This is a genomic window from Luteibacter sp. HAY1-4A (assembly GCF_056755355.1).
The window spans coordinates 1-56,980 of the sequence record NZ_JBNDHZ010000018.1; the positions used below are offsets into that span (position 1 = coordinate 1).

Annotated in this window: 50 protein-coding genes and 1 riboswitch (1 of these 51 cut by a window edge); of the genes, 34 read left to right on the top strand and 16 right to left on the bottom strand. The window is 67.6% G+C overall.

Annotated features, from left to right (window positions below):
- Together ACPYOD_RS07900 and ACPYOD_RS07905 are read left to right on the top strand one after the other, a co-directional pair.
- On the top strand, positions 1 to 679 hold a 679-nt coding region (locus ACPYOD_RS07900; protein WP_481301191.1), incomplete at its 5' end, for a hypothetical protein.
- 57 nt (positions 680 to 736) lie between these two features.
- Positions 737 to 2,734: a hypothetical protein gene (locus ACPYOD_RS07905; RefSeq protein ID WP_481301192.1), complete on the top strand. Its 1,998-nt coding sequence runs from the start codon at positions 737 to 739 to the stop codon at positions 2,732 to 2,734.
- 27 nt (positions 2,735 to 2,761) lie between these two features.
- Here the strand turns inward: ACPYOD_RS07905 and ACPYOD_RS07910 are convergent, their stop codons facing one another.
- Positions 2,762 to 3,238: an RDD family protein gene (locus tag ACPYOD_RS07910; protein ID WP_481301193.1), complete on the bottom strand. Its 477-nt coding sequence runs from the start codon at positions 3,236 to 3,238 to the stop codon at positions 2,762 to 2,764.
- 94 nt (positions 3,239 to 3,332) lie between these two features.
- Between ACPYOD_RS07910 and xerD the strand changes: the two genes are divergently transcribed.
- The 5 genes from xerD (at position 3,333) to ACPYOD_RS07935 (ending at position 10,933) form a co-directional block, all read left to right on the top strand.
- Positions 3,333 to 4,250: a site-specific tyrosine recombinase XerD gene (gene xerD, locus ACPYOD_RS07915; RefSeq protein WP_481301252.1), complete on the top strand. Its 918-nt coding sequence runs from the start codon at positions 3,333 to 3,335 to the stop codon at positions 4,248 to 4,250.
- Positions 4,251 to 4,336: 86 nt separating this feature from the next.
- Positions 4,337 to 5,089: a DsbC family protein gene (locus tag ACPYOD_RS07920; protein WP_481301194.1), complete on the top strand. Its 753-nt coding sequence runs from the start codon at positions 4,337 to 4,339 to the stop codon at positions 5,087 to 5,089.
- 207 nt (positions 5,090 to 5,296) lie between these two features.
- Positions 5,297 to 9,160 carry a phosphoribosylformylglycinamidine synthase gene (purL, locus tag ACPYOD_RS07925; RefSeq protein WP_481301195.1) on the top strand — a complete coding sequence of 1,288 codons (3,864 nt, stop codon included), beginning with the start codon at positions 5,297 to 5,299 and terminating at the stop codon, positions 9,158 to 9,160.
- 19 nt (positions 9,161 to 9,179) lie between these two features.
- A complete protein-coding gene (locus ACPYOD_RS07930; protein ID WP_481301196.1) occupies positions 9,180 to 10,034 on the top strand; it encodes a glycosyltransferase family 2 protein in 855 nt (284 codons plus the stop codon).
- Positions 10,031 to 10,933, top strand: coding sequence for a DMT family transporter (locus ACPYOD_RS07935; protein ID WP_481301197.1), 903 nt, complete (start codon positions 10,031 to 10,033; stop codon positions 10,931 to 10,933). Before ACPYOD_RS07930 ends, ACPYOD_RS07935 begins: the two co-directional genes overlap by 4 nt.
- Positions 10,934 to 10,994: 61 nt before the next feature.
- Here ACPYOD_RS07935 and ACPYOD_RS07940 read toward each other — a convergent pair whose 3' ends face one another.
- Entirely contained in the window at positions 10,995 to 12,128 is a 1,134-nt protein-coding gene (locus ACPYOD_RS07940; RefSeq protein WP_481301198.1) for an aldose epimerase family protein, read from the bottom strand.
- A 131-nt stretch (positions 12,129 to 12,259) separates the two neighbouring features.
- Here ACPYOD_RS07940 and ACPYOD_RS07945 point away from each other — a divergent pair, with 131 nt between their 5' ends.
- Positions 12,260 to 12,967: a FadR/GntR family transcriptional regulator gene (locus ACPYOD_RS07945; protein WP_481301199.1), complete on the top strand. Its 708-nt coding sequence runs from the start codon at positions 12,260 to 12,262 to the stop codon at positions 12,965 to 12,967.
- 379 nt (positions 12,968 to 13,346) lie between these two features.
- Here the strand turns inward: ACPYOD_RS07945 and ACPYOD_RS07950 are convergent, their stop codons facing one another.
- Both ACPYOD_RS07950 and ACPYOD_RS07955 read right to left on the bottom strand, forming a co-directional pair.
- The gene (locus ACPYOD_RS07950; protein ID WP_481301200.1) at positions 13,347 to 13,550 is read right to left on the bottom strand and encodes a YbdD/YjiX family protein; all 204 of its coding nucleotides are present in this window, start codon (positions 13,548 to 13,550) and stop codon (positions 13,347 to 13,349) included.
- Between the two features lie 9 nt (positions 13,551 to 13,559).
- Positions 13,560 to 15,635, bottom strand: a complete 2,076-nt coding sequence (locus ACPYOD_RS07955) for a carbon starvation CstA family protein (RefSeq protein WP_481301201.1) — start codon at positions 15,633 to 15,635, stop codon at positions 13,560 to 13,562.
- A gap of 193 nt (positions 15,636 to 15,828) precedes the next feature.
- Between ACPYOD_RS07955 and def the strand changes: the two genes are divergently transcribed.
- Positions 15,829 to 16,365, top strand: coding sequence for a peptide deformylase (def, locus tag ACPYOD_RS07960; protein ID WP_481301202.1), 537 nt, complete (start codon positions 15,829 to 15,831; stop codon positions 16,363 to 16,365).
- Between the two features lie 57 nt (positions 16,366 to 16,422).
- Here the strand turns inward: def and ACPYOD_RS07965 are convergent, their stop codons facing one another.
- The 4 genes from ACPYOD_RS07965 to ACPYOD_RS07980 form a co-directional block, all read right to left on the bottom strand.
- Entirely contained in the window at positions 16,423 to 16,806 is a 384-nt protein-coding gene (locus tag ACPYOD_RS07965) for a DNA-binding protein (RefSeq protein ID WP_167021949.1), read from the bottom strand.
- 122 nt (positions 16,807 to 16,928) lie between these two features.
- Positions 16,929 to 17,741, bottom strand: a complete 813-nt coding sequence (pyrF, locus tag ACPYOD_RS07970; protein ID WP_481301203.1) for an orotidine-5'-phosphate decarboxylase — start codon at positions 17,739 to 17,741, stop codon at positions 16,929 to 16,931.
- 139 nt (positions 17,742 to 17,880) lie between these two features.
- Positions 17,881 to 19,539 carry an energy-dependent translational throttle protein EttA gene (gene ettA / locus ACPYOD_RS07975; RefSeq protein WP_481301204.1) on the bottom strand — a complete coding sequence of 553 codons (1,659 nt, stop codon included), beginning with the start codon at positions 19,537 to 19,539 and terminating at the stop codon, positions 17,881 to 17,883.
- Between the two features lie 115 nt (positions 19,540 to 19,654).
- Positions 19,655 to 20,551, bottom strand: coding sequence for a hypothetical protein (locus ACPYOD_RS07980; protein WP_481301205.1), 897 nt, complete (start codon positions 20,549 to 20,551; stop codon positions 19,655 to 19,657).
- Between the two features lie 311 nt (positions 20,552 to 20,862).
- Here ACPYOD_RS07980 and glyA point away from each other — a divergent pair, with 311 nt between their 5' ends.
- The 12 genes from glyA to ACPYOD_RS08040 all read left to right on the top strand — a co-directional run bounded on the left by glyA (position 20,863) and on the right by ACPYOD_RS08040 (position 31,315).
- On the top strand, positions 20,863 to 22,119 hold the full coding sequence (glyA, locus tag ACPYOD_RS07985; protein ID WP_481301206.1) for a serine hydroxymethyltransferase: 1,257 nt from the start codon (positions 20,863 to 20,865) through the stop codon (positions 22,117 to 22,119).
- 11 nt (positions 22,120 to 22,130) lie between these two features.
- A complete protein-coding gene (gene nrdR / locus ACPYOD_RS07990; RefSeq protein WP_481301207.1) occupies positions 22,131 to 22,646 on the top strand; it encodes a transcriptional regulator NrdR in 516 nt (171 codons plus the stop codon).
- Positions 22,647 to 22,684: 38 nt separating this feature from the next.
- Positions 22,685 to 23,776, top strand: coding sequence for a bifunctional diaminohydroxyphosphoribosylaminopyrimidine deaminase/5-amino-6-(5-phosphoribosylamino)uracil reductase RibD (gene ribD, locus ACPYOD_RS07995; protein WP_481301253.1), 1,092 nt, complete (start codon positions 22,685 to 22,687; stop codon positions 23,774 to 23,776).
- Positions 23,773 to 24,777 carry a Gfo/Idh/MocA family protein gene (locus ACPYOD_RS08000; protein ID WP_481301208.1) on the top strand — a complete coding sequence of 335 codons (1,005 nt, stop codon included), beginning with the start codon at positions 23,773 to 23,775 and terminating at the stop codon, positions 24,775 to 24,777. Before ribD ends, ACPYOD_RS08000 begins: the two co-directional genes overlap by 4 nt.
- A 109-nt stretch (positions 24,778 to 24,886) precedes the next feature.
- Positions 24,887 to 25,036: riboswitch (FMN riboswitch) on the top strand.
- Between the two features lie 121 nt (positions 25,037 to 25,157).
- A complete protein-coding gene (locus ACPYOD_RS08005) occupies positions 25,158 to 25,799 on the top strand; it encodes a riboflavin synthase (RefSeq protein ID WP_481301209.1) in 642 nt (213 codons plus the stop codon).
- A 14-nt stretch (positions 25,800 to 25,813) separates the two neighbouring features.
- Positions 25,814 to 26,905 (top strand): bifunctional 3,4-dihydroxy-2-butanone-4-phosphate synthase/GTP cyclohydrolase II, encoded by a 1,092-nt coding sequence (gene ribBA / locus ACPYOD_RS08010; RefSeq protein ID WP_481301210.1) that lies wholly within the window; start codon positions 25,814 to 25,816, stop codon positions 26,903 to 26,905.
- Between the two features lie 43 nt (positions 26,906 to 26,948).
- A complete protein-coding gene (gene ldcA, locus ACPYOD_RS08015) occupies positions 26,949 to 27,881 on the top strand; it encodes a muramoyltetrapeptide carboxypeptidase (RefSeq protein ID WP_481301211.1) in 933 nt (310 codons plus the stop codon).
- A gap of 46 nt (positions 27,882 to 27,927) precedes the next feature.
- Positions 27,928 to 28,395, top strand: coding sequence for a 6,7-dimethyl-8-ribityllumazine synthase (ribH, locus tag ACPYOD_RS08020; RefSeq protein WP_481301212.1), 468 nt, complete (start codon positions 27,928 to 27,930; stop codon positions 28,393 to 28,395).
- Positions 28,392 to 28,838 (top strand): transcription antitermination factor NusB, encoded by a 447-nt coding sequence (nusB, locus tag ACPYOD_RS08025; protein WP_481301213.1) that lies wholly within the window; start codon positions 28,392 to 28,394, stop codon positions 28,836 to 28,838. Before ribH ends, nusB begins: the two co-directional genes overlap by 4 nt.
- Before the next feature lie 49 nt (positions 28,839 to 28,887).
- On the top strand, positions 28,888 to 29,841 hold the full coding sequence (gene thiL, locus ACPYOD_RS08030) for a thiamine-phosphate kinase (protein ID WP_481301214.1): 954 nt from the start codon (positions 28,888 to 28,890) through the stop codon (positions 29,839 to 29,841).
- Complete coding sequence (locus ACPYOD_RS08035; RefSeq protein ID WP_481301215.1) at positions 29,838 to 30,341, top strand: phosphatidylglycerophosphatase A family protein; 504 nt, start codon at positions 29,838 to 29,840, stop codon at positions 30,339 to 30,341. The genes thiL and ACPYOD_RS08035 overlap by 4 nt, the downstream gene beginning before the upstream one ends.
- Positions 30,342 to 30,346: 5 nt before the next feature.
- Positions 30,347 to 31,315 (top strand): potassium channel beta subunit family protein, encoded by a 969-nt coding sequence (locus ACPYOD_RS08040; protein WP_481301216.1) that lies wholly within the window; start codon positions 30,347 to 30,349, stop codon positions 31,313 to 31,315.
- A gap of 98 nt (positions 31,316 to 31,413) precedes the next feature.
- Here ACPYOD_RS08040 and ACPYOD_RS08045 read toward each other — a convergent pair whose 3' ends face one another.
- Positions 31,414 to 32,148, bottom strand: a complete 735-nt coding sequence (locus ACPYOD_RS08045) for a 16S rRNA (uracil(1498)-N(3))-methyltransferase (protein WP_481301217.1) — start codon at positions 32,146 to 32,148, stop codon at positions 31,414 to 31,416.
- Between the two features lie 85 nt (positions 32,149 to 32,233).
- Between ACPYOD_RS08045 and ACPYOD_RS08050 the strand changes: the two genes are divergently transcribed.
- On the top strand, positions 32,234 to 32,860 hold the full coding sequence (locus tag ACPYOD_RS08050; protein WP_481301218.1) for a DsbA family protein: 627 nt from the start codon (positions 32,234 to 32,236) through the stop codon (positions 32,858 to 32,860).
- On the opposite strand, the gene ACPYOD_RS08055 is transcribed toward ACPYOD_RS08050, so the two are convergent.
- A complete protein-coding gene (locus tag ACPYOD_RS08055; protein WP_481301219.1) occupies positions 32,857 to 34,227 on the bottom strand; it encodes an adenosylmethionine--8-amino-7-oxononanoate transaminase in 1,371 nt (456 codons plus the stop codon). The genes ACPYOD_RS08050 and ACPYOD_RS08055 overlap by 4 nt on opposite strands.
- Before the next feature lie 43 nt (positions 34,228 to 34,270).
- Here ACPYOD_RS08055 and gspN point away from each other — a divergent pair, with 43 nt between their 5' ends.
- From gspN to mazG, 5 genes are read left to right on the top strand one after another with little or no spacing between them, the layout of a single operon-like run.
- A complete protein-coding gene (gene gspN, locus ACPYOD_RS08060; protein WP_481301220.1) occupies positions 34,271 to 35,044 on the top strand; it encodes a type II secretion system protein N in 774 nt (257 codons plus the stop codon).
- The gene (locus ACPYOD_RS08065; RefSeq protein WP_481301221.1) at positions 35,041 to 35,832 is read left to right on the top strand and encodes an inositol monophosphatase family protein; all 792 of its coding nucleotides are present in this window, start codon (positions 35,041 to 35,043) and stop codon (positions 35,830 to 35,832) included. Before gspN ends, ACPYOD_RS08065 begins: the two co-directional genes overlap by 4 nt.
- Positions 35,829 to 36,386, top strand: coding sequence for an ADP compounds hydrolase NudE (gene nudE / locus ACPYOD_RS08070; RefSeq protein WP_481301222.1), 558 nt, complete (start codon positions 35,829 to 35,831; stop codon positions 36,384 to 36,386). The genes ACPYOD_RS08065 and nudE overlap by 4 nt, the downstream gene beginning before the upstream one ends.
- Positions 36,383 to 37,201, top strand: a complete 819-nt coding sequence (gene cysQ / locus ACPYOD_RS08075; RefSeq protein WP_481301223.1) for a 3'(2'),5'-bisphosphate nucleotidase CysQ — start codon at positions 36,383 to 36,385, stop codon at positions 37,199 to 37,201. The genes nudE and cysQ overlap by 4 nt, the downstream gene beginning before the upstream one ends.
- On the top strand, positions 37,198 to 37,989 hold the full coding sequence (gene mazG, locus ACPYOD_RS08080) for a nucleoside triphosphate pyrophosphohydrolase (protein WP_481301224.1): 792 nt from the start codon (positions 37,198 to 37,200) through the stop codon (positions 37,987 to 37,989). Before cysQ ends, mazG begins: the two co-directional genes overlap by 4 nt.
- Positions 37,990 to 38,112: 123 nt before the next feature.
- Here mazG and ACPYOD_RS08085 read toward each other — a convergent pair whose 3' ends face one another.
- Complete coding sequence (locus ACPYOD_RS08085; protein WP_481301225.1) at positions 38,113 to 38,631, bottom strand: hypothetical protein; 519 nt, start codon at positions 38,629 to 38,631, stop codon at positions 38,113 to 38,115.
- Between the two features lie 165 nt (positions 38,632 to 38,796).
- Between ACPYOD_RS08085 and ACPYOD_RS08090 the strand changes: the two genes are divergently transcribed.
- Both ACPYOD_RS08090 and ACPYOD_RS08095 read left to right on the top strand, forming a co-directional pair.
- Positions 38,797 to 39,573 (top strand): DUF4097 family beta strand repeat-containing protein, encoded by a 777-nt coding sequence (locus ACPYOD_RS08090; RefSeq protein ID WP_481301226.1) that lies wholly within the window; start codon positions 38,797 to 38,799, stop codon positions 39,571 to 39,573.
- 63 nt (positions 39,574 to 39,636) lie between these two features.
- Complete coding sequence (locus tag ACPYOD_RS08095; protein WP_481301227.1) at positions 39,637 to 40,740, top strand: SLC13 family permease; 1,104 nt, start codon at positions 39,637 to 39,639, stop codon at positions 40,738 to 40,740.
- Between the two features lie 87 nt (positions 40,741 to 40,827).
- On the opposite strand, the gene ACPYOD_RS08100 is transcribed toward ACPYOD_RS08095, so the two are convergent.
- From ACPYOD_RS08100 to ACPYOD_RS08120, 5 genes are all read right to left on the bottom strand, one after another.
- Entirely contained in the window at positions 40,828 to 42,111 is a 1,284-nt protein-coding gene (locus tag ACPYOD_RS08100) for a polyhydroxyalkanoate depolymerase (RefSeq protein ID WP_481301228.1), read from the bottom strand.
- Between the two features lie 80 nt (positions 42,112 to 42,191).
- Positions 42,192 to 42,956, bottom strand: coding sequence for a class I SAM-dependent methyltransferase (locus ACPYOD_RS08105; protein ID WP_481301229.1), 765 nt, complete (start codon positions 42,954 to 42,956; stop codon positions 42,192 to 42,194).
- 28 nt (positions 42,957 to 42,984) lie between these two features.
- Positions 42,985 to 45,261 (bottom strand): xanthine dehydrogenase family protein molybdopterin-binding subunit, encoded by a 2,277-nt coding sequence (locus tag ACPYOD_RS08110; protein ID WP_481301230.1) that lies wholly within the window; start codon positions 45,259 to 45,261, stop codon positions 42,985 to 42,987.
- Positions 45,258 to 45,809 carry a (2Fe-2S)-binding protein gene (locus ACPYOD_RS08115; RefSeq protein WP_481301231.1) on the bottom strand — a complete coding sequence of 184 codons (552 nt, stop codon included), beginning with the start codon at positions 45,807 to 45,809 and terminating at the stop codon, positions 45,258 to 45,260. The genes ACPYOD_RS08110 and ACPYOD_RS08115 overlap by 4 nt, the downstream gene beginning before the upstream one ends.
- A 57-nt stretch (positions 45,810 to 45,866) precedes the next feature.
- Entirely contained in the window at positions 45,867 to 47,180 is a 1,314-nt protein-coding gene (locus ACPYOD_RS08120; RefSeq protein ID WP_481301232.1) for an APC family permease, read from the bottom strand.
- 172 nt (positions 47,181 to 47,352) lie between these two features.
- On the opposite strand from ACPYOD_RS08120, the gene ACPYOD_RS08125 reads away from it, so the two are divergent.
- The 5 genes from ACPYOD_RS08125 to ACPYOD_RS08145 all read left to right on the top strand — a co-directional run.
- A complete protein-coding gene (locus ACPYOD_RS08125; RefSeq protein ID WP_481301254.1) occupies positions 47,353 to 49,914 on the top strand; it encodes a bifunctional aspartate kinase/diaminopimelate decarboxylase in 2,562 nt (853 codons plus the stop codon).
- Positions 49,911 to 51,260: a UDP-N-acetyl-alpha-D-muramoyl-L-alanyl-L-glutamate epimerase gene (gene murL / locus ACPYOD_RS08130; RefSeq protein WP_481301233.1), complete on the top strand. Its 1,350-nt coding sequence runs from the start codon at positions 49,911 to 49,913 to the stop codon at positions 51,258 to 51,260. Before ACPYOD_RS08125 ends, murL begins: the two co-directional genes overlap by 4 nt.
- Positions 51,247 to 52,599, top strand: a complete 1,353-nt coding sequence (gene murD, locus ACPYOD_RS08135) for a UDP-N-acetylmuramoyl-L-alanine--D-glutamate ligase (RefSeq protein ID WP_481301234.1) — start codon at positions 51,247 to 51,249, stop codon at positions 52,597 to 52,599. Before murL ends, murD begins: the two co-directional genes overlap by 14 nt.
- A 523-nt stretch (positions 52,600 to 53,122) precedes the next feature.
- A complete protein-coding gene (locus tag ACPYOD_RS08140) occupies positions 53,123 to 55,777 on the top strand; it encodes a TonB-dependent receptor (RefSeq protein WP_481301235.1) in 2,655 nt (884 codons plus the stop codon).
- Positions 55,777 to 56,980, top strand: the beginning of a protein-coding gene (locus ACPYOD_RS08145) for a beta-mannosidase (RefSeq protein WP_481301236.1). It continues 1,421 nt past the right edge of the window; only the first 1,204 of its 2,625 coding nucleotides appear in the window; the start codon lies at positions 55,777 to 55,779; its stop codon lies beyond the right edge, outside the window. Before ACPYOD_RS08140 ends, ACPYOD_RS08145 begins: the two co-directional genes overlap by 1 nt.

Genomic DNA, 56,980 nt, shown 5'->3' on the forward strand with positions numbered 1-56,980 from the left:
AGATGTGTATAAGAGACAGCCCCCGAAGGTTCGCTCGCCCGAGGCCACGCGTCCCGAGCCTCCGCGTCCCCGGAAGACAGTCGAAACGCCAGCGCAGCCTCCCGCGCCCGCGGCCGCGCCGTCGTCCGACACGCCGGCGCAGAAGCCCGTGCTGTTCGGTGCCGACGGCAGCATCGTGATGCCGAAGCAGGGAGGAGACGGGAAAACCCAGGCGGACTTCGTGGCGCGCAAGCCCACCGACGACAGCGGGATCATGTCGCACAAGACCACGGTGACGTACACGCAGACGCGGTTCGAAAAGGATTGGGCGCCGCGGGACGAAAACCTGCTCAACAAGGGTCTTCGTCGCGCCATCGAGAACACGACGGTGAAGAAGACCATCGACCTCGGGCATGGCGTGCGAGTGAAATGCGCCACGGTCTTCTTCGTGCTTCCGGTAGGCTGCGGCGGGGAAGACCCCTCGAAGGCGGCCGCGAAGGACGGCGACGTGCGGCTCAACATGGCGCCGGCGAATCCGGCCGTGAAGGACTTGCCCGGCCAGCCGGTGCCGCCCACCGAGGCCGAATGCATCGCTGCCTTCCGTGCGGACAAGCCGCTGCCGCAGGGCTGCGCGTCCGACATCCCGCTGAAGGCGATGGACCAGGAGAACGCGGAACGCGAGCGGCGCACGGGCAAGTAGTCGCTCGCCGCATCCGGCGATTGTGCGCGGTCGCCGCAGCATGGACACTAGCCGTCCATGCCCAAGACGTACCAACCGGACAGCGATCGCCAGATCGCCGCGAACTCGCTGCCCGTGTCGCCGCGGGAGGCGGCGATGCGTGCGCTGGTGTATCGCCGCCGTCTTCGCGAGAAGCCGCGCGACCGCCTGCTCCGCGTCCTCGGCTGGGTGGGCACCATCGTGGTCCACCTGCTTTTCCTGTTCGGGATGATCCTGGGCCCCGCGTACGAGGTATTGCCGCCGCCTCCCGAGCAGCCGGACGAAAACGCGTTGCTCGTGCGCCTCATCGACAAGCCACCGCCTCCCGTGCCGCCGGTACGCGGCACGCCGTCCAAGGCGCCGGTCGCCAAGACGCGCTGGAATACCGCGCGCTCGAAGGCCAGCCGCGCCTCCAGCGGTTCCCATGCCGCTGCCGTGGCCTCCGCGACCAAACCCCTTCCCGCCATCGCCGTGCCGGCCGCGCAGCCACCCCAAGTGAAGCCCGACGTGAAGCTCAGCGCACCGCCGCCGAGCGTCGTCGCGGTCGCGGAGCGGCCTCTCAGCCAGCCGAAGGCCCCGCCGCCGCAGCCGGAATTGGAGAAGGTGCCGCTGCCGACGCCTGCGCCGCCCGACCTGGCCGTGGATGCGCCGAAACCGACGGTCGTCCCGCCCCGCTTCCAACCCGAGCCGGTGCGCCGCGCCCAGGCGGAAGGCACCGCGCCCATGCCGCCGCCGGCGTCCCTCGCGCTTCCGGAAACACCCGCGGCACAAATGGCCGTCACGCCCACGCCGCCGACGATCACGGCCGAACGCACCGCGCCGGTGCCGACGACCGCGATGACGCTCGCCACCGTGCCGCGCCCCGAAGTGGAGACGTCGTCCGCTCCGCCGACGCCGCAGGACACGCCGCTGCCGGCCACCGCGCCGGAGCCGACGGCGCCGAAGCCGGATCTCGCACTCGATACGCGCCCCGTGCCTCCGAAAGTATCGGTCGAACCTGTTCGTGCGCCTCCTGTCGAGGCCACGGCCGAGCTCGAAGCGGTGCCCCTTCCCGACGCGACGGCGAAGCCCACCGTGTCCGCCCCCGTCGCTGCCGACGTGCGTCCAGCCGTCCAGGCGCCCGCGGTCACGCCGGGCGACGTACAGCGGCCGGTGGCGGGCGTGGACACCGCGCCGCAGCCGCCCGGGCAGGCACCCGGCGATATCGCCGCGGGCGAATCCACCGCGCAGGCGCAGGCTGAACAGGGGAAGGCGGAAGCGGCACGCGCCGCCGGCGAGGCGCAGGGGCCGCCTGCTCAGCCGCTCGTTCCTGGTCAGACCACGGCTGAGGCATCCGGCTCGAATACCCCCGGTGCCGCCGCGGACACCGGCACGCCCGGCGCACGCAATGGCGTGGACGAGGGCCAGCGCCTCACGGGCGCGAACGGTACGTCGCAGCGCGACGACGGTGTCGTGGGAGGGCAGGGCGACAAGACCGGGCAGGTAGCCGGCGCGTACGTGGAATTGAAGCCGCGCGGCAATCTCGTGCCGCAATCCGGTTCGCGCGTGCACATCGACTACAAGGCCACGCGCTTCGAAGGTGCCTGGACGCCGAAGGGCGAATCGTCCGTCGACACCGCCATTCGCCACGGCGCGGAGGCGGCGACGGCGCATCCCACCATCTCGCTTCCACGTGGTGTCAGGCTCAACTGCACCGTCGGCCCGGGCAACGCGGGCGGCGCGATGAAAGAAGCCATCTCGCTCTTCACGTTCGGTTGCAGCGAGGACGTACAGGCGAAACCCGCGAGCCAGGAAGCGCTGGCGACGGTGCAGACCATGGCGCCCGCTAAGCCCCTTGCGGAGAACCTTCCGCCGGCCAACAGCAGCACCGTCGCCGCCGCACCGGTCGCGCTGGACAACACGGCGCTGTGCGCCACCGCCCGCGTCACGGGCGGTCCGCTACCGCACGGTTGCGAGGCCTCGATCAAGATCAACGTGCCGGTGCCTTCCGCGAACTCCGGCTCGTGGGTTCCCGCGAGCGACCAGTTTTCGCACTAGCGGCAGGCGTGCACGAGCAGGTTGCTCCTACAGGCCGCGGATTTCGGTGCCGGCGGCCATGTCGTGGAGTCCGCGGCGGCGGCGGTCGAAGAAGGCGGGCAGGAGCAGCACCGCCCATCCCGCGACGGGTGCCCACAGCGCGATCTTCAGCGGCACGAGCGGGTAGAGCGTCAGCAGCGCGAGCGGCAGCGCTCCCACGGCCAGGCGGATGGCACCGCGTCGCCATGTGACAGGCATGCCGGTGGCATCCGTCACACGGATTCGCCACGGCCGCATGCCGAGCGTCTGTCCTCCCCGCACCCACGAAACGAGGAAGTAAGCGCCAACCACGAGGCCTTGCAACGGCTGGTACCACCACGCCCGCAGGTGGCCCTGGGCGTCGAACAGAGCACCGCCGGTGGCGAACTGCGCGAGGAGGCCGACGACCATCACGATGGCGACGACGGCCAGTGCGTCGTAGACGATGGCGGCAAGGCGGCGCCATGCGGGTGCGGGTGCGGTCATCGGGTTCCCTGGGCTCGGCATCGCGCCATTGTCGCAAGGTCCGCGGCAAAGCGTGAGAACATGTCGCGGCCATGTCCTTTCGCGTCCTCTCGAAGTGAACGAAGCCATTCCTGCCGAACCCGGCACTGACGACGCCCGCCTCATCGAGCGCTTCATCGAGCGCATCTGGGCCGAGGACGGCCTTGCCGATCGCACGCTCGAAGCCTACCGGCGCGACCTGCAGCAACTGGCGCGCTGGTTGTCCACGCGCGGCCGCACGCTGGCCACGGCCCGGCGCGACGATCTTTCCGCGTACCACGGCAGCCAGCCGGTGTCGGTGCGCAGCATGGCCCGTCGCCAATCGGCGTTCCGGCGGTTCTACGCGCAACTCGCCCGCGACGAAGGCAAGCGCGAGGACCCGACCCTGCTCATGCAGCGTCCGCGTATGCCGCGCAGCCTGCCCAAGGCGCTGGCCGAACGCGAGATCGAGGCGCTCATCGTCGCACCCGACGTCGGCACGCCGCTGGGCATGCGTGACCGCGCCATGCTCGAATTGATGTACTCGTCGGGTCTGCGGGTATCGGAACTGGTTGACCTTCCGCTCGCCGGTCTGAACACGCGCCAGGGAGTCCTGCGCGTCACGGGCAAGGGTGGCAAGGACCGCCTGGTGCCCGTAGGCGAGGAAGCCCTGGCACACGTCGAAACCTACCTGCGCGAAGCGCGTCCGCAGCTGGCCCAAGGCCACGGACAGCCGTTGGCCCTGTTCCTCTCGCGGCGCGGCGATGCCATGACCCGGCAGATGTTCTGGACCCTGGTAAAGCGCTATGCCATGCAGGTGGGCATCCCGGCCAACCGGGTCTCGCCCCACGTGTTGAGACATTCCTTCGCCACGCACCTGCTCAATCACGGGGCGGACCTGCGTGCCTTGCAGATGCTGCTGGGGCACAGCGCCCTCAGCACCACCCAGATCTACACGCTCGTGGCCAAGGAGGGCCTGAAGCGCCTTCACGCCCAGCACCACCCGCGGGGCTGAGGCGTGCCACAATCGAGGGAACCGAACGCGGGGATCGTGATCCAATCGATTCCCCGTTTCCCCCGGTGGCATATGGAGTGGTACCGATGTTGAAGAAAATCCTGCCGGCGGTCTTCGCTGGCGCGTTCGCCATGACGGCCTGCGCGGCCGACAACGACAAAGCGGTGCGCGACGCGGTCGAAGCCCTCGGCCCGGGCATCAAGGTCGACAGCATTGCGCCGGCGCCCATGGAGGGTTTCTACCAGGTGGTGGCGTCCGGGCGCATGGTCTACGTGAGCGCCGACGGGCGCTACATGCTCAACGGCAACCTGATCGACCTGAAGGCGAAAACCGACCTCAGCGCCGCAAGCTGGGCTGCCACGCGCAAGGCCGCCCTGGCCAAGGTGCCGGCGTCGCAGCGGCTCATCTACGCCCCGGCCAACCCGAAACACACCGTCACCGTCTTCACTGATGTCGATTGCGGCTTCTGCCGCCAGCTGCATGCGCACATCGACGAGTTCAACAAGCAGGGCATCGCGGTCGAATACGTGTTCTGGCCGCGCGAAGGCATCAAGACCACGGCGGGCAACGACACCCCGTCCTACACCAAGGCCGTCTCGGTCTGGTGCAGCGCCGACCGCAAGAACGCCTTCAACGAGGCCATGAAGGGCGCGACGCCCAAGGCCGCCACCTGCGCCAACCCGGTGAAGGACGATTTCGAGCTGGGCGAGCGCCTGGGCGTAAACGGCACCCCCACCATCGTCACCGAGAACGGCGACGTGGTCGGCGGCTACGTCACCCCGGCCCAGCTGCTCCAGGCCCTGCAGGCCCCGGCCGGCACGGTGGGCCGCGGCGGCTGATAGCTGCCACCCCTGTGGGAGCCGCTCCAGCGGAGATGGGTTGCCCGCGGCAAGCATGCCCGCTACCGCGGGATCGCCGGCATAGCCGGCTCCCACAAGGCCCTTCTCCCATGAGGCCCTTCTCCCGCAAGGCCCTGCAGGGGGCAGCCATGCTGCCGCGCAACATCATGTAGAATAGGCGTTTTCCTTCTGCGCCTTTCCCCCCGCATGATCGCACTCGACGGGCAGAGCGCCCTCTCGCCTTTTCGCCTCGAACGACTGAACGCCCACCTGGATGCCCTGCATCACGGTACGCGCGTGCAGGCCGCCTGGTTCACCTACTTCGTCGACGCCGACACCGCGCCCGAAGGCGATGCTCGCGCGCGCCTCCTCGCGGTGCTCGAAGCGAAGGTCGGTACGCCAGAGGAAGCCACGTTCTGGATCGTACCGCGCCTCGGCACCATTTCGCCGTGGTCCAGCAAGGCCACCGACATCCTCCACGGCGCGGGCTTCGACGTGCGGCGCGTGGAGCGCGGCACGGCGTGGCGCGTCACCGGCATGCCGGCCGACGACCACCCGGCGTATGCCGCCGTGATGGCCGCCTTCTGCGACCCGATGGTGCAGTCGCCGCTGGATGCGCTGGAGCAGGCGAAGGGTCTGTTCCTCGCCGGTGAACCCGGCCCGCTCGGACGCATCGAACTGGACGGCGATGCGCGCGCGGCCCTGTCCGCCGCCAACGCCGAACTCGGCCTGGCGCTGGCGGACGACGAGATCGACTACCTCGCCACGCGTTACGCCGAGATGGGCCGCGCGCCCACCGATGCGGAACTCATGATGTTCGCGCAGGCGAACTCCGAGCATTGCCGGCACAAGGTATTCAATGCCACCTGGACGCTCGACGGTGCCACGCAGGAATCGTCGCTGTTCGGCATGATCAAGAACACGCACCAGAAGTCGCCCGCGCACACGCTCTCCGCGTACCACGACAATGCCGCGGTCATCGAGGGCTACGAGGGCAAGCGCCTGTTCGTGGACCCGAACGACGGCGTGTTCCGCACGGTGGCCGAAGCCGCGCCGTATGCCATCAAGGTCGAGACGCACAACCACCCGACGGCGATCGCGCCGTGGCCGGGCGCCGCCACCGGTGCGGGCGGCGAAATCCGCGACGAGGGCGCGACGGGCCGCGGTGGCAAGCCGAAGGCCGGCCTCACCGGTTTCTCCGTATCGCACCTGCGCATTCCCGGGCTGCCGCGCCCGTGGGAGAAGGAGCGTCCGCTCCCGCCGCGCATGGCGTCGGCGTTCGAGATCATGCGCGACGGTCCGCTCGGTGCCGCCGCGTTCAACAACGAATTCGGCCGTCCGGCGCTCGGCGGTTATTTCCGCACGTTCGAGCAGGAAAGCGGCGACAAGGGCGTGCGTCGCGGCTACGACAAGCCGATCATGATCGCCGGCGGCCTCGCCGCCATCCGTCCCGAGCACGTGCAGAAGCGCAAGGTTCGTCCCGGCGACAAGGTGATCGTGCTCGGCGGTCCGGCCATGCTGATCGGCCTGGGTGGCGGCGCCGCCTCGTCGGTTGCATCCGGCACGTCCAGCGCGGAACTCGACTTCGCTTCCGTGCAGCGCGACAACCCGGAGATGGAACGCCGCTGCCAGCAGGTCATCGATGCCTGCTGGGCGCGCGGCGATCGCAATCCCATCGTCAGCATCCATGACGTCGGCGCGGGCGGCGTGTCCAACGCCATCCCCGAGATCCTCAACGACGCGGGTGTCGGCGGCATCATCGACCTGTCGAAGCTCCCGACGGATGACCCGAACCTCTCGCCCATGCAGGTGTGGAGCAACGAGTCGCAGGAGCGCTACGTGCTCGCCATCGGCAGCGAAGACCTCGAGCTGTTCGAGTCCTTCTGCGCCCGCGAGCGCTGCCCGTTTGCCGTCGTCGGCGACGCCACCGAAGAACCCCGCCTCATCGTGCGCGATCCGCGCCGCGATCTCACGGTCATCGACCTGCGCATGGACGTGCTGTTCGGCAAGCCGCCGCGCATGCACCGTGACGCGAAGCGGGTGAAGCCGCGCGTCGACCTCGTCGCCGACCTCACCGGCATCGGCATGGACGAGGCGCTGATGCGCGTGCTGCGCCTGCCCGCGGTGGGCAGCAAGAACTTCCTGATCACCATCGGCGACCGCACGGTCGGCGGCCTGAATGCACGCGATCCCATGGTCGGTCCGTGGCAGGTGCCGGTGGCCGACGTGGCGGTCACGATGACCGACTTCGAAGGCTATACCGGCGAAGCCATGGCAATGGCCGAACGCGCCCCCGTGGCGCTGCTCTCCAGCGCCGACGCAGCGCGCATGGCGGTGGGCGAGGCCATTACCAACCTCGCCGCCGCATCCGTGAAGCTCGACGAAGTGCGCCTGTCCGCGAACTGGATGGCCGCGGTGAACCATGCGGGTGAAGACGCCGCCTTGTTCGACGCGGTGAAGGCCGTCGGCATGGAATTGTGTCCGTCGCTCGACATCGCCATTCCCGTCGGCAAGGACTCGCTGTCCATGCAGACCGTATGGACGGACGAGAACGGCAAGCCGCAGAAGACGGTGTCGCCGGTGTCGCTGGTGATCACCGGCTTCGCCCGCGTCGATGACGTACGCCGCACACTCACGCCGCAGCTGAAGCTCGACCGGGGCGATACCGACCTCTGGCTGATCGACCTCGGTGCCGGTCGCGACCGTCTCGGCGGTTCCGCACTCACCCAGGTCTTCAATCGCGGCGGTGGCGTGCCGCCCGATCTCGACGACCCGAAGCGCCTGCGCGCGATGTTCGACCTGATCCAGGAAGCGAACCGCGCCGGCCTGCTCCTCGCCTACCACGACCGCTCCGACGGCGGTGCCATCGTTACGCTGCTGGAGATGGCGTTCGCCGGCCATTGCGGCCTGGAACTGCGCCTCGACGGCTGGGCCGATGCGACGCTGCGCGCCCTGTTCAACGAGGAACTGGGTGCCGTCGTGCAGGTGGCCGCCGCGAATCGCGAGGCGTTCGAGCAGCTGCTGGTGAAGCACAACCTCGCCGGGCTCACGCACAACGTGGGCCGTCCGAAGGAAAAGCTCGGCATCAAGCTGTACCTCGGCGGCGAGCCGGCGTTCAAGTGGAACTGGACCGAACTGTTCCGCACCTGGAACGAAACCAGCTATGCCATGCAGCGCCTGCGCGACAATCCGCACAGCGCCGACCAGGAAAACGAGTGGCGTCTCGACGACGCCGATCCGGGCATCTCGCCGAAGCTGGTGTTCGATCCGACCGAGGACGTCGCGGCGCCGTACATCGCGACCGGCGTGCGGCCGCGCGTGGCGATCCTGCGCGAGCAGGGCGTCAACGGCCAGGTGGAGATGGCGGCCGCCTTCAGCCGCGCCGGGTTCGACGCCGTCGATGTGCACATGACCGACCTCGCGTCCGGCAGGCACCACCTCAAGGACTTCGTGGGCCTCGCCGCCTGCGGCGGCTTCTCCTACGGCGACGTGCTCGGCGCGGGCCGCGGTTGGGCCACGTCCATCCTCTACAACGATGCGCTGCGCGAGCAGTTCGCCCGCTTCTTCGAGGACGGCTCGCGTTTCGCCCTCGGCGTGTGCAACGGCTGCCAGATGATGTCCGGCCTGAAGGACATCATTCCCGACGCGAAGCACTGGCCGCAGTTCCTGCGCAACCAGTCGGAACAGTACGAGGCGCGCGTGGCCACTCTCGAGATCCTCGACTCGGGCAGCATCTTCTTCCGCGGCATGGCCGGCTCGCGCATTCCGGTGGCAGTGGCACACGGCGAGGGCAGGGTGCATTTCCCGTTGGTGTGCAGCCCGTCGAAGAGCCACGCCGCGGCGCGTTTCGTGGACAATCGCGGCAAGCCCACGGAAAGCTATCCGCTGAACCCGAACGGTTCGCCGGGTGGCCTTGCCGCATTCACCGCCGCAGATGGCCGCGTCACGATCATGATGCCGCACCCGGAACGGGTGTTCCGTACGGCGCAACTGAGCTGGCATCCGGAGCAGTGGGGCGAGGATTCCCCGTGGATGCGCATGTTCCGCAATGCGCGCGTGTGGGTGGGCTGATCCCAGCCGGCCAGAGGCGATGAACGACACACCCCTCACCAGCATCGTCATCGTCCTCGCGGACAGCGGCCCCTTCACGCGCGAATGCGTGGAGCACGCGCTCGCGAGCGACGTGCCGGTGGAGGTGATCGTCGTCGACAACGGTTCCACCGACGGCGTACCCGAAGCGCTCGACCGCGCTTATGCTGACGACGAGCGCGTGCGCATCGTCTACAACAGAGCCAACCTCGGTTTCGGCCCCGCCGTGAACCGTGGCGCCGCGCAGGCGCGGGGCACACGGTTGCTCGTATTGAATCCCGACTGCCTCGTGGAAACGGACACGATCCGCCGCATGGCGGCGCACGTCGACGCGCATACGGGTGTCGTGGGCGCCGTGGTCTGCGACGCCGATGGCAACCCCGATCCCGCGTCGCGCCGGCGCGACCCATTGCTTCGCCGCTCGCTCGCCACCAAGCTCGGGCGTGGCGGCGATGCGGGCATCGATATCCGCGGCCCGATGCCCGACGGCGCGGAAGAGGTGGAGATCGTTTCCGGCGCCATCGTGCTCATGCCGCGCGACGTGTTCGAGCGCCTGCATGGTTTCGACGAAACCTTTTTCCTGCACTGCGAGGACATGGACCTCTGCCGCCGTGCCCGCGACGCCGGTTACAAGGTGCTGCTCGCCGGCGACGTGCGTGTGTTGCATGGTAAAGGCGGCTCGAGCCGGCATCGTCCTGTCTTCGTCAGCCGGCACAAACACCGCAGCATGTATCTGTGGTTCCGCCGGCACGATCCCGCGGCGCGCAACGTGCTGGTGCGCATGACGGTGTGGCTGGGCATATGGGCGCACTTCCTCCTGAAGATTCCCGGCCAACTCCTGCGGAAGCGCCGATGAGCGGTACGACACGCGGGGCCGGCCTGGCCACGCTCGGCCTGCTCGCGGTCACCGCCATCTGGGGTTCCACGTTCGCCCTCATCAAGGACGTGGTCGGACGGATGCCGGTCGCCGATTTCCTCGCGGTGCGCTTCATCATCGCCGCAGTCGCCATGCTTGCCTTGTTCGCACTGCCCTTGCTGCGGCTCGGCCGCCCTCAGTTGCTGCGCGGCCTGGGCCTTGGTGTGCTGTACGGCGTGGCGCAGTGGCTGCAGACCGAAGGGCTGGCCCGAACGTCGCCCAGCGTCAGCGGCTTCGTCACCGGCATGTATGTGGTGATCACTCCCATCCTCTCGCTGCTGCTGTTCCGTCAGCGCATGCCGTGGACCACCTGGCTTGCCGTGCTGCTCGCCACGCTCGGCCTCGGCGTGCTCGCGTTGAACGGCTTCGAGGTGGACGCCGGCGTGCTGCTGACGCTGGCATCGGCAGCCCTGTACGCGCTGCACATCGTGGGACTGGGCCATTGGTCGAAACCCGGCGATGCCTTCGGCATGTCCGCCATCCAGATGGTGGGCATCGCGGCGGTATGCACGGCGATCACGCTGCCGCACGGCGGCCCGGCCCTGCCGCCCGACGGGAAGGCCTGGCTGGCGGTGCTCTACATGGCGCTCGTCGCCGGCGCGCTCGCCATGCTGGTGCAGACCTGGGCGCAGGCGCACATGCCCGCCACGCGGGCCGCCATCGTCATGACCACCGAGCCGGTGTTCGCGGCGGGCTTCGCGGTACTGCTCGGCGTCGACGTGCTCACCGGACGCATGCTCGCCGGTGGCACGCTGGTACTCGCCGCGATGTACATGGTGGAACTGGCGCCGCGCTTCCGCCGGCGCAAACCGGCGGAAGCGTTGCACCACGAAGTGTGACCAAAGCGGGCAACTTCGCCACGAGCACCATCGCCGCTGAAGCGGTCCCACAGCTCCCGGCTTATTTCTCGACCGAGAACTTGTAGATCATCAGGTTCCGGTACGTCTGGCCCGGTGCCAGCCTGGCCGAACCGAAAGCCGGTTGGTTGGGTGTATCCGGGAACAGCTGCGGTTCGAGCGCGAACGCGTCGCCCTGCCGGTAGACGCCACCCGCCTTGCCCGACGTGGTGCCATCGAGGAAGTTGCCGGAATAGAACTGCAGGCCCGGCTGTGCCGACCATAGCGACAGCACGCGGCCGCTCTTCGGATCGCTCACGCGTGCCACCTCGCGCGGCTGCGCAGCCTCCTTCCGCGAGATGACCCAGTTGTGGTCGTACCCACGGCCGAACACGAGCTGCTGTTCCTTCGCATCGCGGATATCCCGTCCGATGGGCTTCGCCTTGCGGAAGTCGAAATCGGTACCCGCGACGTTGCGCACCTCACCGGTGGGAATGGCCGTGGCATCGGTGGGCAGGTAGGCGTCGCCGGCGATCATCAGCCGCTGGTCCATCACGCTTCCGGAGCCTTCGCCCGCGAGGTTCCAGTACGTATGGTTGGTAATGTTGACGATGGTCGGTGCGTCGGTGGTGGCGGTGTATTCGATCGTCAGTTCGTTCTTGTCGTCGATGGCGTAGGTGGCCGTGGTGGTGAGCTTGCCGGGATAACCCTGGTCGCCGTCCGGACTCACGTACGTGAGGGTGACGCTCGGACGCGCACCGGATTCCACCTTGTCCACGGTCCACACGACCTTGTCGAAGCCCACCTTGCCGCCGTGCAGCGAGTTGGGTCCGTCGTTCACGGGCACCGAATAGGCCTTGCCGTCCAGCGTGAACTTCCCCTTGGCGATGCGGTTGGCATAGCGTCCGACCGTGTCGCCGAAGTATTGCGGCTTGGCGAACGTGCCCTTGAGGTCGGGATAGCCGAGCACGATGTCGCCGGGCTTGCCGTTGCGGTCGGGCACGTCGAGGGCGTAGAGCGCGGCGCCCAGCGAAAGGATCTTCGCGGTCATGCCGTGACCGTTGGTCAGCGTGACCAGCGTAACCTCCTTGCCGTCGGGCGTGCGGCCGAACGAGGCCTTCGAGGCCTCCCCGGCGCTGGCGCCGGTGCCGATGGCCAGCAGCATGGCGGCCGCGAGGCTCGTCCCTATCTTCTTCATGATGTCTACCCTTCGAATGGTCCCCTGGGGACCAGATCATATTTGTTGGACAATTGACAAGTTGCGCCGCGTCAATGTCCATCGCCGCGCTCGGGTAGGATGGGGCGAGGAAGTCTCTGGGGGAGGATGCGATGGCGGCGAGGAAAGGGAGTGGCCGGAACCTGCACACGCAGGTGGTGGAAGACCTGGGCGAATCCATCGTCGGCGGCGTATTCCAGCCCGGCGACCCGCTACCGGGCGAGGCGCAGCTCGCGAGCCAGATGGCGGTGAGCCGCACGGTCCTGCGCGAGGCTTTGAAGGTGCTCGCGGCAAAGGGCCTGATCGAGACGCGCCAGAAGACGGGTATGCGAGTGCGCGATTCGCGCTATTGGAACCACCTGGACCCGGACGTACTTGGCTGGCGTTGTGCCTCGCTGCCCACGGACGACTTCGTCGACAAGCTGGTGGAAATGCGCGGCATCGTCGAGCCGGCGGCGGTCATGGCGGCCGCGCGGCGGCGCGATGCGGAGCAACTGGAGGCGATCCGCGAGGCGCTGGAGGCGATGGAAGACGCACAGACCCTGGACGATTGGGCGACCGCGGACCTGCGCTTCCACGAAGCGGTGTTGCTGGCGACGAACAATGAACTCCTGAGCTCCCTGTTCTCGGTGATCGAAACGGCCCTGGCCACGTTCTTCGTGATGTCGGCGCGCACGGCGAAGAACTTCAAGTATTCGCTGCCGCAGCATCGCGCAGTGTATGAAGCCATCCGCCGCCGCCGCCCGAACGAAGCCGCCGCCGCCATGCAAACGATGATCGCGGACTCCCGCGCCAACATGCGAAAATCCCGCCGCCGCTGACGAAATGGCAGTACCGCATTCCCTGTAGGAGCCGCCATGGCGGCGAGGCAAGCTCGCGCGATCCTCGCAAGATAGACGGGACCCTGTGGGAAGTATGGGAAGCGCGCTGGCGCGAACGGGTGCTCGCGACGGTGTGGCGAGATGGTTCGCGCGCCAGCGCGCTTCCCACAAAAGAGCCGTGGGGCATGTCGCGAGGTTGTCTCGCCGCTATAGCGGTTCCTACAGACGGGCGCAGGCGTGCGAATACAAACACACTGCCGCCTTCAACCTACGGTCGCGCCTACGAAGCGGACACGCAACACGAGTTCGCTAGCGGAGACAGGACATCGCCAAAAGCACATCGCCCCTGCGAACGCAGAGGCGACAGGGCTTCAGCGGTTCAACAACAGCGCCCGCCTGTGCCGCGATACCGGGCTTCCTGCCGTTCGCGGAAGAACTCCCCGTAGCTCGGTACGGGGCGTTCCGGGTGGTGTTCCCGCAGGTGTTTCACGTAGACGTCGTAGTCGGGTACACCGCAGCAGAGGCGCGCGGTTTGTACCGCCCGTTGCCAGAGCGAACGCGGCGCTTGTGTGTTCGTTTCCATGTCGGCTCCTTACTGCGCCACGCTCGACAGCGCGACGTACGGTTCCTCGTGCGCGGTCGGGTGGGTGGCGCGCCATGCGCGGACGATGGAGCGGAGCGAGAAAAACAGCATGGTCAGCACCAGCAGCATGAACAGCGCCGTGAGGGCCATGTCCACGCGATTGTTGGTGATGATGCGTTGCATCTCGTCCATCGACTTCGCCGGCGCGAGCAGCTTGCCCGAAGCCATGGCGTCCGCGTACTTCTGCGCCGCCGCGGTGAAGCTGATCTTCGCGTCGAAGATCTTCTGCCAGCCCGCGGTGAGCGTGCACACCACCAGCCATGCGGCCGGAACCGCCGGCACGAGTACGTAGCGCTCGCGCTTCAGTTTCACGGTGACGACCGTCGCCAGCATGAGCGCGATGGCGGCCAGCATCTGGTTGGCGATGCCGAACAGCGGCCACAACGTATTGATGCCACCGAGCGGATCGACGGCGCCTTGGTACAGGAAGTAACCCCAGAGGCCGACGCAGATCACGGTGGCCACGATGTTGCCGATCCACGACTCCGTCTGCTTCAACGGCGCCCAGGCCATGCCCGCCAGTTCCTGGATCATGAAGCGGCCCACGCGAGTGCCGGCGTCTACGGTGGTCAGGATGAACAGGGCTTCGAACAGGATGGCGTAGTGGTACCAGAGCGCCATCATGCCTTCGCCGGGCATGATCCCGTGCAGCAGCTGCGCCATGCCCACCGCCAGGGTGGGCGCACCGCCGGCGCGGCCGAGGATCGTGCCTTCGCCGATGTTGCGCGCGGTATCGGTCAGTTCCGCCGGGGTGACGAGGAAGCCCCAGCTGCTGATGGTCTGCGCGGCCTGCTCGGCCGTGGTGCCGACCAGCGCACCGGGCGAGTTCATGGCGAAATACACGCCCGGATGCAGCGACGCCGCCGCGATCAGGGCCATGATGGCCACGAAGGCTTCCATGAGCATGCCGCCGTAGCCGACCAGCCGCGCCTCGCCCTCGTTGGCGAGCAGCTTCGGTGTAGTGCCCGAGGCGATGATGGAATGCCATCCGGACACCGCGCCGCAGGCGATGGTGATGAAGAGGAACGGGAAGAGATTGCCGGCGAACACCGGTCCTGTGCCGTCGATGAATTTCGTGACCGCGGGCATCTGCAGCGTCGGCGCGGCGAGGAAGATCGCCAGGGCGAGAAGGGCGATGGTGCCGATCTTGAGGAAGGTGGACAGGTAATCGCGCGGCGCGAGCAGCAGCCACACGGGAAGCACCGAGGCGAAGAAGCCGTAGCCGATCAGCAGCCAGGCCAGGGCCTTGGCGTCGAAGTCGAACAGGGCGGCCAGCGCCGGCGTGTCGTTGACGGTCTTTCCGTACCAGATCGACGCCAGCAGCAGCACGAGGCCGATGATCGACACTTCGAGGATGCGCCCGGGCCGGATGAAGCGCAGGTACACGCCCATCAGCAGGGCGATGGGAATCGTGGCGGCCACGGTGAACGTGCCCCATGGGCTGTGCGTAAGCGCCTTCACGACGACCAGCGCCAGCACGGCCAGCACGATCATCATGAGGACGAGGACGCCCACCATGGCGATGACACCGGGCACCTCGCCGAGCTCTTCGCGCAGCATGTGGCCGAGCGACCGGCCGTCGCGCCGCAGCGAGAGACCGAGGATCATGAAGTCCTGCACCGCGCCGGCGAACACCACGCCGACCAGGATCCAGAGCGTGCCGGGCAGGTAGCCCATCTGCGCCGCAAGCACGGGGCCGACGAGCGGTCCGGCGCCTGCGATAGCGGCGAAGTGGTGGCCAAACACCACCCAGCGGTCGGTGGGCACGTAGTCGAGGCCGTCGTTGCGAAGGACCGACGGGGTGGCGCGCGAGGGGTCGAGTTGCAACACCTTCGTGGCGATCATGCGGCTGTAGAAGCGGTAGCCGATGAGGAATACCGCAATGGAGGCGGTGACCAGCCAGATGGCGTTGATCGGTTCGCCGCGTCGCAGGGCGATGACGCCGAGGCACCAGGCCCCGACGATGGCGATGGCGGCCCAGAGGATCTTGCCGGCCGGACTGGGTTTGGGAATGACGCTTTGCATGGTTGGAGCTCCGCCTGCGGATGCCCCAAGGGTCGTCCCCGTCGCCTTGGGGGTCAATGACCACGAGGGCCTCCACGTATTAGCCATTGGTCGAATGGCGGAGTGCCGGAACAGGGTGCCCGACAGCGCACGAGGCTTGAGCCGGAGGCCCTCCGGCGCCATGCTGGAGGTATCCCCACTCCCCGGAAAGCGCATGATCCGCGAGATCCTGAAAATGGGTGACGAGCGCCTGCTGCGCATCGCCCCACCCGTGCCCGACGCGATGTTCGGCTCGGCCGAACTCGACGACCTCATCGCGGACATGTTCGACACGATGGCCGATGCCGGCGGCGTCGGCCTGGCCGCGCCGCAGATCGGAGTGGACCTGCAGCTGGTGATCTTCGGCTTCGACAGCAGCGAACGGTATCCCGACGCGCCGCCGGTGCCCCGTACGATCCTGCTCAATCCCGTGATCACGCCGCTTTCCCAGGACATGGAGGAAGGCTGGGAGGGCTGCCTTTCCGTGCCGGGCCTGCGGGGCGCGGTGAACCGTTATTCGCTGATCCGCTATCAGGGCGTCGACCCGGAAGGCCTGCCGATCGACCGGACCGCCGAAGGCTTCCATGCGCGGGTGGTACAGCACGAATGCGATCACCTGATCGGCCGCCTGTATCCGTCGCGCATCACCGACTTCACCCGCTTCGGCTTCACCGACGTGCTGTTTCCCGGCATGGACGTGCCGGACGACTGACCTGTGGGAGCCGCTTCAGCGGCGATGGGTGCTCGCGCCGGCTCCCACAAGTGACCGTTATTCGGCGTCGGCCAGGGCTTCGATGATCACCAGGAGCGCCTTGCGGCGCTCTTTCGGCATGCGGCTGACGAGGCCGACGAGGCGCAGCTGCTCGCGGGAATCGGCGCGGTAGAGGGCCGGGCTTTCGCGCACGCCGGTGGCGCCGCTGGGTGCGCCGCGGCCGGTGGCGAGCCACTCGAAATTGACGCCGAAACGGACGGCCATGTCGATCTGCCGTTCCAGTTCCGGAAGGCCGAGATCGCTGAGCCACTTCCTTGCCGTTTCCCGGCTGACGTCGAAAAGATCGGCCAACTGGGTGATGCGGCCGCGGCCTTTCTTCACGCCGGCCATGTCCAGCGCGACATGCAGACGTTGGGAAAAACCTCGGTTAGTAGGGGACATGACAACTCCGATCGAACGCTTGGGCGCTACTGTCCGGGTATTGTTCGATAGCGCGGAGCGGGAGCGTGACGCTTTTCCAGTTGCCAACTCGTCCAATTTGCGACTGCCTTTGATTTTACTCATCAAAGGCGGAACGAATTGACGAATTTTCTCATTTCCTCGGCCGTGCGATGTGCCAGTTCGGCAAAGTCCGAGCCTGAACCAGCGTAAAGGATCGCGCGCGACGACGAAATCATGAGGCCGGTGCCGTCGGATGTGCGTCCGTTCGCCATCACCGCGGCGACGTCACCGCCCTGGGCGCCGATACCGGGAACCAGCAGCGGCATGTCGCCCACCACGCCGCGTACGAGCCCCAGTTCTTCCGGCCAGGTGGCGCCGGTGACCAGGGCGCAATTGCCGTTGCCGTTCCATTCCCTCGCGATGGTTTCCGCGACGCGGAGGTAGAGCGGTTGGCCGCCGCAGTCGAGCGCCTGGAAGTCTTTCCCGCCCGGATTGGACGTGCGGCAGAGGAGGATCACGCCTTTGTCGGCCCGCTCCAGGAACGGCGCGATGGAGTCGTGGCCGAGGTAGGGGTTCAAGGTGACGGCGTCGGCGCCGTAGCGGTCGAACGCCTCGCTGGCGTAGTGCTTTGCCGTGGAGCCGATGTCGCCGCGTTTCGCGTCGAGGATGACCGGAATGCCCGGATGCCTGTCGTGGATATATTCGATCAGCCGTTCCAGGACGCCTTCGGCCCGCTGCGCGGCGAAGTGGGCGATCTGCGGTTTGTATGCGCAGACCTGGTCCGCGGTGGCGTCGACGATGTCGCGGCAGAAGCTGAAGATGCCCTCGGTGCCGGTGAGGCCCGCGGGCAACCGGCCGGGTTCCGGGTCCAGGCCGACGCACACGAGCGAGTCGTTGCGGCGCCAGGCGTCCTTGAGGGCGGTCATGAAGTTCATGGGTATCGTTCCTCGGCCAGGGTGATTGTGTGGGAGCCGCTTCAGCGGCGATCCCGCGGCAGCGGGCAAGGCTGCCGCGAGCACTCATCGCCGCTGAAGCGGCTCCCACAAGAGCGCGTTCCCGCTGGTTGCCGGTTTCTTAGACCAGCTTCTTGTACTTCACGCGCTTCGGGCCGGCTTCGTCGCCCAGGCGGCGCTTCTTGTCGGCTTCGTACTCGTTGTAGTTGCCGGGGAAGAACTCGACGTGCGAATCGCCTTCGAACGCGATGATGTGCGTGGCGATGCGGTCGAGGAACCAGCGGTCATGCGAGATGACCACCGCGCAGCCGGGGAATTCCAGCAGCGCGTCTTCGAGCGCGCGCAGCGTTTCGACGTCGAGGTCGTTCGACGGTTCGTCGAGCAGCAGCACGTTACCGCCCTGCAGCAGGGTTTTCGCCATGTGCAGGCGGCCACGCTCACCGCCGGACAGCTGGCCCACGATCTTCTGCTGGTCGGTGCCCTTGAAGTTGAAGCGGCCGATATAGGCACGCGACTGGATCTCGAAGTTGCCGATGGTGAGGATGTCCGACCCGCCCGACACTTCCTGCCAGACGTTGTTCTTCGGATCGAGCGCGTCGCGCGACTGGTCGACGTACGCGAGCTTGACCGTGTGGCCGAGCTTCACCTCGCCGCTGTCCGGGGTTTCCTTGCCCATGATCATCTTCATGAGCGTGGACTTGCCGGCGCCGTTCGGGCCGATCACGCCGACGATGGCACCGGGCGGGATCTTGAACGAGAGGTCTTCGATCAGCACGCGGTCGCCGAACGACTTTGTGACGTTCTTGAGCTCGATCACTTCCTGGCCCAGGCGCTCGCCCGGCGGAATGAAGATCTCGTTCGTTTCGTTACGACGCTGGTACTCGACCGAGTTGAGTTCCTCGAACCGGTTGAGACGCGCCTTGCCCTTCGACTGGCGGCCCTTCGCCGCGGAGCGCACCCATTCCAGTTCCTTCTGGATGGCCTTCTGGCGCGACTTCTCCTGCTGGGCTTCCTGCTTCAGGCGCTCGTCCTTCTGCACCAGCCACTCGGTGTAGTTGCCCTTCCAGGGGATGCCGCGGCCGCGGTCGAGTTCGAGGATCCACTCGGCGGCGTTGTCGAGGAAGTAGCGGTCATGGGTGACCGCCACCACGGTGCCCGGGTAGTCGTGCAGGAAGGTTTCCAGCCAGTCGACCGATTCGGCGTCGAGATGGTTGGTGGGCTCGTCGAGGAGGAGCATGTCGGGCTTGGACAGCAGCAGGCGGCACAGCGCCACGCGGCGCTTCTCGCCACCCGACAGCGGACCGATCTTGGCGTCCCAGGGCGGCAGGCGCAGCGCGTCGGCCGCCACTTCCAGCTGGCGTTCCAGGGCGTGGGCGTCGTTAGCCGCGAGGATGCCCTCGAGGCGCTCCTGCTCCTTCGCCAGGGCGTCGAAATCGGCGCCTTCCTCGGCGTAGGCCGCGTAGACCTCGTCCAGGCGCTTCTGGGCGTCGAGGACTTCCGACACGCCTTCCTCGACGGCTTCGCGGACGGTCTTCTCCGGATCGAGATCCGGCTCCTGCGCGAGATAGCCGATTTTGGTGCCGGGATTGGCGCGGGCTTCGCCTTGAAAGTCCTTGTCGACGCCGGCCATGATCCGCAGCACCGTGGACTTGCCCGCGCCGTTGACGCCGAGCAGGCCGATCTTGGCGCCGGGGAAGAACGACAGCGAAATGTCCTTGATGATCTGGCGCTTCGGGGGGACGATCTTGCTCACCCCGTTCATGGTGTAAATGTATTGCATGGAAGCTCCGTGGGAGGGGGCGCGACGGCGCCGTTGCGCCGGTCAGCAAACAACCGATTATAGCGTTTTCGCCTTCGGGCATCTTCCGGCCCGCCCTCCCTCGGGAACCCTCGCCTCAGCGGCCGCTGCGGGCCCGGACGTATTGCCGGATGTTCTCGTCGTTGGCCTTGGAGTAGTACCTGCACGGGGTCCACCCCCAGATGCTGTCCTTCATGTTCGTGATGCAGCCATACAGGATCCGGCGCTCGGCCTCTTCGTGGGTGGCGCCGAGGAGGTGGCCGACCTCGTGGGCAAAAATGTGATGATGAGCCCGGGTGCTGGCGATGGCGGCCCCGTCCTTTGCGAGGGCGCCGCCGACCGTGCCTTTTTCCCAGTTCGCAGCGGGCTCATCGACGATGAGCACGAATTTGGTGAGTGGCCCCGGCTGCCCTCCCTGCGATATCACATAAGCCGGTGCCCGCATGGCGACGTCTTGAATACGCCTACCGCTGTCTCCGCTGTGGTAGTCCATGTCGGTGATGCCCGGAGCCTTGGTTCGGAGCGAAACCCGCACGGGGACGCCCGGCTTGACGGTCGTCTCCATGTCCTTGAGCCACCAGTCGACATAGCGGTTCAGGAATTTTGCGGGGTCGGATATGTTCGACGTTTCGTGGAGGAATACCCATACGTTGAGCTCTTTTGGGCTCGCCGTGTCGGCGGCATGGAACAGGCTTCCCGCGCCGCGGACCATTTCTCGAGGGAGGGGCGCGTATTCACGGTCGATAAGGCCGGCCCCGGGCATCGGAAGGTCTTCCTCGTCGTCGAACGCGATGTCGAGGGACGAGCCAAGGCGCACGATGGTGCCGGGGCGGCCGTTGATCCTGGCAAGGAAAATGGCCGCCTGTTGCCCGTCCACCTCCACCTCGCTCTGCAGCTTTTCGAGCAGGGTGATGTGTTGTTGCCACCCAGCGGGGGTGGCGAGGGCGAATTCGCGGGGCAGGCCGGCGGCCGCCTGGGCGTCGAAAGCCTGCAAACGCGCATCGGACGCATGGACCGGAGGCGTAGCGAAGGAAGACAGGCCGAGCGCCAGGACGAGGGCGAGGGTCGAACGGGACAGAGTCAAGGGGGAATCCTTTCGTGTTGGGGCGGGGGCAGCCCGTGCCGACGCTACCGTGTGGCAATGGACGGCTCTGTAGGTCGTGGGCCTGGCGGCACGTAAGCCGGGAGATATCGTTGGTGGGCCGCCCGGCGCGCCGCTTTCCTGCTGACAGGGAGCGCGAGTGGCTGCAAACCCCGATGGGCGCTACACTTTCCGTCTTCCCCCACGCTCTCCACGAGGTCGAGATGTTCCCGAAGGATGCAACGATCGCCGGCTACGACGACGAACTCGCCAAGGCCATCGCCGACGAGTCCCGCCGCCAGGAAGATCACGTCGAGCTGATCGCCTCGGAGAACTACGCCAGCCCGCGCGTCATGGAGGCCCAGGGCTCCACGCTGACCAACAAGTACGCGGAAGGCTATCCGGGCAAGCGCTACTACGGCGGTTGCGAATACGTGGACGTGGCCGAGAAGCTGGCCATCTCGCGCCTCAAGAAGCTGTTCGGCGCCGACTACGCCAACGTACAGCCGCATTCCGGCTCGCAGGCGAACCAGGCCGTGTACTTCGCGCTGCTACAGCCGGGCGACACCATCCTCGGCATGAGCCTGGCGCACGGCGGCCACCTGACCCACGGCGCGAAGGTGAACCTCTCGGGCAAGATCTTCAACGCCGTGCAGTACGGCATCGATCCGGACACCGGCCTCGTCAGCTACGACGAGATCGAGAAACTCGCGCTGGAACACAAGCCGAAGATGATCGTGGCCGGATTCTCGGCCTATTCTCAGGTGCTCGACTGGGCGCGCTTCCGCGCCATCGCCGACAAGGTGGGCGCGTACCTGTTCGTGGACATGGCCCATGTCGCCGGCCTCGTCGCCGCGGGCGTGTATCCCAGCCCCATCGATCATGCCCATGTCGTCACGTCCACCACGCACAAGACCCTGCGCGGTCCCCGTGGCGGCATCATCGTCGCCAAGGGCCTGGGCGAGGAACTCGAGAAGAAGCTGCAGTCCATCGTGTTCCCCGGCATCCAGGGCGGCCCGCTGATGCATGTCATCGCGGCGAAGGCCGTGGCCTTCAAGGAAGCGCTGGAGCCGTCGTTCACCGATTACCAGAAGCAGGTGGTGAAGAACGCCAAGGCCATGGCGAAGACCTTCATCGAGCGCGGCTACAAGATCGTCTCCGGCGGTACCGAGAACCACCTCATGCTGATCGACCTGATCGGTCGCGAAGTCACGGGCAAGGACGCGGAAGCCGCGCTCGGCAAGGCGCACATCACGGTGAACAAGAACGCCGTGCCGAACGATCCGCGCTCGCCGTTCGTCACCTCGGGCCTGCGTGTCGGCACTCCGGCCATCACCACCCGCGGTTACACGGAAAAGGAAACGGTGGAGCTCACGCAGTGGATCTGCGACGTGCTCGACGCGCCGGCCGACGAAACCGTGCTCGCCGCGGTGCGCGAGAAGGTCACGGCGCAGTGCGCCCGGTTCCCGGTGTACGGTTGAGCCGACACTAGATGCATTGTCCGTTCTGCCAGCATGAAGACACGCGTGTCATCGACTCCCGTCTCACTGAAGACGGGAGCACGGTGCGCCGCCGTCGCGAATGCCCGCAGTGCGGCGAACGCTTCAATACCTTCGAAACAGCGGAACTCAAGCTCCCGTCGATCGTGAAGTCCGGCGACCGTCGGGAGCCGTTCGACGAGCACAAGCTGCGCGTGAGTTTCGAACGCGCGCTGCAGAAGCGCCCGGTGGCCAGCGACGCCGTGGACACGGCGGTCCGCGCCGTGATCAACGACCTGCGCCGCAGTGGCGAGCGCGAGGTGCCGTCGCGTCAGGTGGGCGAACTGGTGATGCGTGAGCTGAAGAAGCTCGACCAGGTGGCCTACGTGCGCTTCGCGTCCGTGTATCGTCGCTTCGAGGACGTGCATGCGTTCCGCGAGGAGATCGAAAAGCTGGAACGCGACCTGCCGTCGCTGGAAGGCCTGCAACTGCCCTTGCTCGACGCGGCAAGGCGGGGCCGCAAGCCCTGATGTCGCGGCCGTTCTTCCCGGCCATGGACCATGTCCACATGGCGCACGCGTTGCGCCTTGCGGAAAAGGGCCTCTACACCACGCAACCGAACCCTCGCGTGGGTTGCGTCATCGCGCGCGGCGAGACGGTGCTCGGTACCGGCTGGCACCAGCGTGCCGGCGAACCGCATGCCGAAGTGTTCGCATTGCGCGAGGCCGGCGAATCGGCGCGCGGCGCCACCGCCTATGTCACGCTGGAGCCGTGCGCCCATTTCGGCCGCACGCCACCGTGCGCGGATGCGTTGATCGCCGCCGGGGTAGGGCGCGTGGTGATCGCGCACGAAGACCCTTTCGACAAGGTCTCCGGCGCCGGCATCGAAAAGCTGCGTGCCGCCGGCATCGGCGTGCAGGTGGGTTTGCTGCGCGATGCCGCGCACGAGATCAATATCGGATTCTTCAGCCGCATCCAGCGCGGACGGCCATGGGTGCGCGCGAAGCTCGCCATGAGCCTGGACGGCCGTACCGCGCTGGCCGACGGGTCGTCGAAGTGGATTACCGGCGACGCCGCGCGGGCCGACGTGCAGCGCTGGCGCGCACGCGCATCGGCGATCCTCTCCGCCAGCGGCACCGTCCTCGCCGACGACCCGCACCTGACCGTACGCCTGCCCGGCGATGAACGCTTCGTGCCGCCGCTGCGCGCGATCGTCGATACCTCGTTGCGTACTCCCGCCGGTGCGAACGTGCTCGATCCGGCCGCGCCCACCGTGTTGCTGCACGCGCCGGATGCGCAGGTGCCCGCGCATCTCGCCGACGTGCCGCGGGCGGCCATCCGCCGCGACGACAACGGCGGCATCGACTTGCACGCCGCACTGCACTGGCTGGCGCAGCACGACGTGAACGAAGTGCATGTCGAAGCCGGTCCGGCGCTGTGCGGGGCCCTGCTCGCGGCCGGCCTCGTCGACGAACTGCTCGTCTACATCGCGCCGGTCCTCCTCGGCGATAGCGCGCGGCCCATGCTGCACCTCCCGCCGCTGGACGACATGGCCTCGCGCTGGAAGCTCCACACCGTCGACCGTCGCCAGGTCGGCGACGACACCCGCCTGCAATTGCGCCCCGCCTCGGTCCCAGCCAACAAGGCGGGGGATCAGTGACTGCAAAGCCGCTTGCCCATGTTCGCTGGGGCATCATCGGCTGCGGTGCCGTCACCGAAGTGAAGAGCGGCCCCGCGTTTGCGAAGGTCGAGCATTCCTCTCTCGTCGCGGTGATGCGCCGTGATGGCGAGAAAGCCCGCGACTACGCACGGCGCCACGGTGTGCCACGCTGGTATGACGATGCCGCCGCCCTTGTCGCCGACCCTGAAGTGGACGCGGTCTACGTCGCCACGCCGCCTGCCAGCCATCGCGAATACGCGCTGATGGCCATCGCCGCCGGCAAGCCCGTCTACGTCGAGAAGCCCATGGCGCTCGATCACGACGAGTGCCGCGACATCGTCGCCGCGGGTGAGGCCGCGGGCGTGCCGGTGTTCGTGGCGTACTACCGGCGCATGCTGCCGCGCTTCCGCACCATCGCAACGCTGCTGGGCGACGGCGCGATCGGCGCGCCGCGCATCGTGAACGTGCTCCTGCACCACCCGCTGGAGGATCGCTACCGGGATCCCGCGCACCTTCCCTGGACCGTGCGTCCCGACATCTCCGGCGGCGGCATCTTCGTCGACATCGGCTGCCACACGCTCGACATCCTGGATTTCCTCCTCGGGCCCATCGCCGACGCGCGGGGCATGACTACGAACCAGATGGGTGCGTACCCGGCCGAGGACACCGTGGCGACGGCCTTCCGTTTCGAAAGCGGCGTGCTCGGCACCGGCCTGTGGAACTTCGGCGCGGACCGGCGCGAGGATCGCGTGGAAATCGTCGGCGACCGTGGGCGCCTGGTATTCGCCACCTTCGGCGACGGGCCCATCGTCCTGGAAGCCGGCGATCGCCGCGAAGACATCCACATCGCCAATCCGGAACATATCCAGCAACCCCTCATCGAAACGATCGTGGCCGAGCTGACGGGCAGGGGCACCTGCCCCTCCACCGCACGCACCGGTGCCCGCACGAGCTGGGTGATGGACCAGGTGCTCGACGCCTCCCCTGTGGGAGCCGGCTAAGCCGGCGATCCGCGGCAGCGGGCAACCTTGCCGCGAGCCCCCAATCGCCGCTGAAGCGGCTCCCACATGGTATTCTCGGCATACCGGTTTCCTCGGAGCCGGCCTTCCACAGCGTCTTCAGGGCGGGGCGAAACTCCCCACCGGCGGTGGGTTCCCGCGAGGGAACGAGCCCGCGAGCGCTCCCGGCCACGCCGGGAGGTCAGCAGATCCGGTCAGATGCCGGAGCCGACGGTCACAGTCCGGATGAAAGAAGACGGCACTCGTTCGCTCCCGCAGTGGGCGCGGAGATGCCATGCCTTGGGGCGTTTTTCGCTCACCATTGCGGGAAACGACCATGAAAAACACATTCCGGACGGCACCGGGCCAGGGAGGCCACTGACATGTTCACCGGCATCATCCAGTCGGTCGGCCGTATCGCACGGCTCGAACCCCGTGGCGGCGACGTCCGCCTCACCGTCGACACCTCCGGCCTCGACATGGCCGACGTCGCCCTGGGCGACAGCATCGCCGTCTCCGGTGTCTGCCTCACCGTGATCGCCTTCGACGCCGCCAGCTTCGCCGCCGACGTCTCCAACGAAACGCTTTCCCATACCACGCTCGGCAAGCACAAGCCCGGCGACCCGGTGAACCTCGAGAAGGCGCTCCGTCTCGCCGACCGCCTCGGCGGTCACCTCGTCTCCGGCCATGTCGACGGCACCGGAAAAGTGGTTTCCGTCGTGCCCGACGGCCGCTCGCTGCGCTGGACCTTTGAAGTGCCGGCCGATCTGTCGCGTTACATCGCCCACAAGGGTTCGGTCTGCATCGACGGCACCAGCCTCACGGTGAACGAGGTCAACGGCCATCGCTTCGGAGTGAACCTTATCCCGCATACGGTGGAACACACGGCATTCTCGGCGCGCCGACCCGGCGACGCCGTGAACATCGAGGTGGACGTCGTGGCCCGCTACGTCGAACGCCTTCTTGCCAGCGGCGACGGCCCGCGCCTCGACGAGGCGTTCCTGAAGCAGCACGGTTTCGCCTGAGAGGACAAGGGAACATGGCATTCAATACGATCCCCGAGATCCTCGAGGACCTCCGCAACGGGCGGATGGTGGTGATCCTCGACGACGAGGACCGCGAGAACGAAGGCGACATCGTCATGGCCGCCGAGAAGGTGCGCCCGGAAGACGTCAACTTCATGGTTCGCGAGGCGCGCGGGCTGCTGTGCCTCACGCTCACCGAGCAGCGTACGCGCCAGCTCGGGCTGAAGCCGATGGTCAGCGACAACAATTCGCCCTTCCACACGAACTTCACCGTGTCCATCGAGGCCGCCGAGGGCGTCACCACCGGCATCTCCGCACACGACCGCGCACGGACCGTCCAGGTCGCCGTGGCGAAGAACGCCGGGCCGGGCGACATCACCATGCCCGGACATGTGTTTCCGCTCACGGCCCAGCCAGGCGGTGTGCTCACCCGCGCGGGACACACGGAGGCCGGTTGCGACCTCGCGGCGCTGGCCGGCCTGGAGCCCGCGTCGGTGCTGATCGAGATCCTGCACGATGACGGCTCGATGGCGCGCCGGCCCGAGCTAGAGACATTCGCCGCGAAACACGGCCTGAAGATCGGCACCATCGCCGACTTGATCCGCTATCGCCTGGAGACGGAGAAAACCGTCGAGCGCGTGCACGAGGAAGACGTCGATACCGAGTTCGGACGCTATCGCCTCGTGGCATTTCGTGATGCGATCCGGCAGGGGCTGCACTTCGCACTGGTGCGCGGCGACGTCGCCAACGGCGAGCCGGTGCTCACACGCGTGCATGTGCGCAACACGCTTTCCGACGTGCTGCACCTGCGGCGCGACGACCTCGGACAGACCGTGACCGACGCGTTGCGCCGTATCGACGCGGAAGATCGCGGCGTGCTCGTCGTGCTGTCCGGCGGCGACACGCCCGAGGCGCTGCTGGCCCGGCTCAAACGAGACGCGGTCCCCATGCCCGCGCCCAAGGATGACCAGGAGTGGCGCCAGCTCGGTTTGGGCGCGCAGATCCTGGCCGATCTCGGCGTCGCCCGCCTGCGCGTGATGGGTACGCCACGCAAGTTCGTCGGCATCGCGGGCTTCGGTCTCGAAGTGGTCGAACAGGCTGGTTAGCCCGTATCCGATGCCCAGTCACGAGAATCCCGCGAATCCGTCCATGTCCACCCGCTACGACATCCGCCTGATCGCCCCCTCCGGTTATCCGCACGCTCCCGAAGCCATGCAGCGCGGCATCGCGCGGCTGGAGGAAGCGGGGCATCGCGTGGACGGCAAGGACGTGCTCGACCGACGCGTGTTGCGCTTCGCCGGCACGGACGAACAGCGCGCGGCCGACATCAATGCCCTGGCCGATCCGGCGCGTCCACTGCCCGACATCGCCTTGGCGGTGCGTGGGGGATACGGGGCGCATCCGCTCCTGCCCATGCTCGACTACGAGGGGCTGGGGGCACGACTGCGCGGGGCGCCGGTGGCCCTGGTGGGACATAGCGACTTCACGGCAGTGCAGTGCGCCCTGCTCGCGAAGGCCGGCATCGTGACGTACGGCGGCCCGATGCTTGGCGCCGATTTCGGCGCCGCGGAACTCGACCCGCTCACCTGGGAACACTTCTGGCGCACGTTGGCCAGTGAGGAAGGCGAGGCCGGCTGGGGCGCGGACGGTCCGGCAGATCTTGCCCTCGACGGTCCGCTCTGGGGCGGCAACCTGGCCATGCTCGCCAGCCTGGTGGGTTCCGAGTATTTCCCTCGTATCGAAGGCGGCCTGCTCTTTATCGAGGACGTCGCCGAGCCGCCCTACCGCGTGGAACGCATGCTGTACCACCTGCTCCATGCCGGCGTCCTCGGCGTCCAGAAGGCGCTCCTCGTCGGCGACTTCAGCGGCTACCGCACGGCGGCCTATGACAACGGCTACGACCTGGACGTGGCGCTGGACCGCATCGCCACGGCCGCGGGTATCTCCGTTGTTCGTGGCTTGCCGTTCGGACACGGGCCGGCGAAGTTCACGCTGCCTTTCGGCGCGCCCGCCCGCCTCGACGTCGCGTCCGGCCGCGCCACCCTTCGTTTCAGCGGCCACCCACGGCCGAAAACCCCGTAAAATGTCCGGCCGCGCGGCGGCCGATCCGCCACAGGACTTTCCGAGCATGAAGATCATCGAAGGCGATTTCGCCACTCCCAAGGGCCGCTTCGCCATCGTCGCGAGCCGCTTCAACGCGTTCGTCGTCGAGTCGCTGGTGGAAGGCGCGCGCGACACGCTGCGTCGCCACGGTGTCGCCGCGGACGCGATCGACCTCATCCGGGTGCCGGGTGCGTGGGAAATCCCGCAGGTGGCCCACAAGGTCGCGGGTTCCGGCGCCTACGCCGCCGTCATCGGCCTCGGCGCGGTCATCCGCGGCTCCACGCCGCACTTCGACTATGTGGCCGGCGAAGCCGCCAAGGGCCTCGGCCAGGCCGCGTATGCGTCCGGCGTGCCCGTGTGCTTCGGCGTGCTCACCACCGACAGCATCGAACAGGCCATCGAGCGCTCGGGCACCAAGGCCGGCAACAAGGGTGCCGACGCCGCCATGGTCGCCATCGAGATGGCCAACCTCTACACGAAGCTCGACCGATGAATACACCTCCGCACGGCATCGACCTGGCCGCGCGCTCGCGCGCGCGCCGTCGCGCACTCCAGGCGCTGTACGCGTGGCAGGTGGGCGGTAGCAAGATGGCCAGCGTCATCGAGCAGTTCCGTCACGAGCAAGACATGGAAGTGGCCGACCTCGAGTATTTCGAGGACATCCTGCGTGGCGTGGAGCAGCACGTGAAGGAACTCGACGACGGCATCAAACCCTTCGTCGATCGCGAAGTGGCGCAGATCGATCCCATCGAACGCGCGGCCCTGCGCATGGGCGCGTACGAACTGAAATACCGCCCCGACGTTCCCTACCGCGTGGTGATCAACGAAGCCGTGGAAGCCACGAAGCGGTTCGGTGCCGACCATGGGCACAGCTATGTGAACGGCGTTCTCGACAAACTCGCGACACATTGGCGTACGGCCGAAAAGCGATCCTGAGGAAAACCCGCTTCCCTGGGCCATGGCTCTCTCTTCCGAAGGGAAACGCATGGAATTCGATCTGATCGAACGGATCCGCCGGCACACTGAAGCGAACCGTGACGACGTCGTCGAAGGCATCGGCGACGACGCCGCCGTCGTCGCCGTACCGGCTGGCCGCGAACTCGCCATCGCCGTCGATACGCTCGTGGAAGGCGTGCATTTTCCGGTGGGTACCGCCCCCGCCGATATCGGCTGGAAGGCGCTCGCCGTCAATCTTTCCGACCTCGCGGCCATGGGCGCCACGCCGGCATGGGCGCTGCTTGCGCTCACCACGCCGGACGGCGACGAATCATTCTTCGACGGGTTGGCGCGCGGCTTCGCCGAACTCGCCACACCCTACCGCCTCGCATTGATCGGCGGCGACACCACGCGCGGCCCGCTGACCGTGACCGTGGTGGTGCACGGATTCTCTGCGCCGGGCGAGGCGTTGCTGCGCTCCGGCGCCAGGGTAGGCGACATAGTGATGGTCACCGGCACGCTCGGCGACGCCGCGGCGGGACTTCGCTGCCTCGCCGAACCGGACCCCTCGCCTTATGGCGCGCTGGTGGAGCGGTTGAACCGGCCTACGCCGCGCGTCTCCGCCGGCCAGGCGCTGCGTGGTATCGCCACCGCCTGCATCGATGTCTCCGACGGCCTCGTTGCCGACCTGGGGCACATCTGCGCCGCGAGCGGCGTGGGCGCCGATATCGAGGCCGCCATGCTGCCGCGCTCGTCCGCGTTGCTCACGCACTTCGCTGAAGCCGACGCGCTGGACTTCGCCCTCGGTGGCGGCGACGACTACGAACTCTGTTTCACCGTGCCCGCGGACCGCGCGGCCGAGGTGGGCACCACGCTCTCACGCCTCGGGTGCGGTGCCGCACGCATCGGCCGCATCGTCGAAGGTGCGGGCGTGCGCGTGCTCGACGAGCACGGCCATGTGCACGAGCCCACGCGGGCGGGCTGGAACCACTTCGCCGCATGAGCACGAAATACGTCCTCGATCCCTCGGATCGCCGCCGTCTGCTCGCGTCGCCCGCCGGCTGGCTGGCGTGCGGGTTCGGTTCCGGCCTGACACCCAAGGCGCAAGGCACCTTCGGATCGCTGGTGGCGTTGCTCCCCTGGTTGTTGCTGCGCGACCTGTCCGTGCCCGCGTGGCTCGGCATCGTGGTCGTGGCCTTCGCCATCGGCGTGTGGGCGTGCGAGGTGTCCGGCCGCATCCTCGGTGTGGCCGACCACCGCAGCATCGTCTGGGATGAATTCGTCGGCCAGTGGATCGCCTTGCTGCCGGCCTTGGTCGCGCCGTGGTGGGCCGTCCTCTGCGGCTTCCTGCTGTTCCGCCTGTTCGACGTGTGGAAGCCATGGCCGATCGGCTGGTTCGACCGTCGCGTGAAAGGCGGCTTCGGCGTGATGCTGGACGACGTCATCGCAGGCATCGTCGCCGCCGTCGCGCTCTTCCTGATCCTCCACGCGTCACTCGGGTGATTCCCATGGAATATCGCCGTCTCGGTTCCACCGGCCTCAAGGTTTCCGCGCTTTCCTACGGCGCCTGGGTCACCTTCGGCCGCCAGGTGGACCGCTCCGCCGCCCGCGAACTCATCGCATTGGCGTACGACCGCGGCATCAATTTCTTCGACAACGCCGAAACGTACAACGCCGGCGAAGCCGAACGCCTGATGGGCGACGTGATCGCCGACCTGCGCCTTCCGCGCGACGCCTATTGCGTGTCCAGCAAGGTGTATTTCGGCGCCACCGAACACCCGCGGCCCACGCAGCGCGGACTGTCGCGCAAGCATGTCTTCGATGCGTGCCACCAGGCACTCGAACGCCTGCGCGTCGACTACCTCGACCTGTACTTCTGCCACCGGCCCGACCCCGATACACCGGTGGAAGAAACGGTGCTGGCGATGGACACGCTCGTCCGCCAGGGCAAGGTGCTGTACTGGGGCACGAGCGAATGGCCCGCGGAAACGATCGAGGAAGCGCATCGCGTCGCGCGGGAGCGGAACCTCGTTGCGCCGTCGATGGAACAGCCGCAGTACAACCTGCTGCACCGTGAGCGCGTGGAACGGGAATACGCCGCGCTGTACGAGCGTTACGGCATGGGCACGACGATCTGGTCGCCGCTCGCGTCGGGCCTGCTCACCGGCAAGTACAACGACGGCGTGCCGGACGATTCGCGCCTGGGGCAGCCCGGCAATGCATGGCTGCGCGATGCCTTGTTCGAGAACGATGGCGCACGCCTGAAGACGGTGCGGGCACTTTCCCCCATCGCCGCCGACCTGGGCATTCCGATGTCGCGTCTGGCCCTGGCCTGGTGCCTGAAGAACCCGAACGTATCGACGGTGATCCTCGGTGCGAGCAAGGTCGCGCAGTTGGAGGAAAACCTGAAGGCACTGGATGCGGTGCCGCTGTTGAACGACGAAACGATGCACCGCATCGCCGCGGTACTGACCTGACGCCGCTTTGTGTGGGAGCCGGCTATGCCGGCGATCCTGCGGCAGCGGGCCTATCGCCGCTGAAGCGGCTCCCACAGGTGTGGGAATCCCAAGTCGCTTTACACGTCGCCGTATAGCGCCTGTAGTGCCGCGATGGCGGCGAGGCCCGCGGTTTCCGTACGAAGAATCCGCGGCCCCAGCTTCAACCCCGTGAATCCGGAGGCCGCGAGCGCCGCGCGGTCGCGTTCGCCGAAACCGCCTTCGGGGCCGATGGCGAGGATGGCCGCGTCGCGGAGCGCGAGTTCGCCCGGGCGTTTCGTGCCTTCCGGCAACAGCGCGAGGCGCATCGGGCCGCCTTCGCCCAGCGAGGCCAGCCATGCGGAGAGCGGAACGGCCGGGTCGATGCGGGGAACGAGCGCCCGTCCGGATTGTTCGCACGCGCTGGCGGCTACCGCGCGCCAATGCGCGAGGCGTTTTTCCGCGCGTGCTGCGTCCAGTTTGACTTCCGACCGCTCCGTGGTGATCGGCACGATGCGTGCGATGCCCAGTTCGGTGGCTTTCTGCACGATCAGGTCCATCTTCTCGCCGCGCGCCACGCCCTGGGCGAGCGTCAGCGACAGCGGGGATTCGTTGTCCGGCGCGCGGCCCGCGCCGACGGACGCCACCACTTCCCGTTTGCCCACGCCGACGAGCGTGGCTTCGTATTCGAGGCCGTCTTCACCGGAGAACAGGACGACCGGTGCGCCGACCTCGAGCCGCAGCACGCGCGCCACGTGTTCCCCGGCCTGGGCGGGCAGCACGACATCGGTGCCGCTGGCGAGGGGGGAGTCGACGTGGATGCGGATGGTGCGCATGGATGTGGCTCGTGTCACGGAAGTCGCATTGTAGCCGGGGGCCGGGGCGGCTATCGTCTTTCCCTCGACCGCTGGAGCCTCGCGCATGCCGATCGTCTGGTACTTCGACTTCGTCTCCATGTTTTCGTGGTTGCAGTGGCCGGCGGTACGCGAGCTGGCGGCGCAGCGCGAGGTCTCGCTGCGCCCGATCCTGTTCGGGGCCCTCTTGAAGCAGATGGACCACCGCGGGCCGGCCGAGATTCCGCGGAAGCGGGAATTCTCTTATCGCTACGCGCAGTGGCGCGCCCGCAAGGCAGGCATTCCTCTGCGCTTTCCGCCGGCGCATCCGTTCAATCCGCTGCCCGCGTTGCGGCTGTGCATCGCCGCGGGTACGACGGTAGACGCCGTGGGCGCGATCTTCGAATGGATCTGGGCGCACGGCCGTACCGCCGACACACCGGATGCGCTCGAGCCGCTGGCCGCTTCGCTCGGCATCGCCGACTTTCGCTCCGCGCTGGGCTCGCCGGCGGTGAAAGCCGAATTGCAGGCCAATTTCGAGCAGGCGATGCGCCAGCAGGTGTTCGGCGTACCGACACTCGCTATCGGTGACGAGTTGTTCTGGGGCGCCGACGCACATGCATTCGCCATGGATTACCTGGCAGACCCTGGCCTGTTCACCGAGGGCGAGATGGCCCGTCTGGGTGAACTGCCGGTGGGTATTTCGCGCTTCTAGGCCACGGCCTTCGCGATGCCGGCCATTGCGGTGTCGACCATGAAATCGATCTCCGCCTCCGTCACCACGTAGGGCGGCATGAAATACACGATGTTGCCCAGCGGCCGCAGCAGCGCGCCGTGCTCCAGGCCGTGCCGGTACACGCGCAGGCCGCGGCGGTCGGCGGCGGGGAAGGGCGTGCGGGTGGCCTTGTCGGCCACCAGTTCGATGGCGGCGATCATCCCCGTCTGGCGCACGTCGGCGACGTGTGGGTGGTCCACCAGCGGCGCGATGCGGGCGGCCATGTGCGCGGCCAGGGCGCGGTTGCGTTCGAGTACCGGGTCGTCGCGGAAGATCTTCAGCGTGGCGGTGGCGGCGCGGCAGGCGAGGGGATTGCCGGTGTAGCTGTGCGAGTGCAGGAAGGCCTTGCCGGAGGCGTACTCGGCGTAGAACGCGGCGTAGACGTCCTGCGTGGTGAGCACGGCCGAAAGCGGAAGGAACCCGCCGGTCAGTCCTTTGGAAAGGCACATGAAGTCGGGCGAGATGCCCGCCTGCTCGCAGGCGAACAAGGTGCCGGTGCGGCCGAAGCCCACGGCGATTTCGTCGGCGATGAGGTGCACGTCGAATTCATCGCACAGGGCGCGCAGGCCCGTGAGGTACGACGCGTCGTACATGCGCATGCCGCCGGCGCATTGCACCAACGGTTCGACGATGACGGCACAGGTTTCGTGCGCGTGCCGTTCGAGGATCGCACGCATCTCGCCGAGACGGCGCGCCGCGACGTCCTTTGGCGACTCGCCCGGTTCGCCCTCGTACGTGTCGGGCGACGGCGCCAGTTCAGGCGTGAGGAGCAGGGGCGCGTAGGTCTTGCGGTACAGCGCCACGTCGCTGACGGAGAGCGCGCCCAGCGTCTCCCCGTGGTAGCTGCCGGTCAGGGCGATGAAGCGGGTCTTCTCGCCGCGGCCACGGTTGAGCCAGTAGTGGAAGCTCATCTTCAGCGCGACCTCGATGGCCGCGGAGCCATTGTCGGCCAGGAACGCGCGCTCGAGCCCTGGCGGTGTGATGCGGACCAGTTCCTCCGCCAGTTCGAGCGCCGGTGCGTGCGTGAATCCCGCGAAGATCACATGTTCGAGGGTATCGAGCTGGTCCTTCAGGGCCGCCCCGATGCGCGGTTCCGCGTGGCCGAAGAGGTTGGTCCACCAGGAACTGACGGCGTCGAGATAGCGCTTGCCGTCGGCGCCTACCAGCCATGCCCCTTCGCCGCGCACGACGGGTACCATGGGCAAGGTCTCGTGGTCGTGCATCTGCGTGCACGGGTGCCAGAGGACGGAGAGGTCGCGGGCGACCAGCGTGTCGACTGCCGTCGAGGCGAAAAGGGCATCGGTCATCCGCCCATGATATCCCTAGCATCCTTAGGAACGAGGTGATGGTTTGAAGTGGTTCCGTTGGATCGTCCTGGCCGTGGCCCTGCTGGTCGCCGCCGCGGGCCTGTTCTACTGGTTCCTCCCGGCGTCCGTGGCCGTGCCCCTGCTGGCCCGGCGCGCGCATGGCCTGGTGTTCGACGGGCTGTCGGGCACCTTGTGGGACGGACGTGCCGCCCGCGTGGCGCTGGCCGATGGGCGCGAACTCGGCACCGCCACGTGGCGTCTCGGCAGGAACGCGATCCTCGGCCGCACGGACCTCGACGTCCACCTCGACGGCCGTGCCGGGCGGTTCGACGGCCACGTGGAAAAAAGCGGGGACGATCGCATGACCTTGACCGGCGTGTCGTTCCGCCTCGACGCCGACGCCATTGCCGGCATGATGTCGCCCCCGGACCTCGTGCCCTCCGGTGTCGTCGAGGGGCGCATTCCCCGCGCGGAATTGCAAGGCAACTGGCCGATGACGCTGGAAGCCGCCATGACCTGGAAAAAGGCCGCGTTGCGAACGGCCGAGGGCTACATCGGCCTTGGCACCATCGCGATGGATGCCGCCAGCGCGGGTGGCGTGCTGCACGCCACGTTGCGCGACGACGGCGAGGGCTCGCTCGCGGTGAACGCGGTGCTGGCCGCGTCGCCACTCGGCTGGCGCATGGACGGCATGCTCAAGCCACGCGTGCCCGACAGCGCGGTCTCCCATCTCATCGCACGTTTCGGCCCGGTGGGCCGCGACGGCTCCGTCAACCTGCAACGCAAGGCGGGGCTCGCTCCCCGGACAGGCCCATGACCGAGATCCTCGACAAGGCGCTGGGCGCCGCCCGCGACGCGGCCGGCGCGGCGGCGGAGATCATCCTCCATTACTGGCGCGCGGGCGTGGACGTGATCGTGAAAGGTGACGATACGCCGGTGACCGTGGCGGACCGCGAGGCGGAGCTCGCCATCCGCGGCATCCTCGCGCAGGCGCTGCCGGAAGCGGGCATCTACGGCGAGGAATACGGTGCCGACGACACGTCGCGCGAGTACCTCTGGCTCGTGGATCCGCTGGACGGCACCAAGAGCTTCGTGCGCGGCACGCCGTTCTTCTCCACGCAGATCGCCCTCATGCATCGCGGCGAACTGGTGCTCGGCGTTTCGTCGGCACCCGTATACGACGAACGCATGTGGGCGGTGCGCGGACGCGGCGCCTTCCTCGACGGCCAGCTCGTGCGTGTGGCGGACACGGTGGCGATGCGCGATGCGTCGATTTCCACGGGCAACGTGAAGAGCCTCACGATGGACGCACGCTGGCATGCGCTGGGCGGCATGATCCGCGACAGCAACCGCATTCGCGGGTATGGCGACTTCTGCCATTACCACCTGTTGGCGCGCGGCGGCATCGACCTCGTGATCGAGTCGGACGTGAACATCCTCGACGTGGCCGCGCTCGCAGTCATCGTGCGCGAGGCGGGCGGTGTGTTCACCGACCTGGAGGGCCGCCCGCCCGGCCTGGACTTGCGCAGCGTGCTGGCCGGCACGCCGGCCATTCACGCCGAGGCGCTGGCCCGCCTGGCCCCTGGCGCTACAATCGGGCGATGAACAAACGGCCCACGATCCTCGCGACACGCGAAGTGTCCGACAGTCCCTTCCGCCACGTGGAGGAAGTGGACCTCGAATTCTCCAACGGCGAACGCCGCACCTACCAGCGCGTGAAGGGCGGCGGCTTCGGTGCCGTGCTCATCGTGGCGATGCGCGATCCGGAAACCGTGCTGCTCGTGCGCGAATACGGCGTGGGCGTCGACCGCTACGAACTGGGCGTGCCCAAGGGCCGGCTGGACAGCGACGAAACCGCAGAGCAGGGCGCGAACCGCGAGCTCAAGGAAGAGGTGGGATACGGCGCACGCAAGCTGAAGATCCTCGGCACGCTCTCGCTGTCGCCGTCGTACATGACCCACCTCGCGCACGTGGTGCTGGCGGAGGACCTTTATCCGGAACGCCTCCAGGGCGACGAACCCGAGGAACTGGAAGTGGTGCCCTGGCGCATGGACAAGCTGCATGAGCTGCTGGCCCGCGACGACGTCACCGAGGGCCGTTCCATCGCGGCGCTCTTCATGGCCCGCGAGTACCTCGCCGGCCGTTACCATCCGGCGTGACGCCCTCGCCCGTGCACTGGCTCGACCCGGTCTGCGCCGTTGCGCGGCGCGCGGCTGATGCCATCCTGGCGATCTACGCCAAGGATTTCGACGTGGTCTGCAAGGACGACGATTCGCCGGTCACCGCCGCTGACCTGGCCGCCCAGCGCGTCATCCAGGAAGGCCTGCACGCGCTTGCGCCGGCCATTCCCATGATCTCCGAGGAAGCCGCCGCGGCGCCCTGGTCCGAACGGCGCACCTGGCGGCGGTACTGGCTGGTCGACCCGCTGGACGGCACGCGCGAGTTCGTGAAGCGCAACGGCGAGTTCACGGTGAACATTTCCCTGGTCGAAGACCATCGCAGCGTACTTGGCGTGGTGCTCGCGCCCGTCACGGGCGACCTTTACGCCGCGGCGGCAGGGACGGGCGCATGGCGGCAGCGTACGCCGGACGCGGCGCGCGAACGGCTCGTCACGCGACGGGCCGACGGCTTGCTGATGGTCACGGGCAGCCGCTCGCACGGCACGGGGCGTACGGCGGCCTTGCTGGACCGACTAGGCGAGCATGAAACGTTCGCCCTCGGCTCGTCCCTGAAATTCTGTGTCATCGCGCGCGGCGACGCCGACATCTATCTCCGCCTGGGTGCCACCTCCGAATGGGACACGGCCGCGGCGCAATGCGTGCTGGAAGAAGCCGGGGGCGCCGTGCTCGATCTGGCGGGCCGCCCGTTCCGTTACAACACGCGCGACTCGCTCATCAATCCCGAATTCATCGCCTGCGGCGACCCGAACATCGACTGGGCCGCGCGGCTGGTCGATCCCGAGGAAGGTGCATGACGCGCCAGGTGGAGGAACTCATCGCGATCATGGCGCGGCTGCGCGATCCGGAGAACGGATGCCCGTGGGACGTGCGGCAGACCTTCGTCACCATCGCGCCGTACACGATCGAGGAAGCCTACGAGGTCGCCGATGCCATCGATCGCGGCGACATGCACGACCTTCGCGACGAGCTGGGCGATCTGTTGCTGCAGGTGGTCTTCCACGCGCGCATGGCCGAAGAGGCCGGGCAGTTCGCGTTCGGCGACGTGGTGGCCTCGATCTGCGACAAGATGCTGCGCCGGCATCCGCATGTGTTCGCGGACGTGACGCATGCGACCGACGCGGAACGATCGCGCGACTGGGATCGCCTGAAGGCCGACGAGCGTGCGGCGAGGGGTTCGGCGGACGGCAGCGCGCTCGCTGGCATCTCGCGCGGGCTGCCGGAATGGCAGCGTGCGGTGAAGCTCCAGAAGCGTGCGGCGAACGTGGGGTTCGACTGGCCGGATCATCGGCCGGTGCTGGACAAGCTGGCGGAAGAACTCGAGGAAGTGCGGCACGAGTTCGAGCACGGAGCCGACGAGGAACGCCTGGCCGACGAGATCGGCGACGTGCTCTTCGTCGCGGCTAACCTGGCGCGGCATGCGAAGGTGGACGTGTCGCGTGCGCTGCGCGGGGCGAACGCGAAATTCGAGCGGCGCTTCCGGGCGATGGAGGCCATCGCGGCGTCGGAAGGGCGGGAGTTGTCTTCGTATTCGCTGGAAGAGCAGGAAGCGCTCTGGACCCGCGTGAAGCGCGAGGGAACCTGAATCGCCATCGCCGCTGAAGCGGCTCCCACAGGGCCTGCGCGATAGCCATCGCCGCTGAAGCGGCTCCTACATGGCCTGCGCAGGTCTTGTGTGGGAGCCGCTTCAGCGGCGAAAGGCGGGGCCTTATTTCGCCGCGGCGCGGTCCTGCATCCGCTGCTTGAACGCCTGCATTTCCTCATGACGCTTCTGGTCCTGCGCGAGGCTCTCGTCGAGGCTCTTGCGCATGGTGGCGATGGCGGCGTCCACGTTCTGCGGCTGCATCTGCGCACGCGCGAGGTGGCGGTACGCGTAATCGCGAACCATCGGGTTCTGCGACTTCGCCAGCACTTCGTTGTACAGCGCCGGCAGTTCCTTCGCGCGGCCATTCATCACGTACAGGCGCTCGAGGGCGCGCAGGTCGCCGATGACGCCGGCATTGCGCATGCCGCCACGGCCGTGGCCCCAGCCGCCGTGCTCGCCGTGGCCCTGGTCGCGGTCGCCGCGGTTCCACTTCATGCCCCGATGGTCGCGGGCCTGGCTGGACTGGGCTTGGTCTGTCGGGGCAGCGGGAGCCTTGGGCGAGGCATCCTGCGCGAACGCGAAGGCGGCCGAGCCGGCAAGGAGGAGGGAAGCGGCACTGGCGAGGAGGGTCTTGCGTTGCATAGGGTGGTCTCCGGGTGGGTGTTGCACGGGGAAAAACGTGCTGCCCCGGCGGCGGTTGACGGGCCCGTTGCCGTGCGGTCAGCTTCGCGTGAAGACGCCGCTGCAACCTTTTGGCCCCGGCCCGCATCCATGGCGGGTCACCGCTGTCAAACGAAGGGAAATCCCATGCGCAAATTGCTCCTCGCTTCGCTGCTCCTGCTGCCCGCCGCGGCCATGGCCGACGATGCCCAGTGCAAGTTCCACGCGGACCGCAACCTCGACCTCGACCTCAAGGGCGTGCGCGACATCCGTTTCGTCACCAATTCCTACGACCTGCTCGTTTCCGGCGGCGCCGCCGCGGGCAAGGGCACGGTGCGCGGCAAGGCGTGCGCCTCCGACCAGGAAACCGTGGACAACCTCGTGGTCACCCAGGCACGTGACGGCGACACCCTCGTCGTTGAGCTGAAGGACAAGCGCGAGCATGGCTGGTTCGGCGGCTGGGGCAACCATTACAGCGACCTGAAGGTCGAAGCCACGATTCCCGCCGACATTCCCGTGAAGCTCAACGTCGGTTCCGGCGACGCCAAGGCGCGCAACCTGGCCTCGCTCGACACCGAGGTGGGCTCGGGCGACCTGGAAGCGCACGGCATCAAGGGTGCCGTGCGCGGCACGGTGGGTTCGGGCGACCTGAAGCTCGAAGACACCGGCGAGGTGGACATCGACTCCATCGGCTCCGGCGATTTCAGCTCGAAGCGCGCGGCCAGGGTGCGCATCGGCACCATCGGTTCGGGCGACGCGAAGATCGAAGGCACCCAGGGCAACGTGCAGGTCGGCACCATCGGCTCTGGCGACCTCGACGTGAACGACGTGCGCGGCGACCTGACGGTGCGCTCGGTCGGCAGCGGCGACATCAACCAGCACGGCGTCAGTGGCAAGGTGGACATCCCGCGCGACAAGGATTGATCCTTCGCGAACGGGGGCCACGCGTGACGGTATGATCCCGCCTTCGCCTGCGGGATCTCCTTGATGACGTGGTTACCCGACTCGCTGCGCCAGTTGCGTCGCGACATTCTCTTCCTCGTGTTGCTGGTGGTGGCGATCGCCTTCGCGATCGCCATGCCGTCCCGCTTGCCGCAGTGGCCGGGGCTGGTCGACTGGCCGACCATCGCGGCGTTGGCCGGCTTGCTCCTACTCACCAAGGCGGTGGAATCCAGCGGCGCCCTCGATGTCGCGGGACGCTGGCTCATCGACCGCACGGCGACGCGCCGCTTGGCGGCGCTCGGCCTCGTGGCGTCGGCGGCAGTGCTGTCCATGCTGCTGACCAACGACGTGGCATTGTTCGTGGTGGTGCCGCTGACCTTGCGCATGTGCCGCATCGCGCGCATGCCAGCCACGCGTCTCGTGGTATTCGAGGCGCTTGCGGTGAACGCCGGCTCGATGCTCACACCCATCGGCAATCCGCAGAACCTGTTCCTCTGGCAGCAGTGGAACAACGGTTTCGGCGGCTTCGTGTGGGCCATGTTGCCGCTGGCCGGCACGGCGCTGGCAATGCTGCTCGTTCTCACCGCGCTCGCTTTCCCTTCGGATTCCCTGGAAGTGCACGAGCGTGCCGACGAGCGTGTGGACCGCACGATGCTCGTCGTGGCCGCGGTGCTCTACGCGCCCTTCATCCTTGCCGCCGACCTGGGCCATGCGGCATGGGGGCTTCTCGGTGTCACCGTCATCTTCCTGGTGCTCCGCCGCCGCGTGGTGGCGAGCATCGACTGGGGGCTGTTGCTCACCTTCGTGCTGATGTTCGTCGACCTGCGGTTGCTGGCGGGCACGGGAACGGTGAAGGGCTTCATCGCCGGGCTGGGCCTGAACGAGCCGTCGCATCTCTACGCCACCGGCGCGCTGGCTTCGCAGGCGGTGAGCAACGTGCCCGCGGCCATCCTGCTGGCGGAGTACTCGCACGACTGGCGGACCATCGCCTATGGCGTGAACGTGGGCGGGTTCGGCTTCGTACTGGGTTCGCTGGCGAACCTCATTGCGCTGCGCTTGCTGGGCGAGCGCAAGGCATGGGGCACGTTCCACCTGTGGTCCGTGCCGTTCTTCCTGGCGGCCGGCCTGTTGGGCTGGCTGCTGCTCTGAACTGTGGGAGCCGCTTCAGCGGCGATGGGTGCTCGCAGCCAGCCCGCTGCCGCGGGATCGCCGGCATAGCCGGCTCCCACACATCTATCAGGCTTTTCGCGTGCCTTGAGCGCCCGTGTTGCTGTTGCCGCGGTCGAATGCCTGGATGAAGTCGCGCACCTGGGGGTAGACGACGTCACGCCAGCGGCGGCCGCTGAAGATGCCGTAATGGCCGGCGCCTTCCACCGTGATGTGCTTGCGGCGCTTCTTCGCGATGCCCTTGCACAAGCCGTGCGCGGCTTCGGTCTGGCCGAGGCCCGAGATGTCGTCGAGTTCGCCCTCGATGGTGAGCAGGGCGGTGTCCTTGATCTTCGCCGGACGTACCAGTTCCCCATGCACCTCCCATGTGCCCTTAGGCAGGCGTTGCTCCTGGAACACCGTTTCGATGGTGTCGAGGTAATACTCGGCCGGCATGTCGAGCACGGCGTTGTATTCGTCGTAGAACTTGCGGTGCGCCTCGGCGTCGTCGAGGTCGCCCTTGCGCAGGTTCTCGTAGAAGTCCCAATGCGACATGACATGGCGGCTGGGATTCATGGCGATGAATCCGGCGTGCTGCAGGAACCCGGGATACACGTCGCGGCCGGCGCCCGGATACTGGTAAGGCACCTTGTGGATCAGCTGGTTGCGGAACCACGACAGCGGCCGCGTGGTGGCGAGGTTGTCGACGCTGGTCGGGCTCTTGCGCGTGTCGATGGGCCCGCCCATCAGCGTGAGCGTAGCCGGCGTGGCTTCGCCGCGTGCCGCCATGAGCGATACCGCCGCCAGTACGGGCACGGTGGGCTGGCACACGGACACCACATGCGCACGGTGCACGCCCACGTGACGGATGAATTCCTCGATGTAGGAGACGTAGTCCGCCAGCGAAAAGGAGCCCTCCGACAGCGGGATCATGCGCGCGTCGACCCAGTCGGTGATGTACACCTTGTGGTCGCGCAGCAGCGTGCGCACGGTGTCGCGGAGCAGGGTGGAGTGATGCCCGGAGAGGGGCGCGACCACGAGCACGGCGGGATCGTGCTTCATGCGGTCCACGGTGGCCTGGTCGTCGGAGAAACGCTTGAAGCGCTTCAGCGTGCAGAACGGCTTGGCCATGGACACCTGCTCGACGATCGCCACGTCATGCCCATGGGCATGCACGCTATGGATGTCGAACTCGGGCTTCTCGTAGGCCTTGCCGAGGCGGTACATCAGTTCGCAGCCTGCCGCCGCGCGGTCGGCGCCCGGTACACGGGCGAAGGGGCTGGCGATGTCGCCGAACATCTTCGCTCCCGCCTCGGCCCAATAGGAAAGCGGGCTGAGCATCGAGCGTTGCCATTCGTGCATGAGGTAGAGCATGCAGCTGCATCCGGGACGGGAGGTGGCGCATCATAACCAGTTGCGCCGCGCCATGTGTAAAGCCCCTGTTTTTGCTCGATTTAAAGACCGGCTTTGCGGCAGACCAGCAGGACTTCGTCCACCCCGGGTGCCGGCGCGAAGCCGGCCGTGAAGGCCAGCGGCTTCTGGAAACGCACGCCCAGCGGCATGAACACCCGGTTGTACCACCACATGGCGCGCGCCCTGTGGTGGGTAAGGAAGTACTGGCCCAGGTCGAGCAGCTTCGACGACTTCGGCTGCATCCCGTAGACGGCACTGCGTTCGATGGCGAAGCCGTGCCGGGAGAGCAGGTTGCGGATCGCTTCCGGCTCGTACCGGCGGTAGTGCCCCACGAAGTCGTCGAAGGGGGTCCAGGCGTCGGGGTGCAGGGGCACCGAGAGCAGCAGGCGGGCGCCCGGCTCGGCCACGCGTGCCAGTTCGCCCAGGGCACCTTCGTCGTCCACCACGTGTTCGAGGATGTCGAAGGCGCATACGAAGTCGAAGCTGGCGTCGCGGAACGGAAGCGCTCCGATCATCGCGTTCGCTACGCGGGCCCCGTGCCGGCCGAGTTCGGCAAGCGCCGGGCGGCTCAGGTCCACGAACTGGGTGTCCGCCAGCGGCAACCGCGGGCGCAGGCCGGGGGCCACTTCCAGCCGGCGCGTCGTCTGCGCCGCCAGTTCGGACACGAGCGGCCAGGTGTTGAAGCGTTCTGGCGAGAAAAGCTTCGCTTCCGACCACAACGCGTCGTAGAAGCGCTTGTTGCTTCCGATCAGGTCGGCGTCGGTCCGTGGCGCCGAAGGGCCCGAGGTGAACGATGCGATGGTCATGCGATACCTCGGGAGTGTGGATGAGGAATCAGCGCAGTCGCGCCAGTTCACGAAGCAGCGGCAAACGCCGCACGCGTACCGCCGTGGCGCGGAAGACGGCGTTCGCCAGTGCGGGCGCCGCGGACGGGACGGCGACGACGCTGGCGCCGGCGGGGTCGGCCGTGGACGGCACGATGACCGTCTCCACCTCATAGGGCATGGGCTGGGTGGCGGCGATCGGATAATCGCGGAAACCCGTCTGCTGCACCTTACCGTCCTTGACCGTGATGGCGAGGTTGAGGGCGGTGGACAGCGCATCGAGCGTGGCGCCTTGCAGCTGCGCCTCGAGCCCGAGCGGATTGATGACGCGGCCCACGTCGGCCACGCAGACCACGCGATGGATGTCGATGCCGTCGGCGGTCGGCGCCACCTCGATGGCGTGTGCGACATACGCGCCGAACACATAGGCGCAGGCGATGCCGAGCCCGTTCTCGCTGCGCAGCCAGCGGCTCCAGTCGAGCTTGTCCGCGGCAAGCTTCAGCACGTTGGCCATGCGTCCGGTGTCGATGGGACCGCCGCGCCCGTTGTAGGGCAGTTGGCTCGCGTCGCCGAGCAGCGCCAGCCGGAAGTCGAGCGGATTGCTCTTCGTGGCGTGCGCCAGTTCGTCGATGAAGCTCTCGGTGGCGAACGTCGGCGTGACGTGCGGCGAACCGCGCCACTCGCCCCGGGCGAGCCGCGACGACAACGGATACCAGTCGCTGCGGAAGTTCGGCACGAGGCCCGCCGGCAAGGCGTCCGGCACGAGTTCGGACTGCCACAGGCGATTGTCGGGCGTGCCGCGCCCGGCCAGGGCTGACGGACTGGCCATGCGCTGGTGCCAGCCGACGATCTTCTTCTTGCGGTCGAGCGACGCATTGAGGCGGTGCACGGCCAGCGGACGGTAGAAGTCGCGCGACAGGTCGTCGTCGCGCGTCCAGAGCACCTTCACCGGCCGGTTGCGGATCTCGTCCGGCTTCTTCGCCAGGGCGATGGCCATGGCTTCCGCGATGTAATCCTGGTCGAGGCGGCGCCCGAAACCGCCGCCGCCGCGAGGTACCTGGATGTCGATCTGGTCGGGACGAAACCCGGTCATGCGTTGCACGACCGCGTAGACCTGGCGCGGGGCCTGCGTGGCCGCGATGACGGTCACGCTGGTGTCCGGATCGAGGCGCACGACGCAGTTGGGTGTTTCGGCGGTGGCATGCGCCACCCACGGCTGGAAATACGTGGCCTCGAGCGCGCGGGCCGCCTTCTTGCGCGCGGCGGCGATGTCACCGTCGTTGCGCACCGTGGAAGGCGCGATCGTCTCGTCGTCGAACGCTTGCACGGCCTGCTGCTCGAGGACAGAGGCAGCAGGCTCGGGCGTCGCATCGGCCTTCCATGTGGCTTTCAGGGCCGCGCGCCCGCGCAGCGCCGACCAGGTGTCCCGGGCGAGCACCGCCAGCGCGGGTGCCTGCGCGGTCATGCCTGGCGGTTGGTTCGCTTCGGGCGCGATGTCGAGAACCGCATAGACGCCATCGACCTTCTGCGCGGCTTCGCGGTCTGCGTTCTCCAGCGTGCCGCCGGGGTAGGGGCAACGCGCGAGCACGGCGATGACGGGATCGCCGATGCTCTCGTCGAAGGCATAGCGGAGCGTGCCGGTGACGACGGCCCGCGCATTCACGTCGCCGGCGGGCTGCCCTACGAGGCCATAGCGGTCCGGCGACTTGAGCGGCGGCGGCGTGCCCGGCGCGTCGACGCCCGCGGCCGCCGAAGCGAGATCGGCATAGGAGATGTTCCGGCCGTCGCTCGCGATGACCATGCCGTTCTCGGCGCGCAGGCGTTCGGCGGGCATGCCGAGGCGACGTGCCGCCGCCTGCAGGAGCAGCCAGCGGCCGAGCGCGCCGGCCTGGCGCAGGTCGGCCCACGCGGCGGGAATGCTGGTGGCGTCGCCGCTGCGCTGGCGTCCGTAGGTGAATTTCGCCTCGCCGTTGCCCATCGTCACGCCGAGACCGAGGGGTTCCACGACGACTCGCGTCCAGTCGGCGTCGAGTTCCTCGGCGACGATGCGGGCCAGCGAGGTGGAGGTGCCTTCGCCATTGTCGGGATCGCGCACGCCGATGAAGATGCGGCCGTCGGCCGCGATGCGCAGGTAGGGGCCGAGTTGTGTCCAGGCATCGCCGAGCAGGCCCAGCGGCGGCGGACGATCGACCGCGCCGACCGTGCCCACGCCGATGATCAACCCGCCCGCGGTGCCGGCGGCGTACTTCAGGAAGCGGCGGCGGGAAAGGCGAACTTCGCCGCTCATGCCTTGCCGTCCTTCGTGGCGCCGGCGGCGCGCTTGATCGCCTTGCGGATACGGCCGTAGCTGCCGCAGCGGCAAAGGTTACCGATCTTGTCGATGTCGGCGTCGGAAGGATTCTTCTGCCGGGACAACAGGTCGACCGCGGCCATGATCTGGCCGGGCTGGCAGTAGCCGCACATGATGGCGTCCTCGTCGATCCACGCCTGCTGGACGGGATGCAGCTTGCCGTCGCCGCCAGCCAGGCCTTCCACGGTGGTGACGCGCTTGCCGCGCATCGTTTCCATCTTCGCCTGGCAGGAGGCCACGGCCTTGCCGTCGACGATCACCGTGCAGAAACCGCAATCGCCCTGGTCGCAGCCGTACTTGGCGCCGGTGAGGCGCAGCACGTCGCGCAGGTACCACAGCAACGGCATCGTGGGATCGCCCGTGTGCCTGTAGCGCTCGCCGTTGACGATGACGTCGATACCTTCGCGCACCGGCTTCGACGAGGGCTGGCCGGCCTCTTGCCGGGGCGGGGCGGGTACGGGCGACGTCGGGCCTTGCTGTGCCATCTGCTTTTCTCAGAGTGTCCCTTGATATCCGGGCCATTGTGGCATCCGGGCCGGGGATCAGCGAGCGACTTTACTGAACAGCCGCCGCCACACGGCGTACACGGGCAGTCCTGCGAACACCACGAGGCAGACCACGCCGGCACTGAGCGGCTTGTCCCACGCGTAGGCCACTACCACGGCGATGACCGTGAGAAGGAAGGCGAGGGGCAGAAGCGGGTACGCCGGAGTCACGAAGGCCGGACGCCCGGTGGCGTGGCGGCGATACCAGAAAAGGGTGGCGATGGTGACGGCGTACGCCGCCCAGTCTCCGAACGTGGCGAAATCCAGCAGTTGACCGTAGTTCGCGACGAGCACGAGGACGATCGCCCAGGCCGACAGCGCCATCAGCGCGATGTTTGGCGTGCGGTAGCGCGGGTGCAGCCGGGCCACGCTGGCGAAGAACAGGCCGTCCTCGCCCATGACCTGGAGCACGCGCGCACCTGCGACGAGCGTGATGTTGCAGAAGCCGAGGGTGGAGATGGCGATACCGATGGCGATGATCTTCGCGCCGGTATCGCCGAACACGCGGCTCATCACGTCGGCGGCGGGCGCCTGGCTGGCGGCAAGGCCATCGTGTCCGAGCACCGCGAGGTAGGCGTAGTTGGTGAGCACGTAGGCGGCGATGACCACGAGCATGCCGAGGACGAGGGCACGCGGCAGCGTGCGCTGCGGATCCCGCACTTCGCCGGCAAGGTTGTTGAGGTAGCTGAAGCCGGAGAAGGCGAACAGCACCGGCAGCAGGGCGCCGGCGAGGCCGCCGGTCACGTGGGTGGGGCTGGGCGTGAGCGCCTGGGTGGTGCCCGCGCCGGCGAAGGCGAGGCCGGTAACTACGAGCACCGCGATGGCGGTGAGCTTGAGGATGGCGAAGACGTTCTGCACCTGGGCGCCGAAGCGGATGCCGAAGAGGTTGAGCCCGGTGACGAAGACGAGCGCGCCTACGGCCAGGGGCTTCACCAGGGTGGGCGAGAGGCCGAACACGGAGGTGGCGTAGCTGCCGAAGATGGTCGCCACCGCGGCGCTGCTGCCGCTGTAGATCACGAGCAGCATGGTCCAGCCAAAGAGGAAGCCGGCCAGCCTGCCGAAGGCTTCGCGCAGGTAGACGTAGCTGCCGCCCGCTTCGGGGCGGCGTGCGCCGAGTTCGGCGTAGCAGAGGCAGCCGACCAGGGTGAGCAGGCCGCCGCCGACCCAGAGGGAGAGCAGCACGAGCCCGGAATCGGTGCGCTGCGCGGCGATGCCGGGATTGAGGAAGATGCCGCCACCGATGATGCCGCCGACGACGATGAGCGCGGCGTCCATGAGGGTGAGGCGTCGGGCGTAGCCGGGATTTTCCATGGTTGGCGCGCTAGAGGAGGGAGTGCGGAGGTTTGCCTTTTTCCCCTTGCAGCGCAACACTTTCCTGAATTTGCCGGAATCCCCGGTCGTCGTAGCTTTCCCCACCAACCCAAAGAGTCCCGTGAGCGAAAACGCAAACGCGCCGTTGCCCGTCAACGCGCCCTGGATCGTCATGAAGTTCGGCGGCACCTCCGTGGCCACCGCCGCACGCTGGCGCAATATCCTCGAGCTGGCCGCCAGCCGCCGCGCCGAAGGCGCCCGCGTGCTGATCGTGGTCTCAGCCCTGTCCGGTATCACCGACGGCCTGAAACAGCTTTGCACGCACACGGAATCGAAACGCCGCTCGGAAGCGGCCTCCGCACTGGCCGATCGCCACCATGCCCTGCTCGCCGAGATGTCGTTGGCGATGCCGGAGACGCTGGGCGCCCGCCTGGCGGACATGGCCGCGCTGGCCGAAACCGGTGCGGCGGAGCTGGGCGAACTCGCCTGGCAGGCGCGGGTGCAGGCGCATGGCGAGCTGATGTCCAGCGCGCTGGGTGCGGCGTTCCTCTCGGCGAACGGCCTTGCCACGACCTGGGTGGACGCGCGCGAGTGCCTGCGTTCCATCGTGCTGCCGAACCAGAACGAGCGCACGCGCCTGCTGTCGGCGATGGTGGAACCGCGCCACGACGCGGCCTTGTCCGCGGCATTGGCGGAACGCGGCGAGGTGTTCATCACGCAGGGCTTCATCGCGCAGGACGAGTCCGGACGCACGGTGCTGCTGGGCCGTGGCGGCTCGGATACGTCGGCGGCTTACTTCGGCGCCTTGCTGGCCGCATCGCGCGTGGAGATCTGGACGGACGTCGCGGGCATGTTCAGCGCAAATCCGCGGCAGGTGGCCGGTGCAAGGCTGCTCCAGCGACTCGATTACGAAGAAGCCCAGGAAATCGCTTCCACGGGCGCGAAGGTGCTGCATCCGCGTTGCCTGTCGCCGTTGCGCGAGCCGCGCGTGCCGCTGCTCATCAAGGACACGAACCGGCCGGAGCTGGAAGGCACCTCGATCGGTCCGGAAGTGCGCGAGCATGCGCCGAGCATCAAGGCGATCAGCGCGCGCAAGGGCATCACCCTGGTGTCGATGGAATCGGTGGGCATGTGGCAGCAGGTCGGCTTCCTCGCCGACGTGTTCGACGCGTTCAAGCGCCATGGCCTGTCGGTGGACCTGATCGGCTCGGCGGAAACGAACGTCACGGTGTCGTTGGATCCGACGGAAAACCTGCTGGATTCCGATGCCATCGCCGCACTGGCGGCGGACCTGGCGCGCGTTTGCCGGGTGAAGGTGATCGCACCGTGCGCGGCCATCACACTGGTCGGCCGCGGCATGCGTTCGATGCTGCACAAGCTGTCGGGCGTGCTGGCGGAGTTCGGCCAGCTGCGGGTGCACCTTATCTCGCAGTCGTCGAACAACCTCAACCTGACCTTCGTGGTCGACGAAGACGTGGTGGACGATATGTTGCCTCGGCTGCATGAGTTGCTGATCGGCGCCGGTGCCCTGCGCACCGACGACAGCATGGTGTTCGGTCCTTCCTGGCAGTCGCTCTATGGCACCGGCGAACAGGCCGCGCCGGCGGCTGCCTGGTGGCAGGGCGAACGCCCGGCGCTGCTGCGTCTCGCGCAGGAACGCACCCCTCGCTACGTCTACCACCTGCCGACGGTGCGGGCGCAGGCACGCCGCGTGAAGTCGTTGAAAGCCGTGGATCGTGCGCATTACGCGGTGAAAGCCAATACGCATCCGGGCATCCTCAAGGTCCTCGCCGAGGAGGGCTTCGCGTTCGAGTGCGTCTCGCCGGGCGAGCTGGCCGCGGTGTCCGCGGCGGTGCCGGCCGACGTGCCGCTGCTGTTCACGCCGAACTTCGCTTCGCGCCGCGATTTCGCGGCGGCCTTGCAGACCCGCGCCACCATCACCATCGACGCATTGCACCCCATGGAGCACTGGGGCGACATGTTCGCCGGCCGCGACATCGTGCTTCGCGTGGACCTGGGGCGCGGCCTCGGCCACCACGAGAAGGTGAAGACGGGCGGCACCGGCAGCAAGTTCGGCGTGCCGATCGAGCACATCGACCGTTTCCTGCGCCTCGCCGACGCGGCCGGCGCGCGGGTCATCGGCCTGCATGCGCACCTTGGCTCGGGCATCCTGGATGCCGCGCACTGGGGCGAGGTGTATTCGCAGCTTGCCGCGCTGGCGGAACGCATCGGCACCATCACCGTGCTGAACATCGGCGGAGGCCTGGGCGTGCCGTCGCATCCGGGCGAGACGCCGCTGGACATGGCCGCGCTGGATCGCGTGCTCACGTCGGTGCGCCAGGCGTATCCGCAGTTCCAGCTGTGGATGGAGCCCGGCCGCTACCTCGTCGCGGATTGCGGCGTGCTCCTGGCAAAGGTCACGCAGGAGAAGGAGAAGGGTGCCAACACGCGCTACCTCGGCCTGGACACGGGCATGAACAGCCTCATCCGCCCCGCGCTCTACGACGCGTGGCACGAGATCGCCAACCTGTCGCGCCTGGACGAGCCGGCCACCACGATGTACCAGGTCGTCGGTCCCATCTGCGAATCGGGCGACATCCTGGGTTCGGACCGTCGCCTGCCGGAATCGAAGGAAGACGACGTGATCCTCGTGGCGCAGGGTGGCGCGTATGGCGCGGTGATGTCGTCGCATTACAACCTGCGCGACGAGGCGGACGAGGTGCTGCTGCCGTGACGGACACGCTTACCGATCCCCGCGCGAGCCAGCGCTTCCGCTTCGTCCGCCACGGCTTCGTCGACGGCGTGGCCGAGCTGGTCTATGCCTTCGACGACGGTCCGGAACTGGTCGAGCGCGTGACCTTTCCCGGCGCGCCCGCCGTGCCGCCGGAGCGGGAGGCCGCCTTCGCGGCGGCCCTGCGCCTGCTTCACCTCGTTGCAGGCGTCAGCTACTACAAGGCGGGCATTCCGGAGCGGATCGTGGTCGAGGGCGACGCCCTCGACGAGGAAACGGCGTACCTTCTGGATTCGCTGTACCTCCACGGGCTTGCCGAGTTCGCGTACCGCAACCGTCTGGACCTGCGCGGACGTATCGCGTTTCCTTTCGAACGGCGCGCCGCCGCGGCGGCGCCGGCCATCGGACTTCCGCCGCGCTCACTGCTGCCGATCGGCGGCGGCAAGGATTCCGTGGTGGCGGTCGAGGCGGTGAAGTCGATCGGCGCCGACGCCACCGCCACCTGGGTGGGCAACTCGCCCCTCATCGCCGAATGCGCGGCGCGCACAGGCCTGCCGACGTTGAACATTTCGCGCGAACTCGCGCCGGGGCTGTTCGAGCTCAACCGCCTGGGTGCGTGGAACGGACACATTCCGGTGACCGCCATCAACTCGGTGATCCTCGCGGTGGCGGCCATCCTCTACGGTTACGACTCCATCGTGTTCGCGAACGAGCGCTCCGCGTCGGTCGCCACGCTGGAATACGAAGGCCAGGAAGTGAACCACCAGTGGAGCAAGGGCTTCGGCTTCGAGAAGACCTTGCACGACTACCTGCACACCCACGTGGCCGCCGACCTCGATTACTGCTCGCTGCTGCGGCCCTGGTCGGAACTGGCCGTGACGAGCGCGTTCGCCCGAATGGGCGGTGAGTATTTCAACGTATTCTCCAGCTGCAACCGCAACTTCCGCATCCTCGGCCCTAAGCCCGCGGACCGGTGGTGCGGGCAGTGTCCGAAATGCCATTTCGTGTTCCTCGCGCTGGCGCCCTTCATGGCGAAGCCGCGGCTGCTATCGATCTTCGGTCGCAACCTGCTCGATGACGACGCCCTCGCCGGCGCGTTCGATGCGCTGCTCGAGTACAAGGACCACAAGCCGTTCGAGTGCGTGGGGGAGGGGGCCGAGGCGCGCGCCGCGCTGGCCGCGTTGGCCGAGCGTCCCGAGTGGCGGGAAGACGCACTCGTCGCGCGCTTCCGTACCGAGATACTCCCTCAGTTGCAGCCCGGCGACCTCGCCCTGGAACCGTGGTTGAAACCCGGTGCATCCCACCTCGTTCCCCCGCGACTGCTCGGAGCGCTGGATGCGCTGGGCTGACCTGCGCGGCAAGCGCGTCGCTGTCTGGGGTTTCGGGCGCGAGGGCCGCGCTGCGCTCTCTGCGCTGGCCCGGCACCTGCCGGGCCAGGCGGTGACACTGTTCTGCCAGCCCAACGAGGCAGGCGCCGCGCGCGCCGCGTTTGCGTGGGTGGATGTACGCGATGTGGCGCCCGACGCGGCTGCGCTCGCCGCGCACGATGTGGTGGTGAAGTCGCCTGGTATCTCCGCCTATAAACCCGAACTGCTCGACGCGCAGCTGCGCGGCACGCGGTTCACGTCGGGAAGTGCGCTCTGGTTCGGCGAGCACGTCGGCGCGCGCACGATCGCGGTCACCGGCACGAAGGGCAAGAGCACCACTTCGGCGCTCATCGCCCACCTGGCCCGCTCCCTCGGCGTGCGCACCGCGCTGGCGGGCAACATCGGCATGCCGATGCTGGAACTCGACGACGGCAAGGCGGACCTTTGGGTCATCGAGCTGTCGAGCTTCCAGACAGGCGAGGCGATGGGTGTCGACCTTGGCGTGGTCACGAGCCTGTATGAGGAACACCTCGACTGGCACGGTTCGCGCGAGCGCTACGTGGACGACAAGCTCAAGCTCCTCTCGGCTTCCGCCAGGGTGCTGGTCAATGCGCTGCAACCGCTGTTGCTGACGCGTGCCCTCGACCACCCCGGCCTGCATACGTTCGGCGATGTGTCGGGATGGCATGTGGGCGATGGCTGGATCCGTCGCGGGGGCGAGCGCGTGATCGAAGCGTCCCGCCTGTCGGCGCCCGGACTGCACAACGCGCTCAATGCGTGCGCGGCGCTGGCAGCCCTCGAGATCGTGGGTCTGGAGGCCCGCGCGGCGGCACCCGCGCTCGCCACTTTCCTTCCGTTACCCCACCGCCTGCAGCCGCTGGGCGAGCGCGACGGACTCGAGTGGATCAACGATTCGATCAGCACGACGCCGCTGGCCAGCCTGGCCGCGCTGGAGAGCGTGGACGGGAAACGCACGGCGCTCATCGTCGGCGGCCACGACCGCGGCCTCGATTGGGCGCCTTTCGTCGACGCGATGCGGACAAAAGCACCGCAGGCCATCGTGTGCCAGGGTGCGAACGGGCCGCGCATCGCGGATGCCTTGGACCAAGCGGGGGTGCCGGGGGTCTATCGCGCCACCGATCTTCCGGCAGCCGTGGCGGCCGCACGCTCGGCACTGGCGGGGCAGGGATGCGTCCTGCTGTCGCCTGGCGCACCGAGCTTCGACCAGTTCCACGACTACACCGAACGCGGCAAGCGTTTCGCGGAGTTGGCCGGTTTCCAGGCAAGCACGGCAAGTATCCAGGGCCTCGGCATCGCCTGACCGCTCGCTACATCGCCTGCGATGGGTCCAATGTGCGCCCCTGCCACACCCACAGCGCGCGAATTTCTCGTTGCACTGCAGCATCGGTGGCGGGCGTGCTCCTGCATGAAGATGCGAACGCGGCGGCACGGGAAAAATGTGGCGGCTTAGTGATTTACGCTGTGCGCCCGACCTCCATGGCCGGCATGGATCGATCCAAATGCCGACTGAGAATTTGCGCAGTGCACTATTTTGTCTGTCGTAAAATATCTTTTCAGATCAATTGCTTGTTTGTAGTCCGAAGACTTTAGATCGAGTTAAAAAATCGGTTGACAACGTTGTCAGGGGCCTCCGAGAATCAAGCACGTCATACCACTGCAACGACGACGGGACACGCGGTGGGGCCATGCCGACACGCATGGCGGCCGCGGGAGTACGCAGGGCCAGAACAACCATTGGAGCGGGAAACGCCAACGCGGGCCGAGGCCGGCGCGGTGTCGTTCGTTCCGAAAAAAATGAAATCCCCCTTCCCCAGGAGATAGATGTGAACCACCGTATCAGCGCACTTTCGCTGGCCATCATGGCCGGCCTGTTGGCCACAGGCGGCGCGATGGCGCAGGACGCGGCTTCCCCCGCGCCCGCCACGAGCATCCCCGCTAAGCCCGCTTCGGCCGCGCCCGCCCAGGCCGATGCCCAGAACGCCGCCAGCCTCGAAGGCATCACCGTCACCGGCATCCGCGCGAGCTTGCAGAAGTCGCTCGACCTGAAGCGCAACTCCGACTCCATCGTCGACGCCATCTCGGCCGAAGACGTGGGCAAGTTCCCGGACACCAACGTGGCCGAGTCGCTGTCGCACCTTCCGGGCATCAGCGTGGACCGCAACTTCGGCGAAGGCGACAAGGTCAGCATCCTCGGCACGGACCCGGCGTTGAACCGCCTGCTTCTGAACGGCCAGACGCTTGCCTCCACGAACTGGACGTCCGACCCGAACAATCCGGACAGCCGCTCGTTCGACTACAGCCTGCTGACCTCCGAGATCATCGGCAACGCGCAGGTCTACAAGACGCCGCAGGCGAATATCGATGAAGGCTCGATCGGCGGTACCGTCATCGTCAACACGCGCCGTCCGCTGGACCTCAAGGCCAACACGCTGACCGGCACGGTGAGCTACGGCTACAACGACCGCGCGGATACCGGCAAGCCGAACGCGTCGGTGCTGTACAGCTGGAAGAACAAGGACAACACCTTCGGCGTGCTCGGCTCGCTGATGCATTCCGATCGCATCATCGACCGCCAGGGCACCGAGATCTTCGGCTACCAGCGTGCCAACGACCCGACCGACACGAATCCCAGCCACCAGTTCGCACCGGGCGTCGTGCCGGCCGACCAGCAGCCCACGTACCCGACCGCGATCAACACGGCGTGGTTCCAGCAGCGCCGCAAGCGCGACGGCGTGTCGACGGGCCTGCAGTGGAAGCCGAACGACAGCTTCGAGCTGAACTTCACCGGCCTCTACGTCACCGAGAAGTTCGACAACTACAACCAGAGCCGCTACGGCGACTGGTCGAGCTCGGCGCCTTACGCCACCTCGGCAAGCGTCAACAACGGCGTGATCACCAATGCTTCGTATGGCCCGAATGCGCCGACCTACCTCGACGGCTACGAGCGTGAGTCGAAGGTCAACACCGGTGCGGCGCAGCTGCGTGCCGACTGGCACGGCGACGGCTGGAACGCCTCCAGCCAGATCGGCTACACCGGTTCGACCGGCGGCTCCGAAGGGATCTGGAACGCGCAGGTGAAGACCCTCGGCGGCTACGACTGGAACCTCGCGGGCGAGCATCCGCAGATCAACTACCACTTCGCGGACGACCCGTCGCAGGCGGTGCTCAACGGTGTCGGCTTCAGCCGCGCGCCGACCTATGACCGCGAGCGCTACTTCCAGGCCGACTTCGCGCACGACGTCGCGTGGGGTCCGCTCAACCAGATCGAAGTGGGCGTGAAGGCAACCAACCACTACAACGGCCAGGACGCCTACGCCGCGCGCTTCCCGTCGCTCGCCGACATGGGTATCGCCGGCAACACCCTGGCTGACTTCGCCGGCGGCCAGACGCCGGACGGCTTCCTCGGTGGCCTGAACGCCACGCCGAGCATGGCCAACTGGACCACCATCAGCAAGGGTGGCCTCAAGGACGGCGTGAATGCGCTCGTGGACCAGTACGGCGCGCCGGTGGACCCGAAGGCCACCTATGCCATCCAGGAACAGAACCGCGCGTTCTACATCCAGGGCGATTTCTCGGGCGACAACTACCGCGGCAACCTCGGCGTGCGCTACTTCCGTACCCGCGACACGGTGGATGGTTTCAACTCCGTCGGTACCGATACCTACGCGCCGGTGAACAAGCGCAGCTCGTACCACAACTGGCTGCCGTCGCTGAACATCGCCTACGACGTGGCCCAGGACCTCACGCTGCGCTTCGCCTATGCGCAGACCATCGCCCGTCCGCGCTACCAGCAGATGACCCCGTATGTGGCCCTCGACGACCGCAGCCTGACCGGTTCGCGCGGCAATACCGACCTCGGTCCGTACAAGTCGACCAACTACGATTTCTCGGCCGAGTGGTACTTCTCCGAGAACAGCGTGCTGGCCGCGGAACTGTTCTTCCGCCGCATCTCGGGTTACATCCTCAACACTCAGGTGCTGGAGACCCAGTACAACCTGACCAACCAGCGTGACGACGTGTACCAGATGCAGGTGCCGATCAACGCGGGCGTGGCCAAGGTGAAGGGCGCGTCGATCAGCTACCAGCAGAACTTCGGGCTGGGCTTCGGCATGCTGGCGAACTACACCTACTCCGACGCGGACACCAGCAACGACTTCCCGCTGCCGTACAACTCGAAGAACTCGTTCAACCTGTCGCCGTTCTTCGAGCAGGGTCCGTGGAGCGCGCGTGTGACCTACAGCTGGCGCTCGTCGTACTTCACCTCGATCGCCGCGCTGCAGACGCAGCAGATCACGGGTATCTTCCGTGAACTCGACGCTTCCGTCGGCTACCAGGTGAATGACCACATGCGCATCTCGCTCGATGGCACCAACCTGCTCGACGAGACCTACCAGGTCTACGACGACCGTCCGAGCCAGCCGCTCTACTCGTACAAGAACGGCCGGACCTACACGCTGACGCTGGGCTTCAAGCTGTGATGCGCCGCGCGTCGCTGGCCCTGGCGTTCTGGCTTGCCGCCGGAGCGGCCAGCGCCGGCACGCCGGGGGAGAAAGATCTTTCCTCCGGCTGGCGCTTCCGTCTCGCGCAAGGGACGGAAGCGGGCGCGCACCCCGAACTGAAGGACTGGCTCCCGGCACAGGTGCCGGGAGCCGTGCAGACCGACCTCCTGGCGCTGAAGCGGATCGAAGATCCGTTCTGGCGCGACAACGAGGCCGGCCTGCAATGGATCGGCCTTTCCGACTGGGACTACCGGTTGGACTTCGACGTGGATGCGGCCACCCTGGCCCGCGGCCACGTCGACCTCATTTTCGACGGCCTCGACACGTTCGCCGAGGTCAAGCTCAACGGCAGGAAGGTGCTGGTGGCGGACAACATGTTCCGCCAGTGGCGCGTGCCGGTGAGGGACAACCTGCACAAGGGCGGCAATACGCTCGAAGTGCACCTGCAGTCGCCCATCGCGCGCCTGTTGCCCTGGCTGATGAAGCAGCCGTACTCGCTGCCCGGCGAATTCGACACCGCCTTCGGCGACGAGCCGAAGGGCAAGCAAACCTCCAATTACGTACGCAAGGCCAACTACCAGTACGGCTGGGACTGGGGCCCGCGCTACGTCACCCTGGGGATCTGGCGTCCGGTGCGCCTGGAAAGCTGGGACACCATGCGCCTGGCCGACTTCCATGTCGCCCAGCGCCAGGTGGATGCCGACAACGCCCGCCTCGACGCGCAGTTCGACGTGCGCGCGGACAAGAGCGGTCCGGCGCTGCTCAAGGTGGACTGGACAGCGCCGGACGGCAGCCGCGGCCACGAAGAACACAGCGTGGCGCTCACGAAGGGTGAGAACCACGTCTCGCTGCCGGTGTCGATCGCGCATCCGCAGCGCTGGTGGCCCGTGGGTTACGGCGAACCCAACCTCTACCGCTTCCATGCCGAGGTCGCCACCGACGGCGCCACCGTCGCCAGCGCGGACCGGGAGACGGGCCTGCGCACCGTGGAACTCCGCCGCGAGAAAGACCAGTGGGGCCGGAGCTTCGCCTTCGTCGTGAACGGCGTGCCCATCTTCGCCAAGGGCGCGAACCTCATTCCGTTCGACAGCTTCCCCTCGCGTGTGACGCCCGCGCGCATGGAGGCCATCCTTCGTTCCGCGAAGGACGCCAACATGAACATGCTGCGCATGTGGGGCGGCG

Excerpts from the sequence above, each read along its gene's own strand:
- ACPYOD_RS08095 (WP_481301227.1), top strand. The coding sequence starts at position 39,637 with ATGACGTGGTTACCCGACTCGCTGCGCCAGTTGCGTCGCGACATTCTC.
- ettA (WP_481301204.1), bottom strand. The coding sequence starts at position 19,539 with ATGCAATACATTTACACCATGAACGGGGTGAGCAAGATCGTCCCCCCG.
- ldcA (WP_481301211.1), top strand. The coding sequence starts at position 26,949 with ATGTCCACCCGCTACGACATCCGCCTGATCGCCCCCTCCGGTTATCCG.
- ACPYOD_RS07950 (WP_481301200.1), bottom strand. The coding sequence starts at position 13,550 with ATGGAAACGAACACACAAGCGCCGCGTTCGCTCTGGCAACGGGCGGTA.
- ACPYOD_RS08115 (WP_481301231.1), bottom strand. The coding sequence starts at position 45,809 with ATGGCACAGCAAGGCCCGACGTCGCCCGTACCCGCCCCGCCCCGGCAA.
- glyA (WP_481301206.1), top strand. The coding sequence starts at position 20,863 with ATGTTCCCGAAGGATGCAACGATCGCCGGCTACGACGACGAACTCGCC.
- ACPYOD_RS08055 (WP_481301219.1), bottom strand. The coding sequence starts at position 34,227 with ATGACCGATGCCCTTTTCGCCTCGACGGCAGTCGACACGCTGGTCGCC.
- ribH (WP_481301212.1), top strand. The coding sequence starts at position 27,928 with ATGAAGATCATCGAAGGCGATTTCGCCACTCCCAAGGGCCGCTTCGCC.
- ribBA (WP_481301210.1), top strand. The coding sequence starts at position 25,814 with ATGGCATTCAATACGATCCCCGAGATCCTCGAGGACCTCCGCAACGGG.
- mazG (WP_481301224.1), top strand. The coding sequence starts at position 37,198 with ATGACGCGCCAGGTGGAGGAACTCATCGCGATCATGGCGCGGCTGCGC.
- ACPYOD_RS08035 (WP_481301215.1), top strand. The coding sequence starts at position 29,838 with ATGAGCACGAAATACGTCCTCGATCCCTCGGATCGCCGCCGTCTGCTC.
- ACPYOD_RS07935 (WP_481301197.1), top strand. The coding sequence starts at position 10,031 with ATGAGCGGTACGACACGCGGGGCCGGCCTGGCCACGCTCGGCCTGCTC.
- ACPYOD_RS08120 (WP_481301232.1), bottom strand. The coding sequence starts at position 47,180 with ATGGAAAATCCCGGCTACGCCCGACGCCTCACCCTCATGGACGCCGCG.
- ACPYOD_RS08090 (WP_481301226.1), top strand. The coding sequence starts at position 38,797 with ATGCGCAAATTGCTCCTCGCTTCGCTGCTCCTGCTGCCCGCCGCGGCC.
- ACPYOD_RS07965 (WP_167021949.1), bottom strand. The coding sequence starts at position 16,806 with ATGTCCCCTACTAACCGAGGTTTTTCCCAACGTCTGCATGTCGCGCTG.
- ACPYOD_RS07955 (WP_481301201.1), bottom strand. The coding sequence starts at position 15,635 with ATGCAAAGCGTCATTCCCAAACCCAGTCCGGCCGGCAAGATCCTCTGG.
- murD (WP_481301234.1), top strand. The coding sequence starts at position 51,247 with ATGCGCTGGGCTGACCTGCGCGGCAAGCGCGTCGCTGTCTGGGGTTTC.
- ACPYOD_RS07945 (WP_481301199.1), top strand. The coding sequence starts at position 12,260 with ATGGCGGCGAGGAAAGGGAGTGGCCGGAACCTGCACACGCAGGTGGTG.
- pyrF (WP_481301203.1), bottom strand. The coding sequence starts at position 17,741 with ATGAACTTCATGACCGCCCTCAAGGACGCCTGGCGCCGCAACGACTCG.
- ACPYOD_RS08110 (WP_481301230.1), bottom strand. The coding sequence starts at position 45,261 with ATGAGCGGCGAAGTTCGCCTTTCCCGCCGCCGCTTCCTGAAGTACGCC.
- ribD (WP_481301253.1), top strand. The coding sequence starts at position 22,685 with ATGGCGCACGCGTTGCGCCTTGCGGAAAAGGGCCTCTACACCACGCAA.
- ACPYOD_RS08105 (WP_481301229.1), bottom strand. The coding sequence starts at position 42,956 with ATGACCATCGCATCGTTCACCTCGGGCCCTTCGGCGCCACGGACCGAC.
- nusB (WP_481301213.1), top strand. The coding sequence starts at position 28,392 with ATGAATACACCTCCGCACGGCATCGACCTGGCCGCGCGCTCGCGCGCG.
- ACPYOD_RS08100 (WP_481301228.1), bottom strand. The coding sequence starts at position 42,111 with ATGCTCTACCTCATGCACGAATGGCAACGCTCGATGCTCAGCCCGCTT.
- def (WP_481301202.1), top strand. The coding sequence starts at position 15,829 with ATGATCCGCGAGATCCTGAAAATGGGTGACGAGCGCCTGCTGCGCATC.
- ACPYOD_RS07940 (WP_481301198.1), bottom strand. The coding sequence starts at position 12,128 with ATGAAGAAGATAGGGACGAGCCTCGCGGCCGCCATGCTGCTGGCCATC.
- nudE (WP_481301222.1), top strand. The coding sequence starts at position 35,829 with ATGAACAAACGGCCCACGATCCTCGCGACACGCGAAGTGTCCGACAGT.
- purL (WP_481301195.1), top strand. The coding sequence starts at position 5,297 with ATGATCGCACTCGACGGGCAGAGCGCCCTCTCGCCTTTTCGCCTCGAA.
- ACPYOD_RS08045 (WP_481301217.1), bottom strand. The coding sequence starts at position 32,148 with ATGCGCACCATCCGCATCCACGTCGACTCCCCCCTCGCCAGCGGCACC.
- thiL (WP_481301214.1), top strand. The coding sequence starts at position 28,888 with ATGGAATTCGATCTGATCGAACGGATCCGCCGGCACACTGAAGCGAAC.
- ACPYOD_RS08050 (WP_481301218.1), top strand. The coding sequence starts at position 32,234 with ATGCCGATCGTCTGGTACTTCGACTTCGTCTCCATGTTTTCGTGGTTG.
- ACPYOD_RS08065 (WP_481301221.1), top strand. The coding sequence starts at position 35,041 with ATGACCGAGATCCTCGACAAGGCGCTGGGCGCCGCCCGCGACGCGGCC.
- ACPYOD_RS08040 (WP_481301216.1), top strand. The coding sequence starts at position 30,347 with ATGGAATATCGCCGTCTCGGTTCCACCGGCCTCAAGGTTTCCGCGCTT.
- ACPYOD_RS08005 (WP_481301209.1), top strand. The coding sequence starts at position 25,158 with ATGTTCACCGGCATCATCCAGTCGGTCGGCCGTATCGCACGGCTCGAA.
- ACPYOD_RS08085 (WP_481301225.1), bottom strand. The coding sequence starts at position 38,631 with ATGCAACGCAAGACCCTCCTCGCCAGTGCCGCTTCCCTCCTCCTTGCC.
- ACPYOD_RS07910 (WP_481301193.1), bottom strand. The coding sequence starts at position 3,238 with ATGACCGCACCCGCACCCGCATGGCGCCGCCTTGCCGCCATCGTCTAC.
- nrdR (WP_481301207.1), top strand. The coding sequence starts at position 22,131 with ATGCATTGTCCGTTCTGCCAGCATGAAGACACGCGTGTCATCGACTCC.
- ACPYOD_RS07920 (WP_481301194.1), top strand. The coding sequence starts at position 4,337 with ATGTTGAAGAAAATCCTGCCGGCGGTCTTCGCTGGCGCGTTCGCCATG.
- ACPYOD_RS07930 (WP_481301196.1), top strand. The coding sequence starts at position 9,180 with ATGAACGACACACCCCTCACCAGCATCGTCATCGTCCTCGCGGACAGC.
- ACPYOD_RS07905 (WP_481301192.1), top strand. The coding sequence starts at position 737 with ATGCCCAAGACGTACCAACCGGACAGCGATCGCCAGATCGCCGCGAAC.
- ACPYOD_RS08125 (WP_481301254.1), top strand. The coding sequence starts at position 47,353 with ATGAAGTTCGGCGGCACCTCCGTGGCCACCGCCGCACGCTGGCGCAAT.